The organism is Snuella lapsa (assembly GCF_039539345.1).
GTDB classification, from domain to species: Bacteria; Bacteroidota; Bacteroidia; order Flavobacteriales; family Flavobacteriaceae; genus Snuella; species Snuella lapsa.
Genome location: NZ_BAABCY010000065.1, coordinates 1 through 57,671, shown reverse-complemented (window position 1 = coordinate 57,671; position 57,671 = coordinate 1). Strand labels below are relative to the sequence as shown.

37 protein-coding genes (1 of these 37 running past the window's edge) are annotated in these 57,671 nt (G+C 35.9%); 33 read left to right on the top strand and 4 right to left on the bottom strand.

Annotated elements, in window-relative coordinates:
- Positions 1-635, bottom strand: the 5' portion of a protein-coding gene (locus tag ABD792_RS12185; protein WP_345006404.1) for an aldose 1-epimerase family protein. Its footprint begins 256 nt before the window's first position; 635 of the gene's 891 nt are visible here — the first part of the coding sequence; the start codon lies at positions 633-635; its stop codon lies beyond the left edge, outside the window.
- A 77-nt stretch (positions 636-712) separates the two neighbouring features.
- Here ABD792_RS12185 and ABD792_RS12180 point away from each other — a divergent pair, with 77 nt between their 5' ends.
- Entirely contained in the window at positions 713-2,005 is a 1,293-nt protein-coding gene (locus ABD792_RS12180; RefSeq protein WP_345006402.1) for an anthranilate synthase component I family protein, read from the top strand.
- Here the strand turns inward: ABD792_RS12180 and ABD792_RS12175 are convergent.
- Positions 2,002-2,691 (bottom strand): hypothetical protein, encoded by a 690-nt coding sequence (locus tag ABD792_RS12175; RefSeq protein ID WP_345006400.1) that lies wholly within the window; start codon positions 2,689-2,691, stop codon positions 2,002-2,004. The genes ABD792_RS12180 and ABD792_RS12175 overlap by 4 nt on opposite strands.
- Positions 2,692-2,817: 126 nt before the next feature.
- Here ABD792_RS12175 and tilS point away from each other — a divergent pair, with 126 nt between their 5' ends.
- The 16 genes from tilS to ABD792_RS12095 all read left to right on the top strand — a co-directional run bounded on the left by tilS (position 2,818) and on the right by ABD792_RS12095 (position 27,383).
- A complete protein-coding gene (gene tilS / locus ABD792_RS12170) occupies positions 2,818-4,128 on the top strand; it encodes a tRNA lysidine(34) synthetase TilS (protein ID WP_345006398.1) in 1,311 nt (436 codons plus the stop codon).
- A gap of 54 nt (positions 4,129-4,182) precedes the next feature.
- Positions 4,183-5,802 (top strand): adenine deaminase, encoded by a 1,620-nt coding sequence (gene ade / locus ABD792_RS12165; protein ID WP_345006397.1) that lies wholly within the window; start codon positions 4,183-4,185, stop codon positions 5,800-5,802.
- A 50-nt stretch (positions 5,803-5,852) separates the two neighbouring features.
- Positions 5,853-6,821, top strand: a complete 969-nt coding sequence (locus tag ABD792_RS12160) for a YheT family hydrolase (RefSeq protein ID WP_345006396.1) — start codon at positions 5,853-5,855, stop codon at positions 6,819-6,821.
- A gap of 135 nt (positions 6,822-6,956) precedes the next feature.
- Positions 6,957-7,418 carry a (2Fe-2S)-binding protein gene (locus tag ABD792_RS12155; RefSeq protein ID WP_345006395.1) on the top strand — a complete coding sequence of 154 codons (462 nt, stop codon included), beginning with the start codon at positions 6,957-6,959 and terminating at the stop codon, positions 7,416-7,418.
- A gap of 23 nt (positions 7,419-7,441) precedes the next feature.
- Entirely contained in the window at positions 7,442-9,658 is a 2,217-nt protein-coding gene (locus ABD792_RS12150) for a xanthine dehydrogenase family protein molybdopterin-binding subunit (protein ID WP_345006394.1), read from the top strand.
- Positions 9,659-9,671: 13 nt separating this feature from the next.
- Positions 9,672-10,688: an XdhC family protein gene (locus ABD792_RS12145; protein WP_345006392.1), complete on the top strand. Its 1,017-nt coding sequence runs from the start codon at positions 9,672-9,674 to the stop codon at positions 10,686-10,688.
- 23 nt (positions 10,689-10,711) lie between these two features.
- Positions 10,712-11,329 carry a nucleotidyltransferase family protein gene (locus tag ABD792_RS12140; protein ID WP_345006390.1) on the top strand — a complete coding sequence of 206 codons (618 nt, stop codon included), beginning with the start codon at positions 10,712-10,714 and terminating at the stop codon, positions 11,327-11,329.
- A gap of 10 nt (positions 11,330-11,339) precedes the next feature.
- Complete coding sequence (locus tag ABD792_RS12135; RefSeq protein WP_345006388.1) at positions 11,340-13,631, top strand: FdhF/YdeP family oxidoreductase; 2,292 nt, start codon at positions 11,340-11,342, stop codon at positions 13,629-13,631.
- A 260-nt stretch (positions 13,632-13,891) separates the two neighbouring features.
- A complete protein-coding gene (gene nirB / locus ABD792_RS12130; protein WP_345006387.1) occupies positions 13,892-16,411 on the top strand; it encodes a nitrite reductase large subunit NirB in 2,520 nt (839 codons plus the stop codon).
- 264 nt (positions 16,412-16,675) lie between these two features.
- The gene (gene nirD / locus ABD792_RS12125; protein ID WP_345006386.1) at positions 16,676-17,053 is read left to right on the top strand and encodes a nitrite reductase small subunit NirD; all 378 of its coding nucleotides are present in this window, start codon (positions 16,676-16,678) and stop codon (positions 17,051-17,053) included.
- 14 nt (positions 17,054-17,067) lie between these two features.
- Positions 17,068-17,652 carry a DUF4202 domain-containing protein gene (locus ABD792_RS12120; protein ID WP_345006385.1) on the top strand — a complete coding sequence of 195 codons (585 nt, stop codon included), beginning with the start codon at positions 17,068-17,070 and terminating at the stop codon, positions 17,650-17,652.
- 14 nt (positions 17,653-17,666) lie between these two features.
- Complete coding sequence (locus tag ABD792_RS12115; protein WP_345006383.1) at positions 17,667-19,478, top strand: sensor histidine kinase; 1,812 nt, start codon at positions 17,667-17,669, stop codon at positions 19,476-19,478.
- 205 nt (positions 19,479-19,683) lie between these two features.
- Positions 19,684-20,346 (top strand): response regulator, encoded by a 663-nt coding sequence (locus tag ABD792_RS12110; protein ID WP_345006381.1) that lies wholly within the window; start codon positions 19,684-19,686, stop codon positions 20,344-20,346.
- Between the two features lie 466 nt (positions 20,347-20,812).
- Complete coding sequence (locus tag ABD792_RS12105) at positions 20,813-22,234, top strand: MFS transporter (protein WP_345006380.1); 1,422 nt, start codon at positions 20,813-20,815, stop codon at positions 22,232-22,234.
- A gap of 127 nt (positions 22,235-22,361) precedes the next feature.
- Complete coding sequence (locus ABD792_RS12100) at positions 22,362-25,883, top strand: molybdopterin-dependent oxidoreductase (RefSeq protein ID WP_345006378.1); 3,522 nt, start codon at positions 22,362-22,364, stop codon at positions 25,881-25,883.
- A gap of 66 nt (positions 25,884-25,949) precedes the next feature.
- Positions 25,950-27,383: a rubredoxin gene (locus ABD792_RS12095; RefSeq protein ID WP_345006377.1), complete on the top strand. Its 1,434-nt coding sequence runs from the start codon at positions 25,950-25,952 to the stop codon at positions 27,381-27,383.
- 37 nt (positions 27,384-27,420) lie between these two features.
- Here the strand turns inward: ABD792_RS12095 and ABD792_RS12090 are convergent, their stop codons facing one another.
- Positions 27,421-28,017, bottom strand: a complete 597-nt coding sequence (locus ABD792_RS12090) for an RNA polymerase sigma factor (protein ID WP_345006376.1) — start codon at positions 28,015-28,017, stop codon at positions 27,421-27,423.
- A gap of 118 nt (positions 28,018-28,135) precedes the next feature.
- Here ABD792_RS12090 and ABD792_RS12085 point away from each other — a divergent pair, with 118 nt between their 5' ends.
- From ABD792_RS12085 to ABD792_RS12040, 10 genes are all read left to right on the top strand, one after another.
- Complete coding sequence (locus tag ABD792_RS12085) at positions 28,136-29,284, top strand: FecR family protein (protein ID WP_345006374.1); 1,149 nt, start codon at positions 28,136-28,138, stop codon at positions 29,282-29,284.
- A 415-nt stretch (positions 29,285-29,699) separates the two neighbouring features.
- The gene (locus ABD792_RS12080; protein ID WP_345006372.1) at positions 29,700-32,927 is read left to right on the top strand and encodes a TonB-dependent receptor; all 3,228 of its coding nucleotides are present in this window, start codon (positions 29,700-29,702) and stop codon (positions 32,925-32,927) included.
- 17 nt (positions 32,928-32,944) lie between these two features.
- On the top strand, positions 32,945-34,609 hold the full coding sequence (locus tag ABD792_RS12075) for a RagB/SusD family nutrient uptake outer membrane protein (RefSeq protein WP_345006370.1): 1,665 nt from the start codon (positions 32,945-32,947) through the stop codon (positions 34,607-34,609).
- A 165-nt stretch (positions 34,610-34,774) separates the two neighbouring features.
- Positions 34,775-35,350, top strand: a complete 576-nt coding sequence (locus tag ABD792_RS12070; RefSeq protein ID WP_345006369.1) for a discoidin domain-containing protein — start codon at positions 34,775-34,777, stop codon at positions 35,348-35,350.
- A 114-nt stretch (positions 35,351-35,464) separates the two neighbouring features.
- Entirely contained in the window at positions 35,465-38,776 is a 3,312-nt protein-coding gene (locus ABD792_RS12065; RefSeq protein WP_345006368.1) for a VCBS repeat-containing protein, read from the top strand.
- 186 nt (positions 38,777-38,962) lie between these two features.
- Positions 38,963-40,789: a DUF3472 domain-containing protein gene (locus ABD792_RS12060; protein ID WP_345006366.1), complete on the top strand. Its 1,827-nt coding sequence runs from the start codon at positions 38,963-38,965 to the stop codon at positions 40,787-40,789.
- Positions 40,790-41,163: 374 nt separating this feature from the next.
- Positions 41,164-42,537: a TlpA family protein disulfide reductase gene (locus ABD792_RS12055; protein ID WP_345006364.1), complete on the top strand. Its 1,374-nt coding sequence runs from the start codon at positions 41,164-41,166 to the stop codon at positions 42,535-42,537.
- Positions 42,538-42,559: 22 nt separating this feature from the next.
- Positions 42,560-43,933, top strand: coding sequence for a TlpA family protein disulfide reductase (locus ABD792_RS12050; protein WP_345006363.1), 1,374 nt, complete (start codon positions 42,560-42,562; stop codon positions 43,931-43,933).
- Positions 43,934-44,062: 129 nt separating this feature from the next.
- Positions 44,063-45,028 (top strand): hypothetical protein, encoded by a 966-nt coding sequence (locus ABD792_RS12045; RefSeq protein ID WP_345006361.1) that lies wholly within the window; start codon positions 44,063-44,065, stop codon positions 45,026-45,028.
- Positions 45,029-45,250: 222 nt separating this feature from the next.
- On the top strand, positions 45,251-48,013 hold the full coding sequence (locus ABD792_RS12040; RefSeq protein ID WP_345006359.1) for an alpha/beta hydrolase family protein: 2,763 nt from the start codon (positions 45,251-45,253) through the stop codon (positions 48,011-48,013).
- Positions 48,014-48,039: 26 nt separating this feature from the next.
- Here the strand turns inward: ABD792_RS12040 and ABD792_RS12035 are convergent, their stop codons facing one another.
- On the bottom strand, positions 48,040-48,651 hold the full coding sequence (locus ABD792_RS12035; RefSeq protein WP_345006356.1) for an RNA polymerase sigma factor: 612 nt from the start codon (positions 48,649-48,651) through the stop codon (positions 48,040-48,042).
- Positions 48,652-48,745: 94 nt separating this feature from the next.
- Here ABD792_RS12035 and ABD792_RS12030 point away from each other — a divergent pair, with 94 nt between their 5' ends.
- The 6 genes from ABD792_RS12030 to ABD792_RS12005 all read left to right on the top strand — a co-directional run bounded on the left by ABD792_RS12030 (position 48,746) and on the right by ABD792_RS12005 (position 57,467).
- Entirely contained in the window at positions 48,746-49,915 is a 1,170-nt protein-coding gene (locus tag ABD792_RS12030; RefSeq protein ID WP_345006354.1) for a FecR family protein, read from the top strand.
- Between the two features lie 98 nt (positions 49,916-50,013).
- A complete protein-coding gene (locus ABD792_RS12025; protein ID WP_345006353.1) occupies positions 50,014-53,646 on the top strand; it encodes a SusC/RagA family TonB-linked outer membrane protein in 3,633 nt (1,210 codons plus the stop codon).
- A 12-nt stretch (positions 53,647-53,658) separates the two neighbouring features.
- The gene (locus ABD792_RS12020; RefSeq protein WP_345006352.1) at positions 53,659-55,095 is read left to right on the top strand and encodes a RagB/SusD family nutrient uptake outer membrane protein; all 1,437 of its coding nucleotides are present in this window, start codon (positions 53,659-53,661) and stop codon (positions 55,093-55,095) included.
- 93 nt (positions 55,096-55,188) lie between these two features.
- Complete coding sequence (locus ABD792_RS12015) at positions 55,189-55,437, top strand: hypothetical protein (RefSeq protein WP_345006351.1); 249 nt, start codon at positions 55,189-55,191, stop codon at positions 55,435-55,437.
- A 207-nt stretch (positions 55,438-55,644) separates the two neighbouring features.
- Positions 55,645-56,226: an MORN repeat-containing protein gene (locus ABD792_RS12010; protein ID WP_345006349.1), complete on the top strand. Its 582-nt coding sequence runs from the start codon at positions 55,645-55,647 to the stop codon at positions 56,224-56,226.
- Positions 56,227-56,282: 56 nt separating this feature from the next.
- Entirely contained in the window at positions 56,283-57,467 is a 1,185-nt protein-coding gene (locus ABD792_RS12005) for a redoxin family protein (protein WP_345006347.1), read from the top strand.
- Positions 57,468-57,671: the final 204 nt, after the last annotated feature.

The window sequence follows — 57,671 nt, the reverse complement described above, 5'->3', positions numbered from 1 at the left end:
AGATCTTTAAAGATCAATGCGTCGCCGTTAAATAAGTCGTGGTTTAACTCAATTGTATTACTCCCTTTAAATATAGGGGCCGTATTTGAGCTTATGAGTCCATTGCTTTGGTTTATGAGGTGTGTTTCAGAATCTTCATTGCATTCAAACGTTAAGGTGTAATCGTTGTAATCTTCATTGTTGTATACGGGACATTTAAAAGCAGGGTGACCGCCCAGAGAGAAATACATGGTTTTTGAATCCCGGTTTACCACGGTATGTGCAATGGTTATAATATTGTCGACAAGTTGGTAGCTGATAAAAAAATCAAATTTGAAGGGATATATCTTTAAGAGCGCTTCGTTACTGCTCAATTTAAAAGTTAGTCTGTCTGGTGTTTGTTCATGTAAAACAATGGTTTCGTTGTGCCGTACAAAGCCATGCTTTGGCATGTTGTAGGTTTCATTTTCATATAAGTAAGTACCTTCCTTTAGCGCACCAATAACAGGAAAGAGGTTGGGGGCAAAACTTCCCCAAATGGCTGGATTGGCATCCCACATGAATTCAGTGTTGTTTTTTACCGATGTGATGCCACATAATTCAGCTCCCACTTTTTTTACTGCTATTTTAAGGAGGTCGTTTTGTATACTGTACATAAGAAGTGTTTAAAGTAATACACAAAAGTCTTAATTTTTTAAGGAATCTAATTAACTTTGCGCCATAATCTTTTTCATTGAGGACGCAGCATTTTTATAAGATTCAGGATGTAACCCGTTTCAAGCAACAATTGTTAATTTGGAGCCAGCAATTTGAAGATGTAGTTTGGTTGGATTCTAATAATTACAAACAAACCTATTCTAATTACGATGCTGTTATGGCCGTGGATGCTTTAACAAGTATTCAAGCAAATTACGAAGGAGCCTTTGATGCGCTTAAAACATATCAGTCCAGTGTAAAGGATTGGATATTTGGTTATTTGACCTATGATTTAAAAAATGACATAGAAAACCTTGAGTCTTCCAACTATGACGGTTTGGCCTTTCCCGATCTGTATTTTTTTCAGCCAAAGAGACTGCTTTTTATTAAGAATGATATGGTAGAATTCAGGTATGTTCATGGTGTCGATAATGAATGGGAAACGGATTTGAAGGACATAGAACAAATGAAGGAAGCACAACTTCAACATATTGGTGATCCTATAAAAATAAAACTCCGTATTCATAAAGATGCGTACTTTGATAAAATTAAATCGATACTAGAACACATCCACCGTGGCGATATATACGAAGCTAATTTTTGTCAAGAATTTTATGCAGAAGATACCTTCATTAATCCATTGGAAACCTACAATAAACTCAATGCCATTTCCAATCCGCCATTTGCAGTCTTTTTTAAGGTTTTCGATAAATATCTGATATCAGCTTCTCCAGAACGTTATTTAAAGAAAATGGATAATGTGGTAATTTCGCAACCTATTAAAGGAACAGCCAAACGCTCTTTAGATCCCAGCGAAGACATGCAATCTAAATTGAACTTGTCTCAGGATACCAAGGAACGTAGTGAAAACATCATGATTGTAGATCTAGTACGAAACGATCTGTCTAAAACAGCTGTTAAGGGCAGTGTTACGGTCGAAGAACTTTGTGAGGTTTATACTTTCGATCAGGTACACCAGATGATATCTACCGTAAAATCGGAGCTATTACCATCTATTCATCCGGTAGAAGTCATAAAAAGTACCTTTCCCATGGGAAGTATGACGGGAGCACCGAAAATATCTGCTATGAAAATTATTGAAACACTCGAAGAAACCAAGCGAGGTTTGTACTCTGGAACAGTAGGGTATTTTACACCAGAAGGTGATTTTGATTTTAATGTAGTAATACGAAGTATTCTTTACAACGAAACGCAGCGCTACGTGTCTTATTCTGTTGGTGGTGCCATTACAGCTAAAAGTGATCCCTTAAAAGAATATGAAGAGTGCTTGATAAAGGCTAAGGCAATGCGTGAGGTTTTGGAAAACTAAACCAAACGATGCATTAAGTTTTTTTTAAGCTCGTCGAAAATGCGCTGGATACGTCTCTCTTCTATAGACTTGACTTTCGATATATCCTCAAAACTTAATTTTCCAAAAGCGTATAAGTCAATAATATTAGACACGTTTAAAGGGAGGCGGCTGTAAAAATCACCAAGCACTGTTTTTGTGTTGGAGGAACTGGGTTCCATTTTAAACGCGTTTAAAACAGAATTGGTGTTGTCGTCGTATAAAAATAAAGGACTTCGATTGTCTTTTTTTGAATAGAAATCATCATTTAAGCTATCTTTCATAATAAAATCAAAACCTTCATCAAAGGTAAAGTCTTCTTTTAAATGGTTGCGTTCCGCTTCCAAAAGCGTATTGGTGCTCATGGTATCTTTATGAAAAGCTTCTTTTTCAAACAAGTTGTCTAAAACACTATTGGCAATTTTAAAGAGTTTTAGCTTAATATCTAAGGCACTATTGTCAATATTATAGCCACTTTCGTAAAGTTGGGCTACACTTTCGTCTACAATGCCATTGGAAGTATACATGTTTTTAGGGATAACACCGGTAGATGAAGCAATATAAAGGCGGTGCTTGACATAAGGATGTAATTGTTGCGTAGCAGTAAGTACTTTTTTATCAAAAACGGATTTAGTTGCTTCGTCGTTCATTTTTTCAATAGAGCTCATAACTATGGTTTTTAATATGATCTTTCTAAAGATACTAAAATTAACCCATTGTAAATTATGATTTATATCATTTTTAATAACGAAAACCGCAAGTGTTTGATGTAGCAAAGTTGTATATTTGGGTTTATGTTAGCACAAGTAAAGCAGCACATAGATACAAAGCTCCCCTTTTTAAGTAATGCGAAGCTTTTGGTGGCTATTTCAGGTGGATTGGATAGTGTGGTACTAACCCACATTTGTTATACTTTGGGACTGGACATAAGGCTTGCACATTGTAATTTTAATTTACGTGGTGATGAGAGTGATGCCGATGAATATTTTGTGTTGCAGCTGGCTGAAGATTTGGGACTCGAAGTGTTTGTTGAGAGTTTTGATACCCAAGCATATGCAAAGAAAACAAAGCAGTCTATACAGGTTGTGGCACGGGAGTTACGTTACAATTGGTTTGATGAACTGGCTTCGCAATTGCGGTTTGATTATATTTTAACAGCCCATCATGCCGATGATAACCTTGAGACCTTTTTAATAAACCTTTCTCGTGGTACTGGTTTAGATGGCTTAACAGGTATTCCGGAAATTAACGGAAGGATTGTACGCCCATTATTAGCTTTTTCCAGAGAATCAATAGTAATGTATGCGAAAGAGCTAGGTTTGCAGTGGCGGGACGATAGTAGCAATGCTTCTACCAAGTATCTGAGAAATAAGTTGCGCCATGACGTTATCCCTATCTTAAAAGATATTAACCCGAAGTTGCTTCAAAATTTTAGTAAAACGCAGGGATATTTGAATGATTCTAAGTCTATTATCGAAGACCGTATAAACGATGTATCAGAAACAGTTGTCAATAATACCAATGCCCAGAGTGTATCTCTCAATATTGAATCCCTTAAAAAACTAAGAAACCCTAAAGCGTATTTATTCGAATTATTAAGGCCCTTTAATTTTACCGAATGGGATGATGTCGCAGCACTCATGGATGCACAATCTGGAAAACAAGTGGTGTCACATACCCACCGTTTAATTAAGGACCGTTCGCATTTACTGTTAAGTGAAATACCATCTAAAACAGTCCCACCGGTACCTGTAACCGCTGCCAATGCAATTATAGATATACCTCTAGGGACTTTACATTTTAAAGAAGTGGCGTCGGTAACAGGACCGTCAAAAAGCATTATTTATGTAGATAAGGCAACGTTGCAATTTCCCCTTGAGATTAGACAATGGCAGGAAGGCGATATGTTTTATCCATTGGGAATGAAAGGGAAAAAGAAGTTGAGCAAGTATTTTAAAGACGAAAAATTATCGTTGTTAGATAAAGAACAAGTATGGTTATTGTGTAGTGGAGATGCTATTGTTTGGATTATAAACAGGAGAGCAGATAATCGGTTTAAAGTTACTAACAATACCAAATCGATATTAGAAATAGCATTACAGTAGTTTTATCCTTAAAAGCTTTTATGCAAGAAATCACTTTTAACATTAAAAATTACATTGAAAATACAAGGTAACATAGTAGATATCCAAGGCAGGCGAATTTTTAAGGGAGAAGTGTGTGTTGAAGATGGGAAAATAGTCTCTTTAAAAGAGAAAGAACATAGTGTAGGCCAATACATTCTTCCTGGGTTCGTTGATGCCCATATTCATATAGAAAGTTCCATGTTGGTTCCCAGCGAATTTGCACGTATTGCAGTAACGCATGGTACTGTGGCAACTGTTAGTGATCCGCATGAAATAGCTAATGTATTGGGCGTGGCTGGTGTTGAATTCATGATAGCCAACGGAAAGAAAGTACCCTTTAAGTTTAATTTTGGAGCACCATCCTGTGTGCCAGCTACAAATTATGAGTCGGCTGGAGCTGCCATTGGTGTTGAAGAAATATGTGGGTTAATGGCCAATCCGGATATTAAATACCTCGCTGAAATGATGAATTACCCCGGGGTATTATTTGACGATGCGGTTGTGCTCGAAAAAATCGCTTGTGCCAAAAAGTATGGGAAACCTGTAGACGGGCATGCGCCAGGAGTACGGGGAACTGCCATTTCTAAATATATTGACGCAGGGATTTCTACGGATCATGAGTGTTTTACCTACGATGAGGCCTTGGAAAAACTTCAAAAAGGAATGAAGATCCTGATTCGAGAGGGCAGTGCAGCCAAAAACTTCAACGCTTTAATCGATCTGCTTCCTGAGTATTTTGAACAAATCATGTTTTGTAGCGACGATAAACACCCAGATGATTTAATGGTCGATCATATTAATAAACTATGCGCGCGCGCTGTAGCAAAAGGAATGGATGTGTTTAAGGTGTTGCAGGTGGCTTGTGTTAATCCCATAAAACATTACAATTTAGATGTGGGGCTATTACGTCCTGGAGATGCAGCCGATTTTATAGTTGTCGAAGATTTAATCAGTTTTAAATCCGTTCAGGCCTATGTTAATGGTAACTTGGTTTACGAGAAAGGTATGTCCTTAATAAAACCTGTGGCTTTTAAAAACTTAAACAACTTTAATTGCAATAAAGTAAAAGTCGCTGATTTTAAAGTAGAAGCCCAAGCCCAAAACATACGTGTTATAGAAGCTTTAGAGGGACAATTGGTTACCAATGAACTTATTGCTGAGGCAAAGATAGAACTTGGTCATGTTGTAACTAATCTCGAAGCCGATATTTTGAAAATAGTAGTGGTAAATAGGTATGAAAATACCAAGCCAGCTGTGGCATTTATTAAGAATTTCGGCTTAAAAGAAGGAGCTATTGCCTCCTCGGTAGCCCACGACTCTCATAACATTATTGCTGTTGGTGTAAACGATGATGCTATTTGTAAAGCTGTTAACTTGTTAATATCATGCAAAGGAGGTATTAGTGCAGTTTCAAATAAAAATGAAGCCGTACTGCCCCTGCCAGTAGCAGGAATTATGAGCGATCAGGATGGTGAAACTACAGCTATGCAGTATGCAGCCTTAGATGGCATGGCCAAACAATTGGGGTCTAAGTTGCAATCACCCTATATGACTTTGTCGTTTATGGGCTTGTTGGTTATTCCAGCATTGAAGTTAAGTGATAAAGGACTTTTTAACGGAAACGACTTTAAATTTACCCCACTTGAAGCGTAGTTTTAAACATTGCCAATGGATCACTGAACATCAAACACTGAAAACTAAAAATGCCAATACTAGAACCTACCTATAAACCACCTTTCCCTTTTAAAAATGGATTTATATCTACTGTTTATTCCGGATTGTTAAGGCAAGTACGGAACATTAAGCAAGAGCGGGAACGCATTAAATTATGTGATGGTGATTTCTTGGATTTGGATTGGAGCTATGCAAACGTTAAAACCGATCAAGTAATTGTATTGTTCCATGGTTTGGAAGGACATGGGCAACGCCCATACGTAACTGGTGTGGCAAAACTGTTTAACGACCGTGGTGTTGATGCAGTTTGTGTAAACTTTAGAGGATGTAGTGGAGAAGACAATTTGATGTATAAAAGTTACCATTCAGGAGCAACAGAGGATATGGAAGAGGTTGTTGCCCATTTGATTCAGGTAAAGCACTACAGTTCCATATATCTAAAAGGCATTAGTCTTGGCGCAAATATGATCTTAAAGTATTTGGGAGAACGTGACGACGTTCCTAACGAGGTAAAAGCAGCCATAGCAGTATCGGTGCCTTGCTATTTGTATGGCTCGGCAAAGGAGTTACTTCGTTTAAAGAATAAGTTGTATCACGACAGGTTTAAGAAGTATTTAATTCACAGATTAAAAAACAAACAGCAACGGTTCAAACATATTTTAAGTGAGCAAGAAATTGCATCTATAAAAACATTAATCGATTTTGATGAAGTGTATACAGCCAAAGCACATGGTTTTAAAAATGCGATTGACTATTACGAAAAGGCTAGTTGTTTGCAGTACTTACACAATATAACCACCCCGACCTTAATCATCAACGCTTTAAACGATTCGTTTTTGTCGGCAGAATGCTTTCCTGTAAAAGAAGCCAAAGAAAACCCTAACCTGTATTTAGAAATGCCAAAATATGGCGGACATGTTGGTTTTATCGATAATAAGAATGTTTATTACAATGAGCGTCGTGCTTTCGAGTTTATTAAAACTGTCTTAAAAAAATAGAAAGCACTATTTGTTATTATATTTTACTCGAAAAGAATTCCTTGGGTTTGTCTTGGAGGCAGTTGGTTTCAAGAAATTCTTTTTACTATCTTTATTGCATTTCTGTTAAAAAAGTTAATCAAACCAAATTATATTATGCCAACATTCAATTTAACAATAAACAATACAAAACATACTGTCGAGGCAGATATGGATACACCTTTGCTATGGGTGCTTCGGGATCATCTAGATTTAGTAGGAACTAAATTTGGCTGTGGTATCGGGCAATGTGGTGCCTGTACAATACATGTTAACGGTACAGCTATGCGTAGTTGCCTTATGCAGGTGTCTCAGGCCGAGGGCATGTCCATAACTACCATAGAAGGGTTGTCAAAAGACGGTACCCATCCCGTTCAAGAGGCTTGGAAAGCAATTGATGTACCACAATGTGGCTATTGCCAATCGGGACAAATTATGACGGCTTCTGCTTTTTTGGAAAATAATCCCAACCCGAGCGAGACAGAAATAAGAAATGCAATGCATGGTAATATTTGTCGTTGTGCATCTTATAACAGTATAGAAAAAGCGGTTAAAGTAGCAGCCGATAAATTAAGTTAAACCTGTATATAGAATTTATTACAATGGCAACTTCAAAACAACAGACATTTAGTAGAAGATCATTTTTAAGAACGTCGGCTTTAGCCAGTGGCGGGATGCTTATCGGGTTTAATTTATTTAATGCTTGCAAACCAGAAGCAAAGATGCCCGTAGATATCAGTCAATTAAATTTCAATGACTTTAATGCATTTATAAGGATTTCAGAAGAGGGGAAAGTATCTATTTTTTCACCAAATCCAGAAATAGGTCAGGGCGTAAAAACATCTATGCCCATGCTTATTGCAGAAGAATTGGATGTACTTTGGGATGATGTGTACGTCGTACAGGCTCCTTTGGACACCGAAAAGTATAAAAACCAAATGGCAGGAGGAAGTCAGTCTATTAGGCAAAACTGGATGCCTTTACGACAAACCGGAGCCACTGCAAAACAAATGTTGATTAATGCAGCGGCTGCCCGATGGGGAGTAGATGCATCAGAGTGTACGGCCAAGTTGGGGGTTATTACAAACGCAAAAGGCGAAACACTAGGCTATGGTGACGTAGTAGTTGAAGCAGCATCCCTTGAGGTGCCCGAAGATGTAAAGTTGAAAGATCCAAAGGATTTTACGATTATAGGTCAGCATACAGCCAATGTTGATATTGATAAGATTGTTACGGGAAAACCTTTGTTTGGTATGGATTATAAAGTTGAAGGAATGGTTTATGCCGCAGTATTGCGCCCACCTGCATTTGGACAGGTTTTAGAATCTTTCGATGCTACCGCAGCAAAAGCATTGCCAGGAGTGATAGATGTAATTACCATTGGAGAAAAAGCGAGAGCCTATATAGAGAGAGGAAAGCTTAGTTGGACAGCTCCCTTGAGTAAAAGTGATAAAGTGGTCGTTATTGCAAAATCTACCTGGGATGCCTTTAAAGGAAAAAAAGCCATAAAGGCTATTTGGAAAAATGAATTGCCATTGGAAAGTACAGAAGATCATGATAAGTTGTTAATGGACTTGTTGGATGGTAATACTTTTAATACCAGACGGTCTGATGGCGATGTAAAAAAAGCATTTGCCGAAGCAGATAAGGTTTTGGAGCGTACATATGAAGCCCCATTTTTACCGCACAACTGTATGGAGCCCATGAACTTTTTTGCAAGCGTAACGCCCGAAAAAATTCATTTGGCAGGTCCCGTACAAACCCCTGAGGAAGCAGCCAAAGTAGTTTCCGACATGTTGGGAAGGGATTTAGACGACATCCATGTAGATATGACGCGTATGGGAGGTGGTTTTGGTAGACGTCTTTATGGGGATTTTGTTTTTGAAGTAGCAGAAATTGCTAATGCGATCCAAAAGCCTGTGAAAATGGTGTCTTCAAGAGAAGACGATATGACCACAGGAGTTTACCGCCCAGCAACAAAATATAGAATAGCGGCTTCGGTAAAGGACGGAAAAGTAACAGGATATTACCTAAAAGAGGCGGCAATAAATAGTAATATGTACGGTTTGGTGCCTAATTTCTTTCCTGCTGGAGCTATAGAGAATTACCAAGTAGATACAGCTAATTATAAAAGTGCAATTACTACAGGAGCCTGGAGGGCACCCTATACCAATTTTTTAGCAAGTGCAGAACAAAGCTTTTTCGATGAATTGGCAGAAACCTTGGGAGTAGATCGTATACAATTGCATATAGACTTGCTACAAAATGTAAAAGGCAATACCGATAAACGCATACAATATAGTCCCGAGCGCTTGGAAGGTGTTATTAAGCTAGTAGTAGATAAATCAAATTGGGGTAAAGCAGAATCAGGAGTTTATCAAGGGTTTTCTGTATACTATTGCCATAATACCCATGTTGCCGAAGTAGCAGATGTGGTAATGGAGAATGGTTTCCCTATAGTGAAAAAAGTTACTTGTGCTATAGATTGTGGCGTAGTTGTAAATCCGCTTGGAGCATTAAATCAGGCTAAAGGAGGTGTGATAGATGGTATTGGACATGCTATGTATTCCAGTTTGTCATTTAAAAATGGAGAGCCACAATCCAATAACTTTAATACCTACCAGTTAATCAGAATGGGGCAAACCCCTATCGTAGATGTGCATTTTGTAGATAGCGATATAGCACCAACTGGTTTGGGAGAACCTACATTACCACCAGTGGGAGCAGCGGTGGCTAATGCCATATATGCCGCAACAGGTAAGCGACTTACCAAACAGCCATATATGAGCCATTTGCAAACAGAAAAGATAGTAGGTTAAACACGTAGGTTGCATGACACACGAATTTAAAGCCATAGTTGAGGAAGCGGTATTGGCTAAAAATAATGGTCTAAAATCTGTTTTGGTTTCCGTAGTAGCATTGGATGGCTCGTCCTATCGCCGACCAGGTGTAAGAATGCTAGTCTTGGAGGATGGTCGTATGATTGGAGCTGTAAGTGGTGGCTGCGTTGAAAAAGAAATTCTATTACAATCTGAAACCGTATTTAAAACAGGTGTTTCCAAAATGATGACCTATGATGGCAGGTATCGCTTGGGTTGCGAAGGCATCTTGTATATCCTTTTGGAACCATTCCGACCAACAGAAATATTTGAAAATGCTTTTAAAAACTGTTTAAAGGCAAGGTTACCTATAGAAATATGGTCGTATTTTGAAAAGGAAGAAGGAACGATTTCAGGAATAGGTTCTGCAGTAAAAATGGAAGAAGCAGTGTTCTCCGTTTCAGGACTTAAGACTAAGTTAGGTGAAACGAGCCATTCCGTTTTCAAACAAAAATTACCACCTTGTTTTAAAATAGTCATTGTAGGGGCAGAACATGATGCGGTGCAGTTGTGTGAGTATGCAGCTTTAACGGGCTGGGAAGTTACCGTGATTGCTGGAGCCACAGAATCTAAATCCATAACAGATTTTCCAGGAGCACATGCATTTTATGCACAAACGCCAGAACAATTAGGGATGCAAGTAATCGATCAACAGACCGCCGTGGTTTTAATGAGTCATAACTTTGCAAACGATCTGCGCTATCTGGTCGCTTTAAAAGAGTGTAATCCGGCCTATATAGGGCTTTTGGGCCCTGCCAGACGTCGAGAAGATATGTTGTCTCAATTTTTAGAATATTGCCCCGCTGCCGATGATGTGTTTTTGGATAGTATACACGGACCAGCTGGTATCAACATTGGGGCAGAAACACCTCAAGAGATTGCTGTTTCCATTATAGCTGAAATATTAGCTATAACCAGACAAAAGGAACCCATATCGCTTAGTCAAAAAATAGGTTGCATCCATAATTGAAAACCGTACATAAATTAATTAAGATGGTTAGTAGATTACCTAATATTGAAGTATTGATCTTAGCTGCGGGTTCTTCTAAACGCATGGGGACACCAAAGCAATTATTACCATGGGGTAGTACTTTTTTGTTAGGGCATATCATTCAGACAGTATTGCCGTGTTACTCTGGACGCGTTACTGTGGTTTTAGGAAGCAATCACATTAGTATAAAAAAGAAAATAGTAACATTTCCTGTAAACGTAGTGTGTAATGACAAGTGGCATCTGGGGTTAGGGAAGTCTATAGCCTGTGGAATAGAGCATATTAACCAATCAAAAAGAGATGTAGATGGCGTGCTGATTGTATTAGCCGATCAACCTTTTGTAACATCAGAGTTTCTAAATACTTTAGTCAAAAACTTTAAACCTGACGAAAAAGTAATTGTAGCTACTTCTTATGGTGAAAATCAGGTAGGAGTACCCGTTATTTTCGATAAAAATTACTTTGCAGACTTATTGGAGCTGAATGATGATAAAGGAGCAAAGCACCTTTTAGGGAAGTATAAGGATGCTGTAAGACTCATGGAGACTACTGAAGACATGGTAGATTTGGACACAAAAGAAGTTTATGAAGCCATGTTTAAAGAAGTATTTAAAACTTAAAATTAGAGTTATGCCAAAAACGCCTTTTGAAAAAGCGAGTACACCAGAAACGTTTACAGATTTAAGTGTTAAAGCACCTCCAAAAAATAGTGCAGGCATGGATGCTTTAAAATCGGCTGTAGGACAAGTTTCTAAATATATGAATCCAGTCAACGCAATTAAGCTTTCCTTTAAGATGAATCAAAAAGGAGGTTTTGATTGTCCTGGTTGCGCTTGGCCAGACCCAGACGATGAACGTTCTGTGCTTGGTGAATACTGCGAAAATGGAATGAAAGCCATGGCTGAAGAAGCACAGAATAAAACCATTAAAGCAGATTTCTTTGCAAAGCACACTGTAGACGATCTAGCAGGCTTATCAGACTTTGAAATAGGTAAATCTGGTAGGTTGGCAGAGCCTATGTACTTACCCAAAGGAGCTTCACATTACCAACCAATTACTTGGGGTGATGCCTTTACAAAAGTAGCCGAGAATTTAAATGCTTTGGAGCATCCAGACGAAGCAGTATTTTATACATCAGGAAGAACAACCAACGAAGCTGCGTTTCTATACCAGTTGTTTGTAAGGGAGTTTGGTACATCCAATTTACCAGACTGTTCCAATATGTGTCATGAAGCCAGCGGCAGTGCTTTATCGGAAACCTTAGGCATTGGTAAAGGATCGGTGACATTGGACGATTTGTATAAGGCAGAGTTGGTGATGGTCGTTGGGCAAAACCCAGGAACCAATCACCCACGTATGTTAACGGCTTTAGAGAAATGTAAAAGGAATGGAGGGAAAATCATAGCTATAAACCCCTTGCCAGAAGCAGGCTTGATAAAATTTACCAATCCGCAAAACCCCATTAAGTTATTAGCAGGCGGCACCAAAATAGCCGATGTATTTGTTCCTATTACCATAAATGGTGACGTGGCATTTGTAAAAGCGTTACTCATTAAATTACTAGAAAAGGAAATGACAGATGGCAATGTGTTCGATAAAGAATTTATTGAAGCATTTACACATGGTTACGAGGCGTTTATAACCGATTTAAAAACGTATGATTTTGATGCCTGTTTAAAAGCTTCTGGTATAAGCTTAGAAGTGTTTAATAAGGTGTTTGATTTGATACTTAGTAACCAAAAGATTATTATTTGTTGGGCAATGGGTCTTACCCAGCACCAAAACGCAGTAGATAACATCAGGGAGTTTGTTAATTTGTTGCTCGTAAAAGGTAGTATTGGAAAAGAAGGTGCTGGTACGTGTCCGGTAAGGGGGCATTCCAATGTGCAGGGAGATCGTACTGTAGGTATCTGGGAAGCTGCCCCACAAGCTTTTTTAGATAAAATAGAAGCAAAGTATGGATTTAAACCAACGCATAAGCACGGCTATTCGGTTATCGATGCCATTAAGGCTATGTACGATAAAAAAGCCAAAGTATTTTTTGGTTTGGGAGGAAATTTTATTTCGGCTGTTCCAGATACAGAATATGCAGCAAAAGCTTTGAGTAATTGTAACTTAACAGTACATGTAAGTACCAAGCTAAACCGTTCACATCTGGTAACTGGAAAAGAGGCTTTAATTTTACCTTGTTTGGGACGATCGGAGAAAGACTATCAAAAAACGGGTATCCAGATACAAAGTGTCGAAAATTCAATGGGTGTGGTGTCATCAACAAAAGGCGTTTTAGAACCCTGTTCAGAAAAACTACTAAGCGAGGTGGCCGTAGTATGTGGTATTGCATATGCAACCTTAAAAGACCGATCCAAAATTAAGTGGTTGCAATATAAAGATGATTATAATCTGGTACGTGACGATATAGAAGACGTAGTATCGGGGTTCAAAGATTATAATAAGCGTATAAAAGAGCCTTCAGGGTTTTATTTGCCAAATGGCGCGCGTGTAAGGCAATTTAATACCCAAACAGGTAAAGCTAATTTTAGCTTAAATAAATTGCCAGAATGGGAATTAAGGCAAGGTGAGTTGATTATGATGACTATACGTAGTCACGACCAGTTTAACACTACAATATATGGTCTTAACGATCGCTATCGTGGTATTTTTAATGAAAGGCGTATTATTTTAATGAATCGAGATGATATGAAAGAAAGACGCCTTGAAGAACACCAAGTAGTGAATTTAAAATCCCATTACAATGGCGTTGTTAGGACAGCAAACAATTTTAAAGTTATTGGATACGATATTCCTAAAAATTGTTGTGCTACTTACTTTCCTGAAACCAATGTTTTGGTGCCTTTGGATGGCTTTGCGCATACGGCTAAAACACCTGCCTCTAAGAGTGTTATTGTAACAGTTGAGGCTTAGATAGCTAATTTTTGCTTTCCCAATTTAAACACCTGTTTATTATTTTATAAGTAATTAAAGCGATTAGGATTTAAGAAATTGTTAATAATTACAGTTTCAAGAACGATTAGTATGATTACGTATATTTTGATACGTAAAAATACTTATTTTTGAATTTTAAATACGTAGTTATGAAATGAGCCATAATAAATCTTGATGCTTAACTGAGATGTTTTTGGCGAATTACATCTGACCGATGAAAAACAATAAAATGTAAACAGATGAAAAAAATAATCGTTGTTGGAAATGGTATGGTTGGTTATAAGTTTTGTGAGAAATTTGTAGCACAATCGAACGCTAAAGGCTATCAAATTACTGTTTTTGGTGAAGAGCCAAGACCTGCGTATGATCGTGTTCATTTGAGTGAATACTTTGAAAACCAAGATGCTAAAGCCTTGGAAATGGCACCGCGATCTTGGTATGAGTCGCATGGTATAGAATTGATTACAAACCAACGTATTACAGATATTCACAGGGCGTCAAAGAAGATTACGTCTTCTGAAGATATCCACTATAAGTACGACTATTTAGTATTAGCTACAGGGTCTGCTCCTTTTGTCCCTAACATAAACGGTATCGAAAAGAAGGGCGTTTTTGTTTACAGAACTATTGAAGACCTAGAATCCATGCTGGCCTATGCAGAAATCTTAAAAAAGGGTACTAATGAAACCGTAAAGGCTGCCGTTCTTGGAGGGGGGCTTTTGGGGTTGGAGGCAGCAAAAGCGGTTTTAGATATGGGGTTTGAACCCCATGTTGTTGAATTTGCCCCTAAATTAATGCCCAGACAGCTGGATACACGTGGAAGTAAAGTATTGCAGGAGAAAATAGAGTCCTTAGGAATTCAGGTGCATTTGTCTAAAGCAACCAATAAGATTTTGGGAGATGATGCCATTACGGGTATGGAGTTTGGCGAATATGATAAGATAGATGTGGAGATGTTGGTCGTGTCGGCTGGTATTCGTCCGCGGGACGAATTAGGAAGAACCTGTAACCTGGAAATGGGCGTTCGAGGTGGTATTGTTGTAAACAATAAAATGCAAACCTCCGACCCCGAGATTTATGCCATCGGAGAGGTTGCATTGTTCAACCAGATGATTTATGGTTTAGTGGCTCCTGGTTATGATATGGCTGAGGTGGCAGTGAATCAGATTTTAGGAAATACAGATGTTTTAATGCAGGATACTATAGATCTGTCTACCAAATTAAAGTTAATAGGTGTTGATGTGGCCAGTTATGGTGAACCGTTTATGCCTGTAGAAAAAGGATATTCCATCGTTTATGAAAATAAGACTAAAAACCTATATAAGCGTATTAATGTTAGTCATGACGGCAAATCGTTGCTGGGTGGTATTTTAATTGGTGATGCCTCCGATTATAATATGCTACATCAAATTTATTTAAATGGCTTGCCAATCCCAGAAGAAGCTGAAGAATTGATTATTGGTGGACGTGGGGAAGGCGGATCTTCATTTGGTAGTGTAATGGATATTCCAGATGTTGCTCAAGTGTGTTCATGTGAAAGTGTAACCAAAGGCGACATCTGCTGTTCCATTACAGAAGGAGGTTGTAATAACCTCGGGGAAGTGATAACTAAAACAAAAGCTACAACTGGCTGTGGCGGATGCAAACCAATGGTAGTAGATTTGGTTAATGAAACCTTAAAGTCACAAGGCAAAGAAGTCAAGGAAACGATTTGTGAACATTTTGCATTTAACAGACAAGAGTTATACGATCTTATTAAGATCAATAAGGTAAAGGATTACGACGAGGCACTTAACTTGTTTGGAGAAGGGCATGGCTGCGAAGTTTGTAAACCGCTTGTGGCCTCTATTTTTGCAAGTATCTATATGGAGACACCTAATCGTCAGGTAGCAATACAGGATACAAACGACCGCTTTTTGGCAAACATTCAACGTAACGGGACCTATTCCGTTGTGCCGAGAGTGCCTGGTGGCGAGATTACCCCTGATAAACTGATTGTTTTGGGCGAGGTTGCAAAAAAGTATGACTTGTATACCAAGATAACAGGTGGGCAACGTATTGACTTGTTTGGAGCACAATTGCATGAATTGCCCCTTATTTGGAAGGATTTAATCGATGCTGGTTTTGAAAGTGGGCATGCTTATGGAAAATCGTTGCGTACTGTTAAAAGTTGTGTAGGCTCTACTTGGTGCCGTTACGGTATGCACGAAAGTGTCACGTTTGCCATAGAAATAGAAAACAGGTATAGGGGGTTGCGCTCACCACATAAACTAAAAGGGGGAGTGTCTGGTTGTATTCGTGAATGTGCAGAGGCTAGAGGTAAAGATTTTGGTTTAATAGCTGTTGAAGGCGGTTGGAATTTATATGTATGTGGAAATGGAGGAGCAACACCTAAACATGCTGTGCTTTTTGCGGAGCAGTTAGATGATGAGACAGCCGTTAAATACTTAGATAGATTCCTCATGTACTATATTAGAACAGCAGGTCCTTTGGTGCGAACAGCGCCTTGGTTGGATAAACTGGATGGTGGGATTGAATATTTAAAGCAAGTTGTTATAGAAGATTCTTTAGGCATTGCAGAAGACTTGGAAGAAGAAATGAAGGGGCTAATCGATAAGTACGAGTGTGAATGGAAACAAGCTATAGAAGACCCTAACATACGCAAGCGTTTTAAGCATTTTGTAAACTCTGACGATACAGATGATAACTTGGTGTTTGTGCCGATGCGGGATCAAAAGATGCCAAAGGCTTGGAGTTAAGTTGTTTAGTTGTGTAATTGTTTAAAATCGTGTAATCGTTTAATCGTGGAATTGTTAAGCTGTTTAATTGGAAACTTTGGTTCAACAAATAAACGCATCAACGCATAAACATTTTAGCTGTTTAATCGTGTAATTGTTTAACTGTTATTGGAAGCTTCGGTTCAAGGCATAAACGCATCAACACATTAACATATAAGCATATAATGAAAAGCCTGGCCTTTGTGAAAATGGCCAGAAATAATTTAGAAATAACATATTATAATTATGGAAAATATTCTTGAACAATACCAGACAGTAAGAGGGGATAGTGTGAAAACATGGTTTAAAGTTGGTGGGGTATCCGATTTTCCGGAGAACAGCGGAGCTTGTATAAAGTACAAATCCAAGCAGATAGCTGTTTATAATTTTACCAGAACCAACAAGTGGTATGCCTGCCAGAATTTGTGTCCACATAAAATGGAGATGGTCTTGTCCTTAGGGATGATAGGGGATAAGGATGGTGTGCCTAAGGTTGCATGTCCTATGCACAAAAAGAATTTCTCTTTGGAAGACGGGTCGAATTTAGGAGGAGAAGATCTGAAAATTGCAACCTATCCTGTTAAAATAAAAGATGGAAATGTGTATATTGGCTTTATAGATTAACGAATAACGGAATTATGAAACCAACACGATTTGAAAGTGCTATTATATTAATAGATAATAAAAATTCAGAAGATATTAACACTTACCAGGTGAACGACATTGCTTTTTCTAAAGAGCTGTTGTATTCGCAACGCATGACCCAAAAATTGTTGCAGTTTAAACCAGATGCATCCGAAGCACTTCAAATAGCGGCAAGGGCACAGCATATTTGTCGTTGGAAAATACCAAGGGACGACTATCCAATGGATCGCGTTGGGTATTTGAAATGGCGCGAGACCCTTAAAAGAATGCATGCCGATTTAACGTCGGAGATTTTAAAAGAAGTTGGGTATGAGGAAGACTTTATAGAGCGTGTTGCTTTTTTAATTAATAAAAAGCTGATTAAGAAAGATGAAGGGAGCCAAACCTTAGAGGATGTCATATGTTTGGTGTTCCTTGATTATTACTTCGAGGAGTTTGCAGCTAAGCATGTTGACGAAAAGGTGATCGATATTTTAAAGAAAACCTGGGGGAAAATGTCGGAAGCAGGCCATGAGGCTGCCTTAAAACTTAAATTTTCGGAGAAAGATTTATCTTTAATTAAACAAGCTATCGCTTAACAAGTAAAAGGGCAATGCGTAAAAATGGGAATTCTTTAGATCAGCGAACGTTCGATAAGTTAAGCCGTTTATATGTTATTGCCTTAAGTACTATTGCACTTTCGGTGGTGGTTAGTCAAGTGCTTATAAGAAAGCATTTGCGCGATCAAGAAAGTGATTCAACAGTCATAAATGTAGCGGGAAGGCAGCGTATGCTAAGTCAGAAGCTAACCAAGGAAATCGTTTCTTTGGCAGCTGAAGATGATTTGGGTAAAGCTTTAAGGATCAAGGACAGCATTAAAGCAACACTGGCTTTGTGGCAAGTGTCACATGAGTCGCTACAAAGCGGAAATGATAGCTTAGGATTGCCTGGTAATAACAGTGTGGTTGTTACTAATTTGTTTAAAAGGCTGAATGTATCCTTTAAAACCATTAGCGAGGCTTCAAAACGTATTGTTGAAACGATTGAGGAACGGCCGACGTTTAAAATTGGTTCTTATGTTGATGATATTACCACTATAAAGAAAACTGAAGCTGATTTTTTGTCTGTAATGGATAAAATTGTTAACCAGTATGATAGGGAAGCTGATGAAAAAGTAAATTGGTTAAGGCGTTTAGAGCTATTGCTAACAGCGCTAACTCTTTTAATATTGCTTTTCGAATTTCTTTTTATTTTCTGGCCAACAGCAAAGAGTGTAAAACAGACCTTGACAGAGCTGCTTGTTGCAGAAAAAAAAGCTAAGAAAATGGCTTATGATGCTGATGTGCTAAGTGTGGCTAAGGAAAAATCCATTAAGGAATTGCGTGCTTTGAGCCATGCTATGGACGAAACACTTTTGTTTGCTCGTATTTTGTCCAATGGAAGTGTCGTGCATATGGGAAATAAATTTTCCCGGCTTTTTAAGTTTAATAGATTTAAGGCAAGTGCTAATTTTTCTGAAATCCTATCCATCCATGAAAATGAACGGATGATTATAGACGATTTGATTTCAAAGCATAAAAAAACAGGTTGGCAAGGCGAGGTAAAAGCAACCACAAAGGACGGTGAAGGAATTTGGCTGGAAATGGCTATCATTCCTTTTAATCCCACCGATGATACATCGGAGTTACTCATTATAGCTTCGGAGATTACTGAGCGAAAAGAAGCTCAGTTGGAAATTGAACACTTAACCAAGACGCGTTTTGAGGAAAAAATGAGTCAGCAAAAGATCATTTCCAGTAAGATTATTGAAAATCAGGAAAAGGAGCAAAACCGTATTGCAAAGGATGTCCATGATGGTATTGGACAGATGCTTACAGGGTTAAAATACAATCTGGAGAGTATCGATATTTCGGATATTGAAAAAACAGCTTCAAAGATTGATCACTTAAAGGAATTGACAACCAATATTATTAAGGGGGTAAGAACGGCAACCTTTAATTTAACACCTCCAGAGCTTACCGATCATGGTATTGTCCCTGCTATTACTAAGCTTACGCAAGAGTTATCTAAGCTTACCGGAAAACAAATTGTGTTTTACAATAAGACCAATTTTAACCAACGTTTGGATTCCCTAACGGAAATTAACATATACAGGATCACGCAGGAAGCTATTAATAATGCTATAAAATATGCAGATTCCACGCATATATTGGTATCTCTGGCGCATAGTGAAAACTTGTTGAGTATTGTGATTGATGATAATGGTAAGGGGTTTGACCCAGATAAAGTAAAGCATGTCAAAAATGGTGATGGGGGAATGGGCATGACCTTTATGCAAGAGCGCATTACTTATATAAATGGGCGTTTATTTCTTAGTTCAGAGCCGGGTAAAGGAACACGAGTGACTTTAAATATTCCTTTGTAAGGGTTACGTAGTATTACGTAAAATTCAGTAGTTTTGTACTTACGCGATAATCGGGGTTTTAATCAAAAAGAATTCCTCGACGCTCAGCGTCGGGGATAGTTCGTTTCAAGAAATTCTTTATTGTTTTGAGTTTGCCTCGAAATTAAAAGTATTTTTCTTATAACTATCTGGGGCAACCTAAAGATAGTTTATTAAACAATAATTTATGGATGTTATTCATGTAGTTTTAGCAGATGACCACGAACTGGTAAGGGATGGTATTAAGGCACTTTTAGAAGATCAATCGGGTATTGAGGTTATTGACGAGGCTTCAAATGGAAAGGAAGCATTGGAAGTTGTTAAAAACAATAAGCCTCATGTTTTGGTTGTAGACATTCGTATGCCCGAAATGAATGGCATTGAAGTAGTAAGGGCTATCAATAATAGCTATAACGATGTACGGACGTTGGTGCTTTCTATGCATGATTCTGAAGAGTATGTAGTACAGGCTATTCAGGCGGGGGCAGACGGTTATTTGTTAAAGGGGGCTAGTAAAGACGAATTTATTAAAGCGCTAAATAAAGTGGCTTCTGGTGGTAAGTATTTTACAGGAGATATCTCGTCTATTATTATGAATAACTTTATAAGTGGTAATGTAAGTAGGGTGAGTCCGCCTAAACCTAGTGTTGAGGCACCATTTCACCTTACCAAGCGTGAAAAGCAAATTTTAGAGCTTGTACTTCAATTAAAGATCAATAAAGATATTGCCGAAGAACTCAATATTAGTAAGCGAACGGCTGAGGTACATCGTTTTAATTTGATGAAAAAAATGGATGTAAAAAATCTTAAAGAGCTTATGGATAAGGCAAAAGAGTACCAGTTGGTTTGATTTATAGACCTCAAATTTAGTTAAAACTATGCGCTTTTGTGTGTTGTTTCACTTTATTGGCTCCTTCTGAAATAACATACAGGCTGTTAACTTAGAAATCTTATTGCTAATATTAAAATTACTTACTAAAGTTTGCCTTTTTACGAGAGTGCTGTAAAATAGGGCTTAACCGTAACTTTGTCACACTTGTGTTTTCTTTGTCGCCAAGTAAAAAATAGCTGCGCTTTATTCAAGCAATTTTAAATCAATACTGGTAGGGTGTTATTTGCTAAGTAAAGAAATGGTTAGTTAATGTTGTTGTTGGTAGATTAAGTGTTTTTTTTACTGTTTAGGGGCTGTCTTTTTAACGGATTCTTAATTGGGGCTTTTTATAATTATCATATTTATAATTATTAAATGAATACGTATTTGGATTGTGTTTGTTACGTATTTATACTTAGATTTGTACGTATAAAATTTATAAGTTATGACAAATCTAAGTGCAACCAAGGCAACAAAACTAAATTTACTGGATTTTAAAGCGATTCCGATACGTACATTTTGGATTACGTCTATTTCATTTTTCATGTGTTTTTTCGCATGGTTTGGTATAGTGCCCTTTATGCCTGATGTGGTTAAGGATTTGGGATTAACGCCCGACCAAAAGTGGAACTCGATTATATTAGCAGTTTCGGGAACTGTTTTCGCACGTTTGCTTATAGGTAAATTATGCGACAAATATGGTCCTCGTTTGTGTTATACGTTTCTTTTAATGCTTGGGGCTATCCCGGTTGTTTTATGTGGCTTGGTACAAACGCCACTTCAATTTTTAATATGTAGGTTGTTTATTGGTTTTATAGGGGCTTCATTTGTTATAACACAAGTACACACGTCATTAATGTTTGCTCCTAATGTAGTAGGAACCGCTAATGCAACTTCTGCGGGATGGGGGAATTTGGGAGGAGGCGCTAACCGATTGGGAATGCCTTTAATTGCGGCGGCTGTTGTAGGTTTTGGTGTTGCAGAATCGGAAGCGTGGCGTTATGCGATGGTGATTGCAGGTGTGATATGTTTTTTAATGGGATTGGTGTATTACTTTTTTACACAGGATACACCAGAGGGTAACTTTAAAGAACTAAGAACCGCGGGGGAAGCGGTTGTTGTAAAAAAGACGCAAATAAAGTTTATGGAGGTTATAACCGATTACAGAATATGGATTCTGTTTTTGGTCTATGCGTCTTGCTTCGGGATAGAACTTACCGTATACGGTACGATGGATGATTACTTACAAAATACGTTTCATTTAGAGCGCATTACAGCAGGTAACATTGTATTATCTTTTGCCCTAATGAATATTTTTGCAAGAACATTAGGGGGCTTTTTTGGTGATAAGTTTGGCAAGCTAAAAGGTTTGCGAGGGCGTGTCTTGTTTTTATCTTTTATGTTAACACTACAGGGTATTATACTGGTTACTTTTTCTACGACAAGCAGTATTGTACTAGGGATCGTATTTTTGATTTTGTTTAGTTTGTCGGTGCAAATGGCCGAAGGTGCTACATTTTCAGTAGTGCCATTTATAAATAAGAAAGCAATAGGAGCCGTATCTGGTATTGTAGGGGCAGGGGGTAACGTAGGGGCTTTTTTAGCGGCTTTACTACTTAAATCGAAATCGGCAATAGCAGAGAAAGCAGCAATAACTGCTAGTCAAGGTTTGGGCGAGGATGCTATAAATACTGCACAGGCAGCAGCAGCTTCGGATGCTGTTTCGCAAGGATATTTTATAATAGGTATTATAGTGGTAATGACTGGTATGGTGGCATTGGCTATTCGGTTTTCTAGTAAGGATGAAAAAGTGGCCAAGATGGAGTTAAAACAATCTGTTGGAGCATTGGTTCCTGTAAAAAGCTAATTATTAAGTGCCGTTTTTTGCCAATTTAGAGATTTAACGGTTCTTTTTTAAGGTATTGGGAATAATAAATACCTGCTCTTGTTTGGTGTTGTTAATTTTTTTTAATTCGTATAAAACGCAAGTGTAAATGTTTAATAATGAGGTTAAAACGACTTGTTCGTACTGTGGGGTAGGTTGTGGAATTGTTGTCAAAAAAGACATTAATAATAAGATTTTTGTTGAAGGCGATAAAGACCACCCGGTAAACAAAGGAATGCTTTGTTCCAAGGGAATGAACTTGCACTATGTGGTAAATGATATTTCTGATAGAATTCTATACCCGGAAATGCGTTGGAGTCGGTCACACCCACGTGAACGTGTGAGTTGGGATGCTGCTTTGGATAGGGCTAGTAGCGTTTTTAAATCTGTTATTAAAAAGTATGGTCCCGATAGTGTTGGTTTTTACGTATCCGGTCAAAGTTTAACAGAGGAATATTATATAGCCAATAAGCTTACTAAGGGCTTTTTGGGAACTAATAACATCGATACGAATTCAAGATTATGTATGAGTTCGGCAGTTGTTGGTTATAAAAAAACGTTTGGAGAAGACAGCGTGCCAACTTCATATGAAGACATCGAATTGGCCGATTGTTTCCTTATAACAGGTGCTAACCCTGCCTGGTGCCATCCTATCCTTTTTAGACGTATAGAAAAGCATAAAGAACAAAATCCAGACGTTCAAATTATAGTGGTCGATCCCCGAAAAACGGATTCTGCCAATTTTGCCGATCTGCATTTGCAATTGCTTCCAGGTACGGATATTATACTTTACAATGCTATTGGCAGACGTTTATTTGAGCGGGGATTGATTGATGATGACTTTATAAAGAATCATACTGAAGGGTTTAAGGATTACAAGGAACAAATCTTTTCTGTTTCGGTAAAGAAGGCTTCTAAGTTATGTGGCGTCCCGGAAAAAGATATTAGGAAGGCTGCAGATATTATTGGGTTGTCAAAAGGTTTTATAAGCATGTGGGCCATGGGGCTTAACCAAAGTGTGGTTGGTGTTAATAAAAACTTGGCGTTGTTGAATTTATCGCTAATTACCGGTCAGGTGGGCAAACCAGGTTCTGGTCCCTTTTCTTTGACCGGACAGCCCAATGCTATGGGAGGTCGTGAAGTAGGGGGTATGGCTAATTTATTAGCTGTTCACAAAGATTTACAGAATGAGGAGCACCGTCGTGAGGTGGCTCAGTTTTGGGGAGTGGATCGTATTTCTGACAAACCGGGATATACGGCTACCGAAATGTTTGAAGCTCTTGAGAGTGGAAAATTAAAGGCCGTTTGGATTGCTTGTACAAATCCGTTGGTGAGTTTACCAAATACACATCGTATTGAAAAAGCTTTAAAGCAAGCTAAATTTGTAGTGGTCCAGGATATTTCCCATCGATCGGATACTGTGGCTTATGCGGATTTGGTATTGCCAGCAGCCGGATGGTTAGAAAAGGAAGGTACTATGACGAATTCTGAACGGCGTATTTCATACTTACCCAAAGCAGTTAATGCTCCCGGAGAAGCACGCCCAGATGTTGAAATATTTTGTGATTTTGCACAGCGTATGGGCTTTCGTGGATTTAACTACAACAGCGCAGAAGAAATTTACGATGAGTACTGCGAAATGACCAAAGGCACTAATATTGATGTATCTTATTTAAATTACGATCGCTTAAAAAATGAAGGGACGTTTCAGTGGCCAGTTCCAGAATACAGGCACTCAGGAACTTCAAGATTGTTTGCCGACAAAAAGTTTTATACACCATCACAAAAGGCAGTATTCAATGTGCCAGATCAGGTATTGAATACTTCGGAGATGCCAACTGAAGACTTTCCGCTTATACTAACAACAGGCCGTGTTCGTGATCAGTGGCATACCATGACACGTACAGGGAAGGTATCTAGGTTAAAAACACATTATCCCACTCCTGTTTTGGAGATCAATCCAGTTGATGCTTATTTAAATAAAGTAAAGGATGGGGATATAACGGAAATAAAAAGTAAAAATGGTGTTGTGCGGGTGCGGGCAAAAGTAACGGATGCCATAAAGAAAGGCGTGGTATTCCTACCCATGCATTGGGGAAAACAACTTCAAAGCGATTTAAACCGCGCTAATAATTTAACAAATACCCACGTTGATCCGCAATCGAAAGAACCCGATTTTAAATTCACAACGGTTTCTGTGTCAAAATATAAAAAGCCGATTGAAAAAATAATTATTGTAGGTGCTGGTGCTTCATCGTTTCGGTTTATTCAGAATTATAGGGAACACAATGAGCAAGATGAAATCCATGTGTTTTCAAAGGAATCCAATTTATTTTATAACAGAGTCTTGTTACCAGAATATGTTACTGAAGAATTAAGTTGGGAGCAGTTGTTAAAAATAAAGCAAGGTGAATTAAATAAATTGGATGTTTATACGCATTCTAAAACATATATTACCAAGATAGATACCAAGTTAAAGGAAGTTACCGATAGCCATGGCGAAATACATAGCTTCGATAAATTGATTTTGGCTACTGGGAGTCGTGCATTTATTCCTAAAGATGTTCAAATAGATTTGCTGGGTCGCTTTACCATGCGTAATAAAGAGGATGCCGATCGCTTTAAGGCCTATTTGGAGGCTACCAACTTACCAGCCGATCAGCAGCATGTTGTGATTGTTGGAGGTGGCTTGTTGGGCTTGGAGTTAGCAGCAGCTCTTAAGCATAAGCAAGTTAAAGTAACTATTATACAACGGGCATCACGACTTATGGAGCGTCAGTTGGATAAAGTATCGAGTAAGTTGCTTGCTTTGGATGTTCAGGAACGCGGTATCCAGATTTATTTTGATAATGAGGTGAGTACCGTGTTTGATGATGACGATACTGGCGAACTTAATATTACTTTAAAGAGTGGCAAGTTTATAACGGCTAATGCTATTGTTTATGCTATAGGAACCATACCTAATGTGGAAATAGCCAGGGAGAATGGCATCCTTTGTGGTCGTGGTGTAAAAGTGAATCAGCATTTGCAATCCTCGAATCCCGATATTTTTGCAATAGGCGAAATAGCCGAATATAACAACCAATTGTTTGGTATTACTTCTGCGGCGGAAGAACAGGCTGCTATTTTGGCTAATTTTATAGCGGGCGACATTAGTTGTTCGTATCATGGTTCGGTATTGATGAATATTTTAAAATTCAACGATCTTAATTTATGCAGTATAGGGGATATTAATGTACCCGAAAATGATGCAAGTTATGAGGAGGTTATTTTTATGGATATTTCTAAGCGTTATTACAAAAAATGTATTGTTAAGGATGATTTGTTGATTGGAGCTGTATTAATGGGTGACAAAAATGAGTTTGCCGAATTTAAGACCATGATTGAGAGTAAAATAGAGATGTCTGATAAGCGGAATACTTTGTTGCGTGGTACTTCTAATAACAAACCGGTACTTGGTAAGTTGGTCTGCTCGTGTAGCCAGGTTGGTGCTGGGAATATACAGCAAGCTATTGATAGTGGATGTACTAATTTTACAGAGCTATGCAACACTACTGGCGCTGGTTTGGGATGTGGAAGTTGTAAAACAGAAGTAAGGGAGTTGCTTAATAATGCTAAAGTGCTAGTTTAAAGAAAGGCATAAGCTTCAGTGGTCGAATTAAGGTGTCTGGAGCCGTTTAAAAAGATAAGAAACCAAATGAAGGAATTAAACAGATTAATAATTAACGGTGGAGTGTTGTCTCCAGCGGAACTAAAATACATTTGTGAGACGGCTGAAAATTTGGGGTTGGATGCGATTTCTTTTGGTTCACGACAAGATGTTATATTCCCCGATAAAATTGATCAGGAACGATTGGTTGCATTTGATAAAATTCAAGTGGTTGAGCCTAATAAAACCAGTACAGAAAATATAGTATCGTCTTATGTGTCGGCCGATATATTTCCAAGTACCTCTTGGCTTACGGGTGACAGGTATTTATATATATTGGAGCAGTTTAAGCACAATCTTAGGCTACGTGTGAATATAACGGACCCCAAACAGCGTTTGGTGCCTTTGTTTACAGGTCATGTTAATTTTATAGCTTCAGAGCATGAAGATTATTGGTATTTGTACATAAGGTTGCCAGAATGGAAAAAAACGCAAATGTACCCAGCACTTATTTACAGTTGGGATCTTGATAAGATAGAATTGGCTATTGAAAATGTTTTACAAGAAGAGCCGGAAACTATTGAAACCGTCTTTGAGCTTGTTAGCGATGCTGTCGACACGAATAACCGTACGGTAGATGCCCCTTTAGAAGTACCTTTTTATCCTTTTCCTTACTATGAAGGTATGAACCGTATTGGTATGGATAAATATTGGTTAGGGCTCTATTGGAGGAACAATAGGTACGATTTGGATTTTCTTAAGGCTATGTGCGATTTGTGTGCAGAAAGCAAGATTGGTAAAATTTCCATAACTCCTTGGAAATCTTTTATTGTTAAAGGGATTCCAGTGCAAACAAAATTGCAATGGGAAAAGTTTTTGGGTAAGTACGGAATAAATGTGCGCCATTCTATGTTGGAGTTGAATTGGCACCTTCCAGTAGCAGATGCAGATGCTTTGAGTTTAAAAAAATATTTGGTTACCAATTTCGACCAGAACGATATAAGTACTTATGGGCTAACGTTTGGAATTACCAACTACGAAAACAATGCTTATTATTTTACCTCTATTGTTGTGGAAAAGAATAAACAACCTAAACTACAGGGGGATTTTGTTGTTAGGGATACTTATAATTTATTATATGCAAAGAATTTTGATCCTAATACGAGAGAGTACGTTATGCATGTTCAGGATGTAGACATGGTGGAATTACCGGGTTTGTTAATGGAGTTAAGTCAGTTGTATTTTGAACAATTGGGAACCGAGAAGGAAATAGAAAAACCTGAAGCGAATACCACTAAAGAGAAGAAACAAGAAATTGTATACCAATGTAACGATTGCTTAACGGTATATAATGAAGTGTATGGAGATATTACCCAAAATATAGAGCCAAAAACACCTTTTGAAAATCTTCATGACGATTATGTGTGTTCACTTTGTGAAGCACCAAAAAGTAGTTTTAAAAAGAAAGTACTGATAAAGTGATTGGGCTATGATGTTTATTTGTAGGGCACAAATATGTTTAACCACTTACTTTCTTACTGTTTCCAAACAATAAAAACAAAATACCGTTTACTTTATGGCCAACTGCTTTACGTAGTAATACGAACGCCTTACTTATGTGGGCTTCAACAGTTTTGATGGAAACATTTAAATATTCTGCAATTTCTATATTGGTAAGTCCTTCTTCTTTGCTTAATAAAAATGTCCTTTTGCATTTAGGTGGCAAATTGTCTATCTCTTGTTTAACAATAGCTATGAGTCGCTCCAATGATTTTTCGTCTTTTTCTTCTATAATGGTACTTAATGCTTCTATATGTTTTTTTTCTAGAGATAAGGTTATTTTTTGTTTGCGGTATTGATCGATAAACTCGTTATATACCATTTTATATAGATAGTTTTTAACCGAAAAATCATCTTTGAGCTTGTTGCGTTTTTTCCAGATTTTAACAAATACGTTTTGAACAATGTCTTCAGATTGATCGTTGTCGTTGGTTAAGCTATAAGTATAGACACAAAGTTTATGATGGTAAGTTTTAACCAAAAAGGTATAGGCTTTAGGGTCTCCCTTCTTTAATGATTTAATAAGCGCGATGTCATTTGTGAAAGACAATTCCATATTAATTAACGAAACGATAATAATTTAGGTATCAAACAAAGCGAAAATAAAAAAAAGTTAAGATAAAAGTTAGGGTAATGTAAAATTATAACGTTATAGTGCTATAGATTAAGAAGAAATGATATCTCAAAAGACCCAAACACTTATAGCAAAATACTTCACAAAACAGGCTTCATTGTTAGAGCTTGAAGCGTTGAAAGCATGGCTTGAGGATCCAGAGCACGTAAAGGAATTTATGGCTTATGTAGAAGTTAATTATGCTGTAGACTTTAGCCTTAAAACTTTTAATGAGGAACTTTCTAATAAGCGATTACTAGAATATATAAGTAAAGAGAAGCGCGTGTATCGATTGCGTAAAGTTATGGGCGTAATGAAATATGCTGCGATAGCTATAGTACTTTTAGGGATTGGCTTTGTTTACCAGAAAGGATATTTTACAAGCAAACCAATACCTGTAATACCAGAAGAAAGTATAACGCTGCAATTGGACAATGGTAATATTAAGGTTATTAAGGAAGATGGTTCCACACAGGTGGTCGATGAAGACGGTAACGTAATTGGTAAACAAAATGGCGGACAGCTAACTTATAGTAACGATATGACAAAAGATAAGCTGGTATACAATACTTTAACGGTTCCTTATGGAAAACGTTTTGAAGTGCAGCTGTCTGATGGAACGAAGGTTCATTTAAATGCAGGAACATCGTTAAAATATCCTGTTAAATTTTTAAAAGGAGAAAAAACAAGACAAGTTTTTCTTAACGGTGAAGCATATTTTGACGTAACAGAAGATACAGAGTATCCATTTGTAGTTAACGCCGAAAATCTGAACGTTCAGGTTTTGGGTACGGAATTCAATGTTTCTGCCTATCCAGAGGATACTACAACCGATGTTGTTCTTGTTGAAGGTTCGGTAGGTTTATATACAGATGCAATGTCGTTAAGGGAAAGCACAACAATAACACCGGGTACTAAAGGGGCTCTTAATAAGGGGCTTCAAAAAATAACAACCGAAACGGTTGATACGTCACTTTATACGGCTTGGATGGAAGGGGGCTTGATGTTTAGGAATATGCCGTTCAAAAATATTGCTAAAAAGCTAGAACGCTATTATAATGTCCATATAATAATAACCGATAGCCAATTAAATGAAGAGGTCTTTTATGCTAATTTTAAAGAAGAGCCCTTGGAGAATGTGTTAAGTTATTTTAGGGACAGTTACGAGCTTGAGTATAATATTAAAGGCAATACCATATTTATAAACTAACAATATCAATATAAACTAACCCTATTAAAACCAAAATGTATGACATAAAAACCCACTCGAAATTTAATCAACAAAATTCACTTTCAAACGCGTTTTTAATAAAGAAGTGATTTAAACTTTTACAAATTGGCTAAAAAATTGCCGTTTTGCACCCATATTTTGTCTTTTTATCGTCACGTAGCCCTGCTATGCCACTCAAAAAAGCCTTCATCTGGTCACAAATACATCAATTTTCGCTTCAATCCAAAAAGTTTAAACCACTTCAAAAAAAAACGGGAAATGATGCCGCATTTCCCGATAGTTTGAGTGAAGTACCAACGAAAATTAGTAATCACTATTTAAACACCTTAAAAGTATGAAAAAACTTCATGAGAAAAAAGGGAGGTGCCTTCCTTTTCTTAAACTCGATTTAAAAATGAAATTAACTTTATTATTGGTCTTTGCTTCATTTTTCAGCATGTCTGCTATTGACACCTATTCTCAGACAATTACATTGGACGTAGAGGATATGACCGTAGCAAGCGTTATTAATAAAATAGAATCAACCACCGAATATAGATTTGTTTACAATACCAAGTTTGTTAATTTAAACCGTAAAGTAAGCGTAAAAGCGAAAGAAACTGCTATTGATGATTTTTTGACAAACTTGTTCGGTAGCACACACACTTCGTTTAAAGTAAGAGGAACCCAAATTGTCTTGAAGAAAAAGAAAAAGGCAGATGTTGTTTCAAATACAACCGAATCGAAGGTAGAAGTCCAAGAGCTGGAAGTAACGGGGCAGGTAAAAGACCAGACTGGGATGCCATTAGCGGGAGCTACTGTAATTGTAAAAGGAACCTCTAGGGGCGTGACATCAGATTTTGATGGTAATTATAAAATTACTGTTAACGAAAACGATATTTTATCGTTTTCTTATGTTGGGTATGGCACACAAGAGATTCCTGTAAGTGGCCAAACAGTTATTGATGTTGTCCTTAAGGAAGATGTAGATTTATTGCAAGAGGTTGTAGTTGTTGCTTACGGAACACAGAAAAAAGAAACATTAACCTCTTCTGTGGTAGAAGTAAAGGCAGATAAATTAACTGATGTTACCACTCCAGAAGTAGCCACTATGCTGCAAGGTAAAGTATCAGGGGTTCAGGTTTTACCAAGTAGTGGTGCTCCTGGGTCGTCCCCAAATATCTTTATTAGAGGACGTTCGTCTATAAGTAATGGTAACAATGAGCCATTATGGGTTGTTGATGGGATAATTTTTGGAAATTCAGATCCTAAATTAAATCCAAATGATATAGCAAGTTTGTCTGTTTTGAAAGATGCTTCTGCTACTGCTTTATATGGTAACAGAGCTGCAAATGGTGTCATTATTGTAACTACCAAGAGAGGAGCTGAAGGGGCAAAACCTAAAGTAGAGGTCTTTTTAAAAACGGCTTTAAACCAATTCAATCCAGGGAATTTTAAGGTCATGAATTCACAGCAGTTATATGATCTTCATGAGCAGTTAGGAAATCCATTTGATTGGTTTACTGAAGATTTATTAGAAAGAGATTACGATTGGGTTGACGGAGCAACGCAGGATGCCTTTGTTAAAGATGCCTCTATAAGGTTTACTGCTGCTACTGAAACACACAATTTATTAATATCTTCTGGATACTATAGTGAAGAAAGTACGGTAATCGGTAATGATCTGGATAGATATAACTTCCGTACTAATTTAGATTATAATATAACAGATAAACTAACTATTAAACCAAAACTTTATTTTGTTTTTGATAGAAGGGAACACGTTAACGAAGCACCGTTGTATGAAGCATATACGAACTTGCCCTGGGATTTACCTTTTGCAGAAGATGGATCGGTAGTAAATGCTAATCAGGCACAAGGTGATGATTGGCTGGGTAGAGACAAGCGTAATTTCTTTTATGATCGCCAATGGAATTATAATGATTCCAGATCTTTTGACTTATTTGCTAGTTTTGATTTTGAGTATAAATTATTGCCTAATTTAACATTTATATCTACTAATAATTTTAGATGGGGCAATTATGAGAGCTTTAGCTATGTAGACCCAAGGTCTAATTCTGGTCGTTCATTTAATGGTTCTGTTACCGACTATAATTCAAGATCTTTAAATAGGTTCACTAACCAAATGCTAAAATATTCTAATATGTTTAGCGATGACCATACCATAAATGTTTTAGCGGCTTATGAATATAACGACAGTTCATCAAGATGGTTTCAAGCCGAATCCCAGAATATTTTAGTTAACGGAAAAGTCCAGAATATAGGTTTAGAAGCAGCCCAGATTAATGGTAATGCAGGTGAATCTGCACAGCAGTCAGTTTTATTATCAGCAGATTACGATTATAAGAGTAAATACTTTGTAAAAGGATCTATAAGAGTTGATGGGGCATCTGCCTTTGATCCAGAATATCGTTATGGAACCTTTTACTCAGCAGCAGCTGGTTGGAATATACACAAAGAAAATTTCTTTAATGTAGATGAGATAAATGTATTGAAGTTAAGAGGTAGTTATGGCTCTGTAGGTAATTTAATAGGCGGTTTTGCGTTTTTAACGACTTACGATGTTCAGTTTCAATATGCAGGGACAATTGCCGCTAAGCCTAACCGATTAGGAACTCCAAATATATCATGGGAAAAAATAACGGAATCTAATATTGGTTTAGACGCCACATTGTTTAATGCGGTAGACTTAACAGTCGATTATTATAACAAAGAAAGTTCAGATTTATTATTCTTTAGACGCTTACCAGATTTATCGGGTTATAGTGGGAGATACGAAAATATTGGATCGGTTACCAATAAAGGTATAGAAATAGGAACGACGGCAAATATTGTAAATAAAGAGGATTTTAGTATTAGTGCTGGCTTTAATGTTAGTTTTAACAAAAATGAAGTGAAAGCGCTTCCTGATGGTGCAGATATATTTGGTGCAGGTAATACCATTATTAGAGAAGGGGAAGAGTTTGGGGCGTTCTATATGAGAAAATGGTTAGGCGTACACCCTGCAAATGGTACTCCTGTTTACGAAGTAGTGAATGAGGATGGAACCAAGTCGACAACAGCAGATTATAATGAAGCAACTGTACAAATTGCAGGTTCTGCAAACCCTGATTTTACTGGAGGTTTTAATACTAATATTACATATAAGAATTTTACGCTTAGTTCTAATTGGAGTTTTTCTTATGGAGCCGAACTATATAATTCTTCACGTAATTTATTTGATTCAGATGGTTTCTATTTACAGTTTAACCAGATGGCTCTACCTGATGGATGGAGCAGATGGCAACAATCAGGAGATATTGCAACACACCCTGTACCACAACAAGGAGGCCACCCAAGTGGGAACCTTACTTCTACACGTTATTTAGAAGATGGCAGTTATTTAAGGTTAAATAATATAAGATTATCTTATAATTTACCGGAATCTTTATTTGAAAAAGTTGGTATTCGTGGAGCAAATATTTATGTAACGGGAGATAATTTGGTGACTTTTACAAAATTTACAGGGGTAGACCCAACAATCAATGATGTCGATGATAATTATATAACAATTTTTGGTTTTACAAGTCTTGGATACCCCGTACCAAAGCGTTTTGCATTAGGTCTTAATCTTTCGTTTTAATTAAAAAATATATGATGATGAAAAAAATAAATTATATACTACTATCAATAGTTGCATTGGTCATGACCTCATGTGATTTAGATAGAAGTCCTTTTACAGAAGTATCAGCAGAAGATCTTTTTGCTGATCCAGGTGCTGCACAGTCTGCTACCTTAGGAAATTATTTGTTCTTGAAAGGAGACAAAGGTTATGATGGGTGGGCAGATGACCTACATAGGATATCTGAATACTCGGGAGATAATGTAATGATTAGTGGACGAACCACAGATCCTCTATACTTTTTTTATAACTACCAAAGGAACCCTAACAACAGTAGAGCGGATAGATTTTGGAGTAATTCTTATAGAGCCGTGGTTGGAGTCAATACGGTTTTAGAATTACTTGAAGAAGGCACTCCAGAGGCAGATCAAGTGCTTGGAGAAAACTACTACATTAGAGCTTTAATCTATTTCCAAATGGGAAATGTTTTTGGTAGACCTTACTATCAAGGGACTTCAAATCTGTCCGTACCTTTAAAGTTAACTGCCAATTTGGATGATACACCAGACAGGAATACTGTTGGTGAAGTATACGATCAGGTTATTTCAGATCTTCTAAAGGCAGAAGCATTAATGAATGAAAATAAAGGAGCTTCTTTTGCTTCTAAAGAGGCAGCTCAAGCTTTGTTATCTAGAGTGTATCTTTATATGGGAGATAATGCAAAAGCCATTGAGTATGCCGATAAGGTCATTAACTCTGGGCAGTATGAACTTTTATCGCCTTCAGATTATGCGATAATGAATACGTTTAAGCCAGAAGACAATTTAGAGGCTATATTTTCTATTACCTTGACTAAGGATATTGACATTCCAGGTACCGAAGATTGGTTTACCATAGGGTCGTTTTACGCCAATATAGATGGTGTTGGTTGGGGTGAAATGTACGCATCTCAAACCTATCTGGAATTATTAAACAAAAACAATGGCGATTTGAGAGGAAGCTTTATAGATCCTCAATATTTACTTGATGACAATGGGCAAAAAATACCAGCGGTTTATTGGGTAGATGGTAATGATACCAATGGGTACACATACGAGTTTGCCAGAACAACAGAGAGCGGAGGAACGGTTACCTTTGATTATGATGGGACTAACTATGTACTCCAATCAGAAGATGTGAATGGAAGAACTGTTTACTACTTTAACGGACCAAACGGAAGGCAAGATGTAACCTTTGATTTTGATATGGATAAGCGTAATGGCTATCCAAAGTTTTATATTCTTAAAGCCTCTCAGCAAGAGAATGATTTACATTTATGGTCGCCAACCGTGTCGCGTTTAGCAGAAATGTATTTGAATAAAGCCGAAGCTTTAGCTAAACAAGGTGCAGATCAGGCTGCGATCGATAATATCAATATATTAAGGGAAAGAGCTCAAATTCCTCCGTATACTTTAGGAACATTACCTGTAGGGCTAACTGTATTGGACGTTGTTTTGGAAGAACGCCAGTTGGAATTGGCCTTTGAAGGACATAGAAAATTTGATGTGTTTAGAAACGGAAGAACTCTAGATAGAAGATATCCAGGGACGCATATAGATAATGCTAGCTCCTATAGAGAAGTGGTGCCTACAAGCAATGTTATTGTAGAGTTTATCCCAGAACAGCAAATATTAATTCAACCTTCGTTGATACAAAATGATTAATGTATAATCAGCTCCAATAAATGGTTTGCTACATAAAGGCAAACCATTCTGGAGTATTTAAAACAAAATATTTTATGAAATGAGCCATATCAAATTTTGATCTCATTCGAGATGTTAATTGGCGAATTACATCTGACCATAAAAAAAACAGATAAATATTAACAGATGAAAAATATAATAAAACTAAAAAATATAATGTTTGCGGTTGTAACCTTTTTTGCAATAGCTACAATAATACAATCATGCGATCCAGATAAAGTGCTTATAGATACAAGCCTTAAATTACCACCGGTACCTTTAGATACTGAGGGATGGGAAGTAGTAGAATATTCAAGTCAGGAAGATAATGATGGAGAAGGTGAGGGTAATGGAAGGGTTTGGAATACTTTTGATGGTAATCCAGATACATTTTGGCATTCTTGCTGGTGGGCATGTACACCAACGGTGCCTCATTACTTTATTGTAGATATGAAAGCGTCACAAGAGATAAATGGGTTTTTTATTATACAAAGGCAATCGCTTTCAAGAAACATAGAAATATGTAAGATAGAGGTTAGCGATGACAATTCAAGTTGGACATCCTTAGGTGAGTTTACGCTTGAAAAGGTTAAGGCTTCTCAAGACATAGCTCTTCCTGATGCAGTTGCAGCCAGATATTTTAGATTTAATGTGGTTAAAGTCTATGACGGCACCAACAATGCTGCTTTGGCTGAGATACAACCCTATTCTACATCTTTTTAATTAAAAAGTAATAACCACAAACTAAGAATCATTTAATTTTTAGTTTGTGGTTCATCCCTATACGGATTATTACCAATTAGTAGATTTAATAAAGTAGTTTTAAATAGATTCCCTATGTATAAGTATGCACTAATGGGCCTGATGGTCTGTGTTTTTTCCTGTAAAAGAACGGCAGATGATTTAAAGGCAGATAAATTGTTCACTAAGATTTCTTCAGATATAAGTGGCGTTACTTTTGAAAATAAAATATTGGAGTCTGATCAATTGCATTATTATAAGTACCAATACATTTATATTGGAGGTGGTGTAGCGGCCGCCGATTTTAACAACGATGGTTTGGAAGATTTATTTTTTACGTCCAATATCTATCACAATAAACTTTTTTTAAACAAAGGAAACTTTCAGTTTGAAGATATAACCATTAAAGCGGGAATAGAGAAGCGGCCTGGTTTTGATGTGGGAACTTCGGTTGTAGATATTAACAACGACGGGTTTTTGGATATCTATATTAACAGGGCAGGTTGGTATAACGGCGATCAAAAACTGGCTAATATGCTTTATGTCAATAATGGCGATCTAACCTTTACAGAACAGGCTCAGGCTTATGGTTTGGCCGACACAAACAGATCGATAGCATCTACATTTTTTGATTACGACAAAGATGGCGATTTGGATGTGTATATTACCAACGCGCCCAATGATTTTGGAATAACAGGTAAGGTCATTGACCTCGAAAAAATACATTCCAGTAACGAAATAGCAGCATATAAAAGTAGCGATAAGCTTTATAGAAATGATAATGGACGCTTTACCGATGTAACGGAAGCTGCAGGTATTTTACCAGATTTAGGTTTTGGATTACATGTACAAGTGGGGGATTTAAATGGTGACGGATGGGACGATTTATATGTTTCGAATGATTTCATTATGCCCGATTTTGCTTATGTAAACAATGGAGACGGCACCTTTTCTGAAGGGAGAAACGATTTGTTTAAGCATATGTCCTATTACAGTATGGGAGCAGACATGGCCGATGTTAATAACGATGGCTTAACCGATTTGTATGTTTTGGATATGAGCCCTGAGGATTATGTAAGGTCTAAAACCACTATGGCCATGATGTCTGTTGATAGATTTTATGAAATGACAGAAAGTGATTATCACTATCAGTACATGCACAATGTCATGCAGGTAAATAATGGCAATGGCACGTTTAGTGAGGTGGCAAACATGTCGGGCTTGGCTAAAACCGATTGGAGCTGGTCTACACTTATTGCCGATTTTGACCTGGATGGATTGAATGATATATATGTTACCAACGGTGTTTATCGGGATGTTGTGGATCGTGATGCCAACATCGAGATAAATAAGTATATAAGTACAAACAAGGATCGTTTAACCGAGAAGGATTTTTATGATTTTACCCAAAAATTACCTCAACAAAGATTAACAAATTATTTGTTTAGGAATATGGGGAATTTAAAGTTTGACGATGTAACTAAAGACTGGGGCGATGAGGAACCTACGTTTTCAAATGGTGCTGTATATGTGGATTTAGATAACGATGGTGATTTGGATATCGTTACCAATAATTTAGATGAACATGCTACCATACTTAAGAATAATGCCAGAGAGATTAGCAGTAACAATTTTTTGCAATTGATATTTAATGGCTCAGAAGCTAACAAATATGGTGTTGGAGCTACTGTAAAGGTATATCTAAAAAATGATGATGTATTAGTTAGACAGCTAGTTAATGGAAGAGGTTATTTGTCTTCTGTGTCAAATAAATTACATTTTGGATTAGGGCAAACTTCTATTATACCTAAAATAGAAATTATTTGGAGTGATGGAAGGTCACAAATGTTAAGGAATGTAGCGTCCAATCAACTTTTGCAAGTTGATTATGCAGATAGCGTTAACAAAGTAGAGTTGGCAAGTAGTAATAGAAGTCTTAAGCTGTTTGAGGAAAAAAAGATAGACTTGGCTCATGTCGATCCTGCTTTTAACGATTTTAAAAAACAAATTCTTTTGCCGCATAAATTATCGCAAACAGGACCATGTGTAGCTGTAAAAGACCTGAATAAAGATGGACTGGATGATTTTTTTATAGGGGGAGGACATAATCAGCCTGCACAAATGCAAATGGGCAATAAAGATGGTGGTTTTACTGCCGTTACAATTAAAGATTTTATTGTAGACAAATCCTTTGAAGACGTAAGTGCAACTTTTTTTGATGCAGATAATGACGGCGATGACGATTTATATGTTGTAAGTGGAAGTTATGAATTTGATGAAGATTCACCATTACTACAGGACAGGCTTTATATTAATAATGGCAAGCATGATTTTAAGCGGTCAAAATCAATTTTGCCTGAAATAAAAACCTCAGGTTCGGTCGTGGTAACATCAGATTTCGATAAGGATGGCGATATTGATGTTTTTGTGGGGGGTAGGGTAATCCCTGGTAGATATCCTTATGCACCAATGAGTTATCTACTGGTTAATGAAAAAGGAAGATTTGTAAATAAAACAAAAGAGCAGGCTCCAGAATTAGAACATATAGGCATGGTAACAAGTGCGCAATGGAATGATATAGATACTGATGGTGATTTAGACCTTATTGTTACTGGTGAATGGATGGGGATTGAAGTTTTTGTGAATAATGAAGGTAGGTTGTCTAAAAGTCATGTGTATAAAAACTTAGCAGCGACCACAGGTTGGTGGAATACATTGTTGGTAGAGGATATTGACGGTGATGGTGATAAGGATATTGTAGCCGGTAATTTGGGGCTTAATTATAAATTCCATGCATCAAAAGAGAAACCGTTTCACGTTTACACCAAAGATTTTGATGGTAATGGCACCGAAGATATCATGTTGGCCAAATACTATAACGATAAACAAGTACCTGTAAGGGGAAAGGGATGTACAGCGCAGCAAATGCCTTATTTAAAGGAAAGAATAACATCTTATAATGAATTTGCAAATAGGGATATAGCAGGTATTATAGGGGACGGTTTTTCGGAGTCGTTACATTACGAAGTTGTAGAGTTCCAATCGGGAATCTTTTTAAATGAGGGCAATGGTGGTTTCGTTTTTTCGGCATTCCCAATAGAAGCTCAAACAGCTCCTATAAATAGTATTGTATATAACGATTTTGACGGCGATGCTATTAAAGATTTATTAATGGCCGGTAACAATTACCAATCTGAAGTTGAAACGACAAGGGCGGATGCAGGCACAGGAATTTTTTTAAAGGGGTTTTCTATTGGAAGATTTAAATATATAAGCAATAGGACAACTGGTTTTTTTGCTGATAAGGACGTAAGGGGTATGGCTGAATTGAAATCAGCTAAAGGCAATAAAATTTTAGTTGTAAATAACAACGATTTTCATCAAATATTTGAAATATCCAAAGACTAAAAATAGAGTAAGTCTAAAATGTGAGATTTTTAAACAAAAAATCAACTTTTTTATGATGTTGTTTTAAGGATTTAGTTGTCTTATTATAAAGTCATTATTAAATAGTGGTAGTTATAAAATAATGCTAAAAATACTATGTATAAAGAAATACCAAAAATCATTTATTAACTAAAACTAAACTAAACTATGAAATCATTGAAATCAGTACTATTAATTTGCATTTCCGTTTTAATATGCAATTACTCATGTAGCAGTGATAGTGTTACAGAACAAGAAGTTCAAACAGATGACGCGGAAGGAAAGGGCGGGCCACCAGCTAAGAATTTAGCAATTTCCGTTCCCTGTGAGGGCAATAGTTGGGTCGTAGATAATCCTACTTCGACTTCAAATATAGTTGTGCAAGGAGGTATTAAAAACTGGACCAATTCAAGTGATAAAATACGAACCTATTTTTATGCCACTACTACTGGGGCTATCGAAGTTGGTGTCAAGGCTAAGGTAGGTGCTTCCAGTACTCTAAATGTAACGCTCGGGAGTACAACACAGCAAGTTACGCTATCGCAATCAAATAACTACAAGGACCATTATGTGGGCTCTTTTAACATTAACCAAACAGGGTATCATTATGTAGAACTCGAAGGTGTTTCCAGTAGCGGTAGCTCTTTTGGTGATATTTCAGATATTCGTTTGGGGGATTCATCATGGAATTCAAATATCAGTTATGTTGAGTCTGATTGGTTTTATTGGGGTAGACGAGGGCCTTCTTGCCATTTAGGATACGATGAACCAGCCAATAAAGATATAACTTGGTTTTACAATGAATTGACCGTGCCTGTGGGTATGGATCCAGTAGGGTCTTATTTTATGGCCGATGGCTTTTCGGGAGGCTATTTTGGAATGCAGGTAAACAGTGAAACCGAAAGGCGCATTTTGTTTTCAGTGTGGAGTGCTTACGATACACAAGATCCCAATCAAATACCTGAAGAGTATACGGTAATTCCTTTGGGCTATGGAGATGGTGTGACCGTAGGAGAGTTTGGAGGCGAAGGTTCTGGAGCACAGAGTTACCTTGTTTATGATTGGGTGCCTGGTAATACCTATAAGTTTTTATTGAAAGGTGAATCGAATGCAAGTAATACTACAGATTACACGGCTTATTTTTATGCTCCAGAGATAGGGGACTGGAAGTTGATTGCAAGTTTTAGAAGACCATACCCTGCGGCTCCACATTTAACAGGTTTACATTCTTTTATAGAAAATTTTAATACTACAATGGGTGATGAAACCAGACGTGTGGATTGTGCAAACCAATGGGTGTACGATACCCAGGGGAGCTGGAATGAAATGACAACCGCTACATTTACTGTAGACAATACGGCAAATAGTGGTGTTCGGTTTGATTATGACGGCGGTGTAAGCCCGACTAATTCAAACAGTTTTTATTTAAAGAACTGTGGTTTCTTTAGTGATAACGAAGTGGCTTATTCGTCGCACACAAGAACAGGAAGTGGGGCTGCGCCAAACATAGATTTTTCGCAGTTAGAAGTACCATCACTTCCGGCCGAACCAACTATTTTAAGCAAAACAGGTTGGTTGGTAGTTGATTATAGTACGCAGGAAGATAATGGCGGCGAGGGAAGTACGGGTAGAGCGGCCGATGTATTGGACGACGATCTTAATACGTACTGGCATTCTTGCTGGTCTGGTTGTACAGCTACACAACCGCATCACATAACAATAGATATGGGGCAATCGCAAGCAGTAGATGGATTTAGGTTTTCGCAACGTCAATCACTTTCAAGAGCTGTAAAGGATATTGAAATACAGGTGAGTAGCGATAACTCGAATTGGCAGAGCTTAGGAGACTTTGTGTTGGGTAATTCGGCAGCTCCCCAGGATATCGATCTTTCTGCTGCCGAAACATTTAGGTATTTCAAGTTTATAGCGAAGTCGGCACATGACGGAACAGACAATGCTGCTATGGCCGAAATTTCTGTTTATATAAGAGAGTAAGTAGGTTAATCAAAAAGAATTCCTCGACGCTCAGCATCGGGGTTTCCGTTGAAATTGTCATTCGTTTTAACGGGAATCTAAATACAGAATTTCGGTTTTTGGCCTTGTGAGGTCAAAATTAAACGAGCGAAATACCCCTATGGCTCTGCCTCGGGGATAGTTCGTTTCAAGAAATTTTTTATTTGTTTGTTGAATAACGACTGCCTTTTTACAGCATTTGTAGAAAGGCAGTTTTTTTTGTTAACGTAAATGGGATAGGCTACATTTTTAGGGAAGGCTGCAAAAAAGATTGTCAGCAAAACATTTTTACAATTCTAAATAAGGGTTTATAATTAAAGTTTCGTATTTCTTAAAACCATTAAAAAAATGTTTAAATGAAGAGATTTATCCTTGTAGTTTCAATTCTATCAATCTTATCGTGCAAAAACAAAGCTGACAATAATTATGCTGTAATATCAGGAAAAATACTAAACAACAATGCTCAAGAGATTTCAATATGGAATCGTAACCGTAGCATAAACTTAAAGATTAAAATAGATAGTTTAGGTACATTTAAAGATACATTAAGAGCAGAGCCTCAAACATTGAGTTTCTATGACGGTAAAAACTATAACAGATTTTATATAGAACCTAATAGTCATGTACAAATTAATTATAATGCAGATGACTTTAAAAACACTCTTGAATTTTCTGGAGCTGGAAGTGCTGCTAGTAATTATTTGAGCTTAAAGGAGCAAAGAGCAGCAGAATTGATGGGTAGCCGGGTTGAGTTCTTTTCATTAAATGAATTATCTTATAAAAGTAAAAGCCGAGGTATTAAAACTGCGATGCTAACTTTATTGGACTCGTTCAGTAATGTTTCTGAATTGTTTAAAGAAATGGAGGGAAAAGATATTCATTACGAATATTTGAATAATCTAAACAGTTATGAAAGAACCCATCAATATTATACTAAAAACCCCGATTTTAAAGTTTCAGAGGAATTTTTGTCGGAGTTTAATGGATTAAATTATACTAACGAAGTTGATTTTAAACAGTCCGTTAATTACAAGGCACTTGTTCAAAATTATTTTAGAAATATAGCTTCAGAAAAGGCTATTAAGGATTCACTAGACAGAAGTATTGCTTATTTAAAAGTTATAAGCGACATACCAAATCAAGTAATTAAGAATGAACTTTTATTTGATGAAGTTGTCTTTGGGATTAAGTATGTTAATGATGTAGAAAGTTATTACAATATATTTAGAAATAATTCTACGGATGAAGAGAACAATAATAAAATTGAAGAAATATATAATAACCTTAAACATTTGGCTAAAGGGAATCCTTCCCCAGAATTCATAGGATATCAAAATTACGATGGCTCTACAACTTCATTGAGCGATTTAAAGGGCAAATATGTTTATATAGACGTTTGGGCTACTTGGTGTGGTCCATGCAAAGCTGAAATTCCTTTTCTAAAGAGAGTTGAGAGCAGTTACCACGATAAGAACATTCATTTTGTAAGTATCTCTGTTGATAAATTAACTGATAAAGATAAATGGATTAAAATGATCGAGGAAAAAGAACTAACAGGAATACAGCTGTTGGCCGACAAGGATTTTGAATCAGATTTTGTAAAAGGTTATATGATTAATGGTATCCCCCAATTTATATTATTAGATCCAAATGGAAATATTGTAGATAGAAATGCTCCAAGACCATCAAACACAAAATTAATAGAACTATTAGACGAATTAAATATATAGTATAGATTAATTCTAAAAAGTTATGAAAAAAGTTATAACCTTACTATTAATAGCCATTATAATTTTATCCTGCAAAAAAGAAAATATAGATTACGCAGTTGTTAATGGGCTAATTAAGAATCTGGATAGAAAAGAAATTTATTTAGGCGAAACTTTAATTAAGCTAAATGAAGATGGAAGTTTTTTGGATACCTTGAACGTTGAGGAGGGAAAAAAGTATTTAGTAATATATGATACAAATAACAACCTTACAGACCTATACGTTGAAAATGGTGAACATTTAGTTGTTACCTACGATGCCAAAGATTATAAAAATACGTTGTCGTTTTCAGGAAGTGCTGCCGATGCATGTAAATATTTAGACATAAAGGCAAATATTAGTAATCGGATTAAAAATGAAGCATCAGAAGTGTATAAATTAAGTGAAGTAGAATTTTTAAATAAATTTGAGGCAATAAAACTTAAACTAGAGGACAAAATAAACTTATTAAGCTCTAGTGTCAATTTTAAGTCACAGCAAAAAAGGCTTGTTAATTATTCCTTTTTGAGGAAATTGAAGCTTTACGAAAATTACCATAAGTACTATACCAATAAATCTGATTTTAAAGTTTTAGAACAATTCAATTACAATCTCAAAAAAGGGTTGTCTGAAATTGACTATTCAATATTTGAAGATTTGAAGATTTCTGAAGACTATAAAAACTTCTTAACTACACACTATTTTAAATTATCTGAAAATTTAGCCGAAGAAGATACTATTAGTCTAAGTTTAGCTTATATAAGGACAATTTCAAAAATAGAAAATCAAGATATAAAAAACTTTTTAGCGTTTGATAATGCAAATAAGAACATTAAATATGTAACCGAGTTGGATACATATTATAACGAGTTCATGAATCTTTCTACAGATAAAAACCATCAAGAGATCATAACAAACTTATACGAAAGAGCAAAAATTGTTGCTAAAGGAATGCCTTCACCAGAATTTAAAGATTACGAAAACAATGATGGTGGAACTTCGTCATTAAGTGATTTTAAAGGGAAATATGTGTACATCGATGTTTGGGCAACTTGGTGTGGCCCCTGTAAAAGTGAAATCCCCTATTTAGAAAAGATTGAAAAGAAATACCATAATAAGAACATAGAGTTTATTAGTATTTCTGTTGACAAAGAAAAAGACCATGATGCATGGAAGCAAATGATAGAGGATAAACAAATGATTGGAGTTCAGTTATTAGCAGACAAACAATTTAAATCAGATTTTATAAAAAGTTACTCAATCAATGCAATTCCTAGATTTATTTTATTAGATCCAGACGGGAAAATTATAGACTCAAGTGCTCCAGCACCATCTCAAGAAAGATTAATTGATTTGTTCAACGAGCATAGTATTTAATTTATAGTTCTAAAAATTTCATGTATACAGTAAGGGTTTTTTATAAAACCACGTATTAAAGATATAACCTTTAATTAGAATCTACTCCTTATAAACATTTTACAATTTAAACTAACTAATAACATTATTATGAAAAAAAAGACGTTTTTTAAATACACATTACTTTTTAGTATTATTGTTTTTTTTCAATCATGCACTTCTAGTAGTGAAGATGAAATAATTGAGGATCCACTAACAAATTGGCAGGCAAAAACAAGGCTAAGAGTAACACCACAGGAAGATAAAGATACTTTTATTTGGTATAAGGATCTGTTAACAAATGAAGAATATTGGGGTAACAAAACGGTAGAGTTGGATATGACCATAATGTCGCCATTAAGTGGAAGCGATTTCTCGAAAGTAGATTTTTACTTGACGGTTGAAGAAAAGGAAGGTTTTAATTATACAGCTCCTTTCGATACTACAGGTAAAATGATTGGCTCAAAAAGTATCAATGATTCTGAAGAATTTACATTATCTATTGATGCAGATGATGCCTATGGGTTGTTTTTGAGTAATTTTAAAAATTCAAGGTCTTCTTCTTTAGCAAGGGAAGGAGATATCTTTCTTTTATATTGGGTAATTACAGCCAAAGATGGCTCAACACTAGATTCAAGAACAACGCTACGTGAGGGGAATCGCTATGGCATGAAGGTGAAAGTTGAGGACTATGCACCACCTGTTTGGGAAGGCACGTTTGATTTTGAATGGATAGTAGTGAGCGGAGGTGCTGCAAATTGGGGAGGTGTTTATGTTGGTAAAACAGGATCTGTAAATATAGCGCATTTGGGTAATCAGGTTTATAGTATGTCAAACCTTTTATGGGACTATAAATATGGTACCTCAGGAAAAATATATTTTGACTTTTTATCTGGAGAAACTTACGTGGAAGGTAAATCCTCGGAACATTGGACTATTTCTAACATCAATGGTTCTTCAATGGACATTGAGTTTTGGTATTCATATTCTGATGCTTATGACGAAACAGGTACAATAAGATTTACAAGAACGGATGGTCTAGATTGGCCTACAAATATCTATTCTACAGAAAGATAATAAAAATATTAAGTATCTAGAAAACTCCTAATTATTTTAGGAGTTTTTTATTTAGCAAACAAGATTAATACTAAAACATGAAAACAATCTTTTTTTATGTGATAAGTTTGTTTTATCAAAATTAAAAAAAAGAATCTTAGACTAATCCTAATCTGTTTTAAGTGTTTGAGTTTTCTTTGTCAAACCCAAAACCTTTAAGACTTTATTAATAAATCTGCAATCATGTATAAAACTATTTTTAAAAGGCCTAATTTAATTCACCTTTGTTGTGTGTGTTTTTCTTTTTTTATTTCATCTATTAATGCTCAAGATTCTTTAAAATTAGTATTTCCAAAAGACTATGGGAAATGGGAGAGTTTAACCAATTATGCAATATCTAACGATGGAAACTGGATAAAATATCAGGTAAACACTAATCATGGAGACAAGGCAACTTTTCTATATAATACTATTACAGAGAGCACCAGAAAATTTAATAATACCGCAAGCAGTATGTTTTCAGATACAGAAAGCAGTAAATGGTTTTCATACAGTCATGTCCCAACTGGAAAAGAAGCTAAACGTATAGAAAAAGAAAAGCAAAAGAATAAAGAGCCCAATAAAACATCCCTAATTAATCTGCATACTAACGATTCAATTTTATTAGAAGATTTCGTTGATTTTAAATTTAGTAACTCTGGTAAATTCCTTGCAATAAAAAGGGAAAAGGACAAAAATCAAACTTTAATTCTAAAAAATCTAAACACACAAAAGGATGTTGTATTTGGAAATGTAAAGGATTTTAAATGGCATCCTGAAACTGAGATATTGGCAATGAATATTGAAACTTCTGATAAAAAAGGGAACAGTATTCAATTGTACGATGCCATAAAAAAGACTTTAAATGTATTGGATCAACATCAAGTAGAGTATTCTAATTTAATGTGGTTTGAAAAAAACAACAATTTATTTGTTAGAAGAAAAGTAGAAAACAAAGATTATGAAGAGCATTCTTTTGAATTATTGATTTGGAAAGATTTAGAAACTAAGAAAAGTTCTTTACATATCTTTAGTCAAAATGATTTTGAAAACTTCCCTCTGGAAACTAGAATTCTATCCGATAGAATCTCAATTTCAGATAATGGGAGTAGTATCTTTTTTAAGATTTTCAGTTGGAACAAGAAGAATGTGCCTAATGATATAAAAGAAAGAGATTCAACACTAAAAGACATAAATGGAATTGAATCGCCAGACCTTGAAATATGGAACAGTAAGGATGTTGTAATTATTCCAGCACAAAAGAGGAGCAGAATGAAAGATATTGAAAGTCCTCAAAATGCGGTTTGGCATGTAGACAAAAATACATTTGTTCAACTTAGCGATTCTTTAGTTGAAGATGTAAAAATTCAACAAAACAATCAAGTTATGTTAGGTTTAGATGGGACGCCGTACGACTTTGATGCCATGTTTGGAAGGCCTGCTTATGATGCTTACACAGTAAACGTTCTTACTGGTTCAAGGGCCAAAGTACTCAAAAATATTTCCAAGACATGGGATGTTAGTCCCAATAATAGGTTTTTTGTTTATTTAAATGATAACCATTTATACTTATTTGATATTAACTCAAGTAATTCCAAAAACTTAACTAAAAACATTAATGCTACCTTTATAAATTTTGATGATGATCATCCTTTACCCCAAAAGGCAGCATATGGTTTCGCTGGTTGGAGTAAGGACAGTAAATCATTCTTTATCTATTCGGAGTTTGATGTATGGCAAGTCTATACAAATAATGGTGATATAAGGAGAATAACAAACGGTAAAGAAGAGAATATTGTTTATAGGATTCTGGTTTTAGATCAGGATCAACAATATATAGATACAAAAAACATAGTTTATTTTTCGTTGTTTGGGAAATACACCAAAAAAACAGGGTTTGCATCTGGAGTAATAGGTAAAGGCATAAAAACATTATTATATGAAGATGTTTCAAACGCTAGGCTAACAAAAGCTAAGTATACAAATAAAATGATTTTTGTGAAACAATCGTATGAGCAATCACCAAATGTCTTTCTAACCAACGGTTCTTTTGCAAATACCTTACAAATAAGCAATACAAATCCTTTTCAAAAAGATTACGCTTGGAGTAAAGCCGAATTAATTTCCTATAAAAATGCATTGGGAAAAGAAGCTCAAGGTATTTTGTACTATCCTGCGGACTATACTAAAGGGAAGAAATATCCAATGATAACCTATATCTATGAGAAACTATCAAGAGGATTACATAGGTATAAAACACCATCTAAAACCGATTATTATAATACCACCGTTTGGACGCAAAATGGATATTTTGTACTTAATCCAGATATTGATTTTATAGCAGGCAATCCTGGGGTTTCTTCAGTAAAAACCTTAGAAAATGCAGTTGCTTCTGTTCTTGATTTAGGTGATGTTGATCCCAAAAAAATAGGATTAATTGGTCATTCGTGGGGAGGTTATCAAGCGGGTTATGTGCCCACGCAAACCAATATTTTTGCTGCCAGTGTAGCTGGAGCTGGTTTAACCAATTTAATTAGTATGAATTTAGCTATAACCCCTGCTTTTGGTGGTCGACCCGAAAATGACCACTTTGAAGTAGGACAAGAGCGCATGGCTACTGCACCTTGGGTTTCTCCAGAAAACTATATTAAAAACTCGTCTGTTATGCAAATAGAAAAATTAAACACCCCTATTTTATTTGAAGTTGGCGATAATGACCAAAATGTAAATTGGGCTCAGGGTATTGAATATTATAATGCTGCCAGAAGAGCCGCCAAACCGTTTGTTTTATTGGTATATGCCAAAGAAGGGCACGGTTTAAAGAATGATAAAAATAGAATCGATTATCAACAACGCATTTTAAAATGGTTTGGATACTTCCTAAAAGGGGAAAAAGCTGAAGATTGGATTGTTAAAGGCATTCCTTATGCTGAACAACAAAGACGCTTAAAAAACAAAACGCTATAATTTTAAAAAAAGCCAATTAAGATTACTTAATTGGCTTTTAAAACTTTCTTTACTTTTCTTTTATAAATCATATTTATAAATAACATAAAAACATTACTGTTTTTTACCTTTTTCCTGATAATAGAAAAGGCCTTTCCCATTTGAACTTCAACAGTTTTAACAGATATACTCAATGTCTCTGCAATTTCAGAGTATTTAATACCCTGCATCTTGCTCATTTTAAAAATTTCCTTACACCTTGGAGGCAAACTTTCTATGGCCATCATCATTTGTTCAATTCTAGCTTCTTTTACATCTTCATTGTTGTCTGCTAATTGTTGAATTTTTTTATAAGCGAGAACATCTAGCATCTTATATTCCTGCTTATCTTTTCTACATAGATCAATAAAAATATTATGTGCGATTTTATATAATAGACCTACAGCAGATTTGCCTTCTACAAGAGAATCTCTAATATTCCATAATTTAATAAAAGCTTCTTGAACAATGTCCTGTGTTAACGCAGTATCATTGGTATATCCATTGATATAACCAAATAACCTATCATAATACAAATCAAATAATTCCTTAAAAGCAGATTCATCTCCACTTTTAATTTTATTTTCCAATATTTTTATATCTTTTCCTAAACTGTGCATTAATCAATTATGATAAAAGTAAATCTATAAAAAAAAATCATAAGAGATAAGGGTATTTAATAATAGTTGCGTAATACTAATAAGATTTTAAAAAATGATTGAACAGGAAATTGAAATATTGATCACTAAATTCTTTGCAAATAATATAACAAATGCTGAATTGCGAAGGCTTAAACTATGGCTTGAAAATGACAAAAATAAAGTCCTTTTTCAAGAGTATGTTGATATAAATTATGTTTTAGAGCAATCAAAACGTGTTAATTTAATTGAAAAGGAAATTGTTTGGCGTACAATAAACGCTAAAATCAAGCAGAAAAAATCCTATTTAGGTTATTTAAAATATGCTGCAGTTGCATCAATTATACTTTTATTGTCAATTCCACTTCTTGTTAAGAAAACGGACAACATTATTACGCCATTAGATAACAAGATTATTGATAACAATATTAAAATTGGTACTGCAAAAGCCACCCTTACTTTAGAAGATGGATCAAACATTGTTCTGGAAAAAGGGCAGAATTTTACAACAGATAAATTAACTAGTAATGGTGAAGAGGTAATATATAATAATGTTTCTGTTGAAAAATCTTCTCCTGAAATTAAATACAATTATTTAACCATACCCAGAGGAGGAACCCATTCCATTGTTTTGAATGATGGTACAAAAGTATGGTTGAATTCCGATTCAAAACTCAAATACCCTGTGGCATTTATTAAGGGGCAAAGCAGAACTGTAGAGCTAATTTATGGAGAGGCTTATTTTGACGTATCTCCTAGTACGAACCATGAGGGGGCTAATTTTGTAGTTAAATCATTGCTTCAAGAAATTGAAGTCTTGGGAACAGAATTTAACATTAAGGCCTACCAAGATGATGAAACTATTACTAGTACTTTGATAGAAGGGAAAGTTAATGTAAGTAATGGTGTTGATGATAATGCCATCCTGCAACCTGGACAGCAATCGATTATTCGCTTAAGTTCTAATGAAAAAGCTATAAATATTGTTGAAGCAGATATTAACTCTGTAACTGCATGGATGAGAGGCGTTTTTTCATTTAAATATAATTCTCTAAAAGATATTTCAAAAGTATTGTCCAGGTGGTATGATGTAGACATTGTTTTTGAAAATAGTGATGTCGAAAATGTAAAATTTAAGGGGCAGTTAAGCAAAAACCAAAACATTGAGGAGATTCTAATTTTAATAAAAAACCAAAACCATATCAATGACTATGAAATAAAGGACAACCAAATTATAATTAAATAAAAAAAAGGGATAGTCTAAGACCGTCCAAAGTATAAGACTTAAATCCCTTTATAAGAAATTATTAATTAATCTTTAACTAACTAATAATACACAAATTTATGAAAATTAAACTAACTAAGGTTTTTTTCTTCTTTAGAAAAAAAATATTCCAAAACATGATGAGGTCATTTATATTCTTATTTTGTGCTACTGTTTTTGGATTTACTTCTAGCGGCACCCTTTCACAAAATGTAAAAATTATAATTGATGAAAACAAGGAAGTAAGTGTAGATGAAGTGTTTGATCTTATAATGGATCAAACCGATATTACATTTATCTACAAGGCAGACATGTTTAAAGATTTCCCAAAAGTAAGTTTGAAAAAGGGGTCTGTACGTGTAAACCATCTTTTATCGCAAAGTTTATCTCAAGGAGATTTTAATTTTGACATTAAGAATGATAATACTATTATCATAAGAAAAAATTCTATTCCCATCAATGTTCAAGAAATTGTAGTAAGTGGGACGGTTATTGATAGAAATGGTATGCCAATAGCGGGATTAAGTGTCTATACTACAGATGCTCCAACAGAAGACAATAGCAATGTCATTAGGGGAACTACAACAGATTTTGATGGTAAATTTAAACTAAACGTTAGCATTGGAGATTTTATAATCGTAACGGGTATAGGATTTCAAAGAGCTCAAACAATGGTTAAATCGGGAGAAACCGTTTATAACTTTGTTTTGAAGGAGGATGTTAATGAATTGGAAGAAATAGTAGTAACTGGTTACCAAAAAATCTCAAGGGAGCGCTCAACAGGAGCATTTAACGTGGTGCCAAAAGAACAAATACAAAACACAGCAACACAAAATATCGGATCTGTGTTACAGGGTATTGCCCCTGGTATTCAGGTGGTTGAAGATGCTGATGGTAATATTGATATTAATGATGTGGTTATTAGAGGGGTGGGTAGTATTGATCCAAATTCAAGTACAGCTCCCTTAGTGGTGGTTGATGGATTCCCAATACAAGGAGGATTTGATACTATAAACCCTAATGATATTGAAAGTGTAACCATATTAAAGGATGCTGCAGCGGCTTCTATTTGGGGAGCACGGGCAGGAAATGGTGTTATTGTTGTAGTAACAAAAAAATCTTCTAGAAAGGGCATGAATATTAACTTCAGTTCGTTTATTAAAATGAAACCTAAAATGAACTTAGAACGTAACATTACTCGAGCTGACTCTAAAACTACTCTAGATTTCGAAAGCACTATTTGGACGCCAACAGGACATGGTACACAAAGTATATTTTTTGTCTCTAATAATCATCCTGCTATGACCTTATTTGATAGGAATATTGTTGCTAGCAGTGGAAGGAGTTATAGTCAAGGGGCTCGAGCGTATTACGATGCGTGGTATGGGCACATCACTCAAGCCGAATTAAATACCAAAATAAATAGGTTATCGGGCATAAATAGTTTTGATGACATAGAAAAATATGTGCTAACAGCACCTATACAAAACCAATATAATTTGGCACTATCCACTTCATCAGATAGAAGCAGCACACGTGTTTCTGCCTTATTTAATGATAATGTTAATGCCTTTATTGGTGACGAGAATGAACAAATATTGATAAACGTAAATAACCAATATAAGATTAGTGATTGGCTCACGTTTAATTTTAACGGTATGTTAGATAATTCTCGTGATGAGAATAGGGGTATTGGTTTTGGTACCGTTCAAAATATGTCTCCCTATCAAAATTTAATAAATGCAGACGGTAGTTATGCCAATGTAAAACACCCTATTTATGACCCAAAATATTTAGAATATTTTGGCAACAATGTGGTAGATTTACCATATGATGACATTACCTACAATCCCTTAAGAGATGCCAGGGGTACAGAAAGTGTATCAAAACACACCAATTATAGAATAAATGTTGGTCTTAACATAAAACTTTTAGACGGTTTGGTGTTTAAACCCAGTTACCAATACGAAAAATTTCAAACTAAAAATGAAATCTACAGAGGTCCGGAAACATCCACGGTAAAATTTGCAGTAATCAATGGTTCTGAGGTAGCCAACTACGATCCTGTTGCCGGCACCATTGGTCCTTCAAATGTTCCACTAGGTGCAATTTTAGATGGTAGTTCTTCTGAAAGTACTGGCTATACAATTAGAACTTTGTTAAATTATGATAAAACTTTTAACAAACACGGCATCTCTGCCTTGGCAGGCTATGAAAGGATTTCGTCAACATCAAAGGGACTTGGTGGGATTCGCACCTATGGCTTCAATAGGGAGACTAATCAATTTGCAGTACCTAGTGTAACATCATGGGAGTCACTTTGGGGTCAAGGTGGTGTACTAGATGGCAGGTTTTTTAGCCAATCCGACAGAAGGTTTGTATCTTATTTTGGTAATGCTGCCTACACCTATGATAATAAATATACCGTTACTGGTAGTGCTCGGTCAGATGGTGCAAACTTTATTGTAGAAGATAAAGCCATGCGTTTTAACCCCATGTGGTCAGTGGGATTAAGCTGGAATGCTAAAAACGAAAATTTCTTAAAAGATGTTGATTTTATTAACTCTTTAAAATTTAGAGTTACCAATGGGGAAAATGGTAATTTGGTGGGAAGTTCTGCTACCACACCTACCATTTCTGTAAGTCAGCAACCTAACTTTTATACGGGAGTATACACGGCGTTTTTACAAAACTTAGGTAACCCTGAATTACGTTGGGAACGCATTAATACACTAAATTTTGGTTTGGATTTTAATATTTTTAACAGTAAACTGTATGGAAGTATTGATGTTTATAATAAGGGAAGTGAAGATTTAATAGCTACTATAGATGTACCTAGTACAACAGGTTTAACCTATGGTACTTTTAATGTTGGTGAAATGAGCAACAAAGGAGTGGAGCTAAATTTAAGCTCTGACATCCTATTCTCAGAAAATGTCAAATTAAATACCAATTTAGTATTTTCTCATAACAATAGTGAAGTTACTAAGTTGGCTGACTTTAGCATCTTCCCAAGAGCTCTTCCTCAATTTCCATATGTTGAGGGTAGACCTTACAATGCAGTTCACTCATTTGTTTATGGAGGTATGCGAGATATACCTTCGCAAACCAAACCATACCCAACCATTATTGGAGAAAATGGCGTGATCTATGGTATGGATGAGAACATTGGGCTTAATGGTGAAGACGGCAGGGATGTACTTAAGTATCAAGGTACATTGGTTGCCCCTACCATTTTAGGTTGGAATAACACTTTTAACTATCAAAACTTTACATTCACAACTCGATTTATTGGAAAATTTGGACATAAATTTAGAAGACCTACACACGATTATACTCCAACAAGAAATAGGGGTGTTTATCATAAAGACTTAGAAGGTTTAGTAGCAGGTAGACATGATGAAATGGGACTTCCGTACCTTGATCCAGAATGGGATTTGTGGTCGTACCGTATTAGTTGGTATGTACCATATCTAAATACAATTGTTGAAGATGCTTCTCATATCAGGTTAAGACAAATTTATCTTTCTTATGACTTACCAAGTAATTTATTAAGTAAGATAGGTCTGTCTAATTTAAGGTTATTTGCCCAAGCAGAAAACTTGGGTAATATTTGGGTGGCTAATGATTATAACATTGACCCAGAATATATTAATGGTATAACCAGAGCGCCAGAAAAGACATTCACTTTAGGATTAAACATCGAATTTTAAAAATTTAGAAAAATGAAAAAAATAATTTTAGTTTTAATTAGTGCATTCATTGCCGTATCATGCGATCAAGATGAATTTCTAGATGAAAGCCCTAACAAAACCAGTTCTACAGAAATTACTTCAATTGATGATTTAGATTATTTGATTAATGGTCTTGGAGCACGTAGTTATTCAGATCAAGAAAATATTTGGTGTACAGATAATACAGTAATAATTCAGAGTATTTTAGACGAAACAAATTCGTTACCAGCTGAACAAATACAGCATTATACATTTTCGACTGATATAGATAGGACTTCTGATGGTAAATGGTCAGGTCATTATTATCCTATTCTAATTGCAAATCTAGCTTTAGACCTGATAAACAGCGGAGAATTGACTGGATCTGACGAAGTTACAAAGCAAGCCCTCATAGCAGAAAGCCATTTTATAAGGGCGAACCATCTGTTCCAGTTGGCCATTACACACACCCTGTATCCTAGTACTGCAAATGAAGGTGAATTGGGGTTGGTTTTAAAGCAAACTCCTTTACTTACGGAATCACAAGAAAGAAAAACTCTAAAAGAAACCTTTGACTTTATTGTCGGTGAAGTTGAAAAGGCACAAAACGCGTATCCTGCCAATACACCTAAAAAAACCATTTATAGAATAGATGAGAATAGCATACATGCTTTGGCAGCTCGCATCCATTTATACCTTGGTGATTACGACAAAGCAGAAGCTAGTGCCAATGCAGCATTAGCTGGTTATAATACTATGGTTGACTATGCCTCTAACATATCTACACTGTCCTTTTCACTTTGGTATGGGCCCTATGTTTATCCAACTACAGCTGCTTTTGTGCCTTGGAATATTAGTATTCCAGAATTTTTTAATGACAGGTATTACTATACCTATGGCACAAATTCTAGCTGGAATACATCTCCCAGCCAAGAATTAATGGATTTATACGAGCCTACAGATGTGCGTAATTTGTTTTTCATTAAAGATTGGTTTAGTCGAAGCGGAGCCACAACAAACCTTTGGTATACGTATATGCAACACTATGTGGGCTATGCTTCTACAGGACCTAGTGTTCCAGAAATGTACTTAATCAGAGCAGAATGCAAAGCAAGAGCTGGTAATATTAGTGGAGCCATGGCAGATCTTGAAATGGTACGAATAAATCGTTTTGATGTGTTGGATTATGCAGCTTTACCCATACCATCTACCGAAAAAGCCGCAGTAAATGAAATAATAGATGAGCGTAGGAGGGAATATCCATTTTCATTACGTTTTATGGACATCAAAAGGCTGAATAATGATCCTCTTACCGATCCAATTATTATTACCAGAACAATTAATGGGGAGACCATAACTATTCAACCAGATGATAGGCGCTATGCAAGACCTATTGGAAATGAAGTTATTATTCTAAGTGACGGTGCTACTAGACAAAATGAGTATTAATACTCATTTTGGTTAGATTGTTATAAGAGCTTCCTTAATAAGTTTATATGGAAGCTCCTTTTTTTAAAGCCAATAAATATATAACAATATTTAATGAAAGACTTAATAATTTATTACATTTTTATTTTAACACCTATCGGAATAATATTTTGGTTAAAAAAAGTTGATTTAATTGGCGAAAAGTATTTTCTAGTGTTGTTTTTGTTTTATGCATTTATTTACAGAACTTATATTGATGGGAAAAAACTTGTAGAAAAAAATGTTCTTCTTAAAAGAAACATTTGGAAACTTATTATCCCAGGTTATCGTTTAAAATATCTTAAAGAGCTATATCTAAAATAAAATTTTAAGCCTTTCTTATATCCATCCCTTTTTATAAAAAACATAAGGGTAATTTATAAAACATACGTATAATAATATAAAATTATAACACATTAATACTCTGAAATGATTAGTAGAAAAGTTAGCGTTTTTTGTTTCCTATATTACATAATAACAAGTCTTGCATATTCTCAAAGTAATTGTGAGGTGTTGTTAAAAAATATTTCAATGCAATACCAAGGAGATTGTAAAGAGGGATTGGCAGATGGATTTGGAAAAGCAAGAGGAGTAGATGAATATGAAGGGGAATTTAAAAAGGGATTACCACACGGACAAGGGGCTATGAAGTACAAAGATGGAAGTTTCTATGAAGGTGGCTGGAAAAAAGGCAAACGAAATGGAGAAGGAGTATATAAAAAAACTGATGGTTCAAATACTATTACAAATGAAGGTATATGGAAGAGCGACAGGTTTTTAGGAAAAAAGAAGGAAATATCTTATAAAGTACTCTCAACCAACGGCATAAGTAACTATTCGATTCGTAAAATTGATGACAAAGTCAATCGTGTTACCATAGGAGTTAAGGTAAATGCACTAAAGATTCGAATTCCTAATGGTGTAGAGGGCAATAGCGGGCTCTATAATGTTATTTACGAAGACGGGGTGTTTGAAAACATAATCTGCCCATTTGAATGTTCTCTAAACTATACCTTGGAAAATTCAGATAATCGAGGTAGCACCAGAGTGCAAATGCTATTTATAATACTAGAACCCGGTAATTGGGTTGTTGAATTAAACCATAATATTTGAGGTTACAATCAAAAGCATAAATTATAAATTATTTAAAACTTAAACGACATAAACTCATGAAAAAACTATTTACAAACAATCTAATCCTTATGTTTCTAATTCTTCTCATGTCTTGTAAAAACGAAGCTAAAATAGAGGAAACACCGAGAACATTTACAATAGAAGGAACGATTGAAGGTTTGGGGAGCAACAATTTATATTTTAGACTGCCAAATAAGGATTATGAAGCCCTGGGATATAGAATGGATTCTTTAATAGTAACCAATGGCACCTTTAGTCTTACTGACTCTATTGAAGGTCATCACTTTGTGCCCTTTTACACTAGCATGAAAGAGCTAAGAAAAGGAACACCAGAAGGTGGCTGGTACCCAGCTAAGTCTGGATATCTCAATGTCATTCTTTATCCAGGCGCATCAATTAAAGTTAATGGTAAAGTTTCAGACTTTATGGATGCCTACCCTATAGACAGTGATAGTATAAATAACGAACTAGGGGCATTTCATAAAAAAATATACCCGTTTATGAATGAAAGTGTAAACTACCTTGTTAAAAGAGCATATGAACAAGATGACGAAATTAAGAAAGTTTTAAATAAAAAGGCAGATTCTGTCAGTGAAATTGTTAAAGACCTTAAAAAGGACTTTGTTGTAAACCATCCATCCTCTGTACCAGCACTTTATTATTTAAGTGATATGATGATGCGGAGTCAGATAGAAGATGATATAGCCATCAAAGCTTTTGATAATCTTGACAATTCCCTAGTAGACATATCTTTTTACAAAGATATCTCATACAGGGTTAATGCCATAAAAAACACTCAAGAGGGTGCAGTAGCTCCAACAATTAAAACAACATCTACCTTAGACGGCAATGAATTCGATTTAACTGCTTATAAAGGCAAATATGTTATGATAGACTTTTGGGGCATTTGGTGTGGCCCATGTGTCTCTGAAATGCCTAAAGTAAAGGAGTTTAGTGAAAAATATAAAGACCGTTTGGAAATACTGGGTGTAAATTCTGGTGACAAAAAGCAAAGGATAATTGACTTTGTTGACAAAAATGAATATAACTGGCAACAGGTCATGGATGTTAGAGATAGTGATGTTGACAATTTTGTGCTCCGTTACAATGTAAATGCTTTTCCAACAAAATTTATTATTGATCCAGAAGGAAAAATAGTAAAAAAGTTTGTGGGATCTGGTGAAGAAGCTTTTACACTTCTAGAAGAGCTTTTAAACTAAGACCTATTAAACTAAGACTTTTATTATTTGTTTTTTCAAGTTTATAATTTTATTGAATTAGTCACACTTTATTTAATCGAAAAAAAATCCTCGAGGCTCTGCCTCGGGGATAGTTTGTTTCAAGAAATTCTTTATTTATTGGTTTCAAATTAGGGTCTAAAACCCTGCAATTTCATTGCAGCACTTTAGTTATATTAAAAATTA

Bases quoted from the DNA above. Each gene is read 5' to 3' on its own strand.
- ABD792_RS12175 (WP_345006400.1), bottom strand. From the start codon at position 2,691: ATGAGCTCTATTGAAAAAATGAACGACGAAGCAACTAAATCCGTTTTT.
- tilS (WP_345006398.1), top strand. From the start codon at position 2,818: ATGTTAGCACAAGTAAAGCAGCACATAGATACAAAGCTCCCCTTTTTA.
- ABD792_RS12160 (WP_345006396.1), top strand. From the start codon at position 5,853: ATGCCAATACTAGAACCTACCTATAAACCACCTTTCCCTTTTAAAAAT.
- ABD792_RS12155 (WP_345006395.1), top strand. From the start codon at position 6,957: ATGCCAACATTCAATTTAACAATAAACAATACAAAACATACTGTCGAG.
- ABD792_RS12150 (WP_345006394.1), top strand. From the start codon at position 7,442: ATGGCAACTTCAAAACAACAGACATTTAGTAGAAGATCATTTTTAAGA.
- ABD792_RS12145 (WP_345006392.1), top strand. From the start codon at position 9,672: ATGACACACGAATTTAAAGCCATAGTTGAGGAAGCGGTATTGGCTAAA.
- ABD792_RS12140 (WP_345006390.1), top strand. From the start codon at position 10,712: ATGGTTAGTAGATTACCTAATATTGAAGTATTGATCTTAGCTGCGGGT.
- ABD792_RS12135 (WP_345006388.1), top strand. From the start codon at position 11,340: ATGCCAAAAACGCCTTTTGAAAAAGCGAGTACACCAGAAACGTTTACA.
- nirB (WP_345006387.1), top strand. From the start codon at position 13,892: ATGAAAAAAATAATCGTTGTTGGAAATGGTATGGTTGGTTATAAGTTT.
- nirD (WP_345006386.1), top strand. From the start codon at position 16,676: ATGGAAAATATTCTTGAACAATACCAGACAGTAAGAGGGGATAGTGTG.
- ABD792_RS12120 (WP_345006385.1), top strand. From the start codon at position 17,068: ATGAAACCAACACGATTTGAAAGTGCTATTATATTAATAGATAATAAA.
- ABD792_RS12115 (WP_345006383.1), top strand. From the start codon at position 17,667: ATGCGTAAAAATGGGAATTCTTTAGATCAGCGAACGTTCGATAAGTTA.
- ABD792_RS12110 (WP_345006381.1), top strand. From the start codon at position 19,684: ATGGATGTTATTCATGTAGTTTTAGCAGATGACCACGAACTGGTAAGG.
- ABD792_RS12105 (WP_345006380.1), top strand. From the start codon at position 20,813: ATGACAAATCTAAGTGCAACCAAGGCAACAAAACTAAATTTACTGGAT.
- ABD792_RS12100 (WP_345006378.1), top strand. From the start codon at position 22,362: ATGTTTAATAATGAGGTTAAAACGACTTGTTCGTACTGTGGGGTAGGT.
- ABD792_RS12095 (WP_345006377.1), top strand. From the start codon at position 25,950: ATGAAGGAATTAAACAGATTAATAATTAACGGTGGAGTGTTGTCTCCA.
- ABD792_RS12090 (WP_345006376.1), bottom strand. From the start codon at position 28,017: ATGGAATTGTCTTTCACAAATGACATCGCGCTTATTAAATCATTAAAG.
- ABD792_RS12085 (WP_345006374.1), top strand. From the start codon at position 28,136: ATGATATCTCAAAAGACCCAAACACTTATAGCAAAATACTTCACAAAA.
- ABD792_RS12080 (WP_345006372.1), top strand. From the start codon at position 29,700: ATGAAATTAACTTTATTATTGGTCTTTGCTTCATTTTTCAGCATGTCT.
- ABD792_RS12075 (WP_345006370.1), top strand. From the start codon at position 32,945: ATGAAAAAAATAAATTATATACTACTATCAATAGTTGCATTGGTCATG.
- ABD792_RS12070 (WP_345006369.1), top strand. From the start codon at position 34,775: ATGAAAAATATAATAAAACTAAAAAATATAATGTTTGCGGTTGTAACC.
- ABD792_RS12065 (WP_345006368.1), top strand. From the start codon at position 35,465: ATGTATAAGTATGCACTAATGGGCCTGATGGTCTGTGTTTTTTCCTGT.
- ABD792_RS12060 (WP_345006366.1), top strand. From the start codon at position 38,963: ATGAAATCATTGAAATCAGTACTATTAATTTGCATTTCCGTTTTAATA.
- ABD792_RS12055 (WP_345006364.1), top strand. From the start codon at position 41,164: ATGAAGAGATTTATCCTTGTAGTTTCAATTCTATCAATCTTATCGTGC.
- ABD792_RS12050 (WP_345006363.1), top strand. From the start codon at position 42,560: ATGAAAAAAGTTATAACCTTACTATTAATAGCCATTATAATTTTATCC.
- ABD792_RS12045 (WP_345006361.1), top strand. From the start codon at position 44,063: ATGAAAAAAAAGACGTTTTTTAAATACACATTACTTTTTAGTATTATT.
- ABD792_RS12040 (WP_345006359.1), top strand. From the start codon at position 45,251: ATGTATAAAACTATTTTTAAAAGGCCTAATTTAATTCACCTTTGTTGT.
- ABD792_RS12035 (WP_345006356.1), bottom strand. From the start codon at position 48,651: ATGCACAGTTTAGGAAAAGATATAAAAATATTGGAAAATAAAATTAAA.
- ABD792_RS12030 (WP_345006354.1), top strand. From the start codon at position 48,746: ATGATTGAACAGGAAATTGAAATATTGATCACTAAATTCTTTGCAAAT.
- ABD792_RS12025 (WP_345006353.1), top strand. From the start codon at position 50,014: ATGAAAATTAAACTAACTAAGGTTTTTTTCTTCTTTAGAAAAAAAATA.
- ABD792_RS12020 (WP_345006352.1), top strand. From the start codon at position 53,659: ATGAAAAAAATAATTTTAGTTTTAATTAGTGCATTCATTGCCGTATCA.
- ABD792_RS12015 (WP_345006351.1), top strand. From the start codon at position 55,189: ATGAAAGACTTAATAATTTATTACATTTTTATTTTAACACCTATCGGA.
- ABD792_RS12010 (WP_345006349.1), top strand. From the start codon at position 55,645: ATGCAATACCAAGGAGATTGTAAAGAGGGATTGGCAGATGGATTTGGA.
- ABD792_RS12005 (WP_345006347.1), top strand. From the start codon at position 56,283: ATGAAAAAACTATTTACAAACAATCTAATCCTTATGTTTCTAATTCTT.